Origin of the sequence: Rhodopseudomonas pseudopalustris, from assembly GCF_900110435.1 — a bacterium.
GTDB classification, from domain to species: Bacteria; Pseudomonadota; Alphaproteobacteria; order Rhizobiales; family Xanthobacteraceae; genus Rhodopseudomonas; species Rhodopseudomonas pseudopalustris.
In genome coordinates, this window is the sequence record NZ_FODT01000003.1 from 1 (window position 1) to 54504 (window position 54504).

Here is a 54504-nt window from a genome sequence, read left to right on the forward strand (position 1 = left end):
CACCGGCGTCCGCGCCTGGCGCGCCGCCGTCCACCGCCTCCCGCCCCGCGGATCGTGACGATCGCGAAACGCCCCTCTCATCGGGGCGGGATGCGATGGGTATACGGTCCTATAGGAATTTTGTCAAGAGGCGCCCGGCGGTCGGCGCGATGGGTTTCGCTGACAGACAAAAGGCGCGATCCTTGCGGACCGCGCCGTCATGTTCGTCTCCCGAACCCGCTTACTTCGCACCCGCCTTCTGGGCGTAGGCCCAGGAGGCCTTGGCGAGCGGAACGGTGCGGGCGGCGGATTCCTTGGCCTTGTCGGAGGCGGCCGTGCCGTCGCGGATGCGGCCGGCGATTCCCTGGGTGATGCCGGCGAGCCGGAAGGTGTTGTAGGCGAAGTACCAGTTCATGTCGCCGATCTCGGGGATGCCGGCGGCGCGATTATAGATCGCGGTCGCCTCCTCGATCGTCGGGATGTTCAGCGCCTTGAGATCGACGCCTTCGAGGCCGGGCATCGCCCATTGCATCAGCAGATAGGTGAAATCCGCCATCGGATCGCCGAGCGTCGACAGCTCCCAGTCGAGCACCGCCTGAACCCGCGGCTCGGTGGCGTGGAAGATCATGTTGTCGAGCCGGTAGTCGCCGTGCACCACAGACACCCGCTGCTGATCCGGCAGCGTGCTCGGCAACCATTCCATCAGCCGGTCCATCTCCGGAATCGATTCCGTCTCGGAGGCCTTGTACTGCTTGGTCCAGCGGTCGACCTGGCGCGCGAAGTAATTGCCCGGCTTGCCGAAGTCGCCGAGTCCGATCGCCTCCGGATCGTAGCTGTGCAGCCTGGCGAGCGTCTCGATCTTGGCGACGAAGATCGCCCGGCGCGCTTCCGGCGGCTGGCTCGGCAGCGTCGGGTCCCAGAACACCCGGCCCTCTTCCATCGACATGACGTAGAACGCAGCCCCGATCACCGCGTCATCGGTGCACAACGCGTAAGCTTTGGCCACCGGGAAGCCCTGCTTGCCGAGTGCTGCGATGACGCGGAACTCGCGATCGACCGCATGCGCTGACGGCAGCAGCTTTCCGAACGGCTTGCGCCGCATCACGTAAGAGCGCCCCGGCGTGTTGAGCCGATAGGTCGGGTTCGACTGGCCGCCCTTGAACTGCTGAACCTCGAGCGGGCCCTGATAGCCCTCGACGTTCTGCTGCATCCATGCCGCGAGGCTGGCTTCGTCGACCCGATGCCGCTCCTCGACAGGCTTGGTGCCGGTGTAGTCCTCGTCTCGCCTGATAGCCGCCAACGTGACGCTCCCTTGTTCTTGTTCGCGCGTTCTGCTCCGAGCCGCTCCCGACCACCGGCCGAGCGAAGCATCGTCCCGCGCGTTGCTGACACTGATGCCCGGGCGCGGCCCGGGCATCAGGTTTTCCTTCAGATGGATCGACGGATCAAGTCCGGCGATGACGCATCATGCAAGATCGTCGCTTGGGCTCAGTGCTTCGCCGGCGCGTTGGCATACTTCTTGATTTCGAGCCGGGCGATGGCGCGGTTATGCACCTCGTCCGGACCGTCGGCGAGCCGCAGCGTGCGGATGCCGGCATAGTCCTTGGCGAGCCCGGCCTCGTCGGAGACGCCGGCGCCGCCATAGGCCTGGATCGCGTTGTCGATGATCTTCAGCGCCATGTTCGGCGCCGCGACCTTGATCATCGCGATCTCCAGCTGCGCGGTCTTGTTGCCGACCTTGTCCATCATGTCGGCGGCCTTGAGGCACAACAGCCGATTCATCTCGATGTCGGTGCGGGCTTCGGCGATGCGCTGCTCCCAGATCGAATATTCGATGATTTTCTTGCCGAACGCGGTGCGCGACTGCAGCCGCTTCACCATCTTCTCCAGCGCCTCTTCGGCCTTGCCGATGGTGCGCATGCAGTGATGGATGCGGCCCGGGCCGAGACGGCCCTGCGCGATTTCGAAGCCGCGGCCCTCGCCGAGCAGCAGATTCGACGCCGGCACGCGGACGTTCTCCATCAGCACGACGCCGTGGCCGTGCGGCGCGTCGTCGAAGCCGAACACCGGGAGCATCTTTTCGATGGTGATGCCGGGGGTGTCGAGCGGCACCAGGATCTGCGACTGCTGCTGATGCTTGGCCGCATTCGGATCGGTCTTGCCCATCACGATCGCGATCTTGCAGCGCGGATCGCCGACGCCCGACGACCACCATTTGCGGCCGTTGATGACGTAGTGATCGCCGTCCTTCTCGATCCGGGTTTCGATATTGGTGGCGTCCGACGACGCGACCGCCGGCTCGGTCATCAGGAACGCCGAGCGGATTTCGCCGTCCATCAACGGGCGCAGCCACTGCCGCTTGTGCTCCTTGGAGCCGTAGCGCATCAGCACTTCCATGTTGCCGGTGTCCGGCGCCGAGCAGTTGAACACCTCGGAGGCCCAGCTGATGTGGCCCATCTTCTCAGACAGCATGGCGTATTCGAGATTGCTCAGGCCCGCGCCGCGGAATTCGTCGTCTTCATGCGACGACGGCGGCATGAACATGTTCCAGAGGCCTTCGGCCTTGGCCTTCTTCTTCAGGTCTTCGAGGATCGGGATCACTTTCCAGCGGTCGCCCTCGGCGTCCTGCTGCTTGTAGATCGGCACCGCCGGACGGACGTGCGTGTTCATGAAGGCGGTGACGCGTTCCAGCCACTCACGCTGGCGATCGGACATCGTGAAATCCATCAGGCGATCCTCACTTCTTTCCCAAGCTGTTTGACCGGCGCGGGTTGCCGGCACTGTCTCCCCGCCGCCCCGCCTTCGCAAGCCAATTCTGTGTTGCGCGCTGCGCCGCGAGAGCACGGCGCGAATGCGCCGGACCGGAGGCCGCCGGCGGTCGACGACGCGAACGCATTGACTTCCGGCGGTGAAACGATAGTTTCATACACGCGTTTGAAATGCAAGTTCGACGAATTTCCACGGCATGGCATGTCGACCGACACCACACGGACAGCAATCCTCCGAGCGGCCGAACGGCTCTACGCCGAGCGCGGCTTCAGCGACGTCACGCTGCGCGACATCGTCGCCGCGGCCGAGGTCAATCTCGCCGCGGTGAACTATCACTTCGGCTCGAAGGACGAACTGATCACCGAATTGTTCGTGACGCGCTCGATCGCGACCAATCGCGAACGCCTGAACCAGTTGAAGGCCGCGGAAGCCGCAGGCGGCGGGCGCGCGCCGGTCGAGGCGGTGTTGCGCGCGCTGGTCGGACCGACCTTGCGCGGCTGCCTCGGCCCCGACAGCGAGCGCTCCGACGCGGCGCGCTTCATGATCCGCGCCACGATCGAGGCGATCGCGCCGATCCACAAGATCAAGAACCGCGAGATCGACCATCTGCGCAAATTCGCCGCGGCGCTGCGGCGGTCGCTGCCCGGCAAGGCCGATGCGGAGATCTATTGGGGCCTGCATTTCGCGCTGGCGATGGCGCACCAGACGGTGCGCGACAGCGAGCGGCTGACGCGGCTGTCGGACGGGAAATGCGATCTCGACGACGTCGAGGGCGTGATCAATCGCGTGGTGGCGGTCACCGCGCTGGCGCTCACCGCATCGAAGCCCGCAGCCGACGACAAGGCGCCGGCCCGACGCGGCCGTTAGAGCTTTTTCGGTTCTGATCGAATCAGAACCGAAGCTCTAACTTCAAGTTCTGACGCGTTTTCTTCACGCGAACCGGCGTCCACTTCGCTCGAAAACGCTATAGCCGCGCTTGCGAATCCGGGCGCGCCTGGGCCCGAACGTGGCGGGGAAATCCGGCTAAGTCTTGGAGCGGGTTAAGTCTTGGAGCGGGTGAAGGGAATCGAACCCTCGTATTCAGCTTGGAAGGCTGCTGCTCTACCATTGAGCTACACCCGCGACGCCCGTTCCCTAACACGCTCGCCGGCCGGCCTCAACACCCCCGGGACAAGAGAGGAAGCCTCGCGCCGGGAGCGCGCGCCGGCGTCCCGCCACCGCGCAGGGCGGGACCGGAACCGAATCGTCGCGCTCCAGTTGTGCAGGTCGGCGCAACCGTGACGCTCCGGACGTGCGTCAATCGCAACGCCGCAAGCTGAAGGATAAGACGATGAAACGAACCGCAATCATTCTGGGATGTCTGCTGCTGGCCTCGCCGGCGATGGCGCAATCGATCACCGAGAAAACCGGGGTCAATTCCGTCCTCGGCGTCGCGCCCGCGACCGCCGACTTCGTCAAGCAGGTCGCGATCAGCGACATGTTCGAGATCCAGTCGAACAAGATCGCCGAAGACAAGGGCAACGCCGCCGAGAAGGCGTTCGCCAAGCAGATGATCGCCGACCACACCAAGACCAGCACCGAACTGAAGTCGGCGGTGTCCGGCGGCAAGATCGAGGCCGCGCTGCCGACTGCGCTCGACAGCAACCATCAGAGCAAGATCGACAAGCTGAAGACCGCGACCGCCGCGGATTTCAGCGCGACCTTCATCGACCAGCAGATCGACGCCCATAAGGATGCGGTGTCGCTGTTCGAGCGTTACGCGAAGGGCGGCGACAACGCCGCGTTGAAGGATTGGGCGGGCAAGACGCTGCCGGCGCTGAAGCACCATCTCGAAATGGCGCAGAACCTCGACAAGCAGCGCAGCACCACGACGTCGAAGTCCAACAAATAAGTCACCGTTCTTTCACAACCGACGGCCCGGACCGCCACGCGGCGTCCGGGCCGTTTGCCGTTCCGGCCCTCAACGGCAGTGGTCATGGAACCGAAGCGAGGATGAGGCATTATCGCGGTCATCAGAGTTTTGGGGGACTTCATGAGAGATCGATCGGCATTGACGGCGACCACGGAAGGCCGCGCGACGGCGCGTAGCGCCGCAACTTTAACGCGGCATCCGCGGGAGGCACAGCGATGACCGATCTCGCAACGCTCGACCAGCCGGTCACCGAGGACAAGCAGCCGCCGAAGCCGGAGCCCGCTTACAAGATCGTCAACGACACCAGCAGCGTTCGCGAGGGCCTGCCCTACCCGCTCGGCGCCTGCTGGGACGGCGAAGGCACCAACTTCGCGCTGTTCTCCGCCAACGCCACCAAGGTCGAAGTCTGCCTGTTCGACGGCGACACCGAGCGCCGCATCGAGCTGCCGGAATACACCGACGAGGTTTTCCACGGCTACATTCCGGACATCGGCCCCGGCACGTTCTACGGCTATCGCGTTCATGGCCCCTACGAGCCTGAAAACGGCCATCGCTTTAACCCGAACAAGCTGCTGCTCGATCCCTATGCGCGCGCCCATGCGGGCGAGCTGAAATGGGACCCGGCCGTGTTCGGCTATCAGATGGAATCCGGCGACGACACCACCTTCGACGAGCGCGATAGCGCGGCGTTCGTGCCGAAATGCGTCGTGGTCGATCCCGGCTTCGACTGGAAGGGCGAGCCCGGCCGCAAATTCGTGCCGTGGGACCAGACCATCGTTTATGAAACCCACGTCAAGGGCTTCACCAAATTGCATCCCGGCGTGCCGGAGCATCTGCGCGGCACCTATGCCGGTCTCGGCAGCCAGCCGGTGGCCGACTACATCGCCTCGCTCGGCGTCACCGCGGTCGAGCTGCTGCCGATCCACACCTTCGTCAATGACAGCTATCTGCTGGACAAGGATCTGGTGAATTATTGGGGCTACAACACCATCGGCTTCTTCGCGCCCGATCCGCGCTACGCCGCCGACGTGCCGAACAGCTTGCGCGAATTCAAGGAGATGGTGGCGCGGCTGCACGATGTCGGTCTCGCCGTGATCCTCGACGTCGTCTACAATCACACGGCGGAAGGCAACGAACTCGGCCCGACGCTGTCGTTCAAGGGCATCGACAACGCCAGCTACTATCGGCTGCTGCCGGACCAGAAGCGCTACTACATCAACGATACCGGCACCGGCAACACCGTCAACCTCACGCATCCGCGCGTGATCCAGATGGTCACCGACTCGCTCCGCTATTGGGCCGGCGAGATGCATATCGACGGCTTCCGTTTCGATCTCGGCACCATTCTCGCCCGCGAAACCTATGGGTTCGACGAGCAGAGCGGCTTCCTCAAGGCGGTCAACCAGGACCCGCTGCTGAGCTCGGTGAAGCTGATCGCCGAGCCCTGGGACTGCGGTCCCGGCGGCTATCAGGTCGGCGGCTTCCCGCCCGGCTGGGCGGAATGGAACGACAAATTCCGCGACACCATCCGCGACTATTGGCGCGGCGAAGCGCCGGCCGCAGCGCTGGCGCCGCGGCTGTCCGGTTCGGGCGACGTGTTCAACCGCCAGGGTCGCCGGGCCTGGGCGAGCGTCAACTTCATCACCGCGCATGACGGCTTCACCCTCAACGACTGGGCGAGCTACAACGACAAGCACAACGCCGCCAACGGCGAGGACGGCAAGGACGGCCACTCCGACAACCGCTCGTGGAATTGCGGCGCCGAGGGCCCCACCGATGACGAGGCGATCCTCAGCCTACGCGAGCGCCAGAAGCGCAACATGCTGGCGACGCTGTTGCTGGCGCAGGGCACGCCGATGCTGCTCGCCGGCGACGAATTCGGCCGCACCCAGCAGGGCAACAACAACGCCTATTGCCAGGACAACGAAATCTCCTGGGTGCATTGGGACCACAGCGACACCGCCAAGGACCTGCTGAGCTTCACCACGCGGCTGATGGAACTGCGGCGGACCTACCCGACGCTGCGGCGCAGCCGGTTCCTGACCGGCCATTACGACGAGACGCTCGAGGTCTGCGACGTCACCTGGATCAACGCCAATGGCGGCGCAATGCAGGAGGAGCACTGGCACGATAGCAACGTGAAGTGTTTCGGAATGCTGCTCGACGGCCGCGCGCAGAAAAGCGGCATCCGCCGGCACGCCGAGGACGACACCGTGCTGCTGATCACCAACAGTTTCGACGGCGCGGTCGAATTCACCCTGCCGGAAGTTCCGCACGGCTCCAAATGGCAGTTGCTGATCGACACCAATATTCCAGACGGTTCGCCCGGGGAGCAGTTCGCCTGCGGTTCCATCTATCAGGTGACGGCGCGATCGGTGTTGCTGTTCGGCCTGATCGATTAGAAACTACGCATCCGTTTGCCGCACATTTGCGCATCCGTTCAGTCGGTTACGGAGGAACCGACTGAACGGTCCGTCATTGTTGATGACATATCATCATTTGACGCGCGAGCGACGGAGACAACGTTGAAAATTCGAGCGGGCTACAACATCGCCTTCCAGTGCTTCCAGGAAACACCGATGAACCTGCTGCTCAGCGTTCATCCCTCCCGGCAGCAGCACATTATCGGCGAACACAAGATCCGGTTCGCGCCGGACGTTCCGGCGCGCGACTTCGTCGACATGTTCGGCAACATCTGCACGCGCATCGTCGCGCCGGCTGGCCGCATCGACATCAGCAATGATTTTCTGATCGAGGATTCCGGCCTGCCCGACGAAACGGCGCCGGGGGCGCGGCAACTGCCGATCGCCGAACTGCCGGACGGGGCACTGATCTATCTGCTCGGCAGTCGCTATTGCGACACCGACAAACTGTCGAACCTCGCCTGGTCGCTGTTCGGCGGCATCACCTCGGGGTGGGAGCGGGTTCAGGCGATCGTCGACTACACCCACAATCAGATCGAGTTCGGATATCACTACGCCCGCAACGATCGCACGGCGGCGGAGGGACATTCCGAGCGCATCGGGGTGTGCCGCGACTTCGCGCACCTCGCAGTGGCGCTGTGCCGGTGCATGAACATCCCCGCGCGCTACTGCACCGGTTATCTCGGTGACATCGGCGTGCCGATCGACCCGGCTCCGATGGATTTCTCGGCGTGGTTCGAGGTCTATCTCGACGGCCGCTGGTACACCTTCGATGCCCGCCACAATCACCCGCGGATCGGCCGCATCGTCATGGCCCGTGGGCGCGACGCCGCCGACGTGGCGATCTCGACCTCGTTCGGCACCGCGCAATTGCTGCAGTTCGAGGTGATCACCCACGAGGTCACCGAGCAGCCGGCTGTCGAACAGGCCTCGGCGCTGTCGAAGGTCGCGTAGACGAGTTCGACAGCAGATACTGTGGCTGAAACGCGAATGCCCGGCCCTTGCGCCGGGCATTCTGTTGCCGAGGATGCTGTGGAAGCAGACGAAAGCGCCCGGGACGAGCCCGAGCGAATCGCATCATTCATCCGGTCAGTTGCTGACCGTCCCCAGCGCATTGCCCGATCCGTCCTGGCCCGGCACGGTGATCCGGACTTCGTGGCCGAATTTAATCGCGTTGGATGCCGCGGCGACAGCCGCCTCGAACGCCGCCTCCTTGCTGGCATACTCGCCGGTCGGGTCGTCGTCGTGCCGGATGCCCCAATTGTCGTCGCTGCCGATGATGTCGTAGTAAGCTTTGCCCATCTGCGCCTCCTTCGTGATTCGTGAACGATTGTGGTTTGCCTCGACAATGATAGCCACGACTGTTCGTTCCTGGTCGCGGATCGTACGGTTTGGCTGGGGAACCGGGGCGCATCGGCGCCGTTGAGCTCGGAACCTTTCACCGGAGATCGATATGAAGCGCTCAGCGATCGTCTACTTCGCCACGCTCGTCGTGCTGTTGCCGCTGGACTTTCTGTTTCTCGGCAGCGTCGGCAAGAAGATGTTCGACCAGCACATCGGCGAGCTGATGCTGAGCACGCCGCGCATGGCGCCGGCGATCGCGTTCTATGTGCTCTACATTGCGGGCATCGTCATCTTCGTCAACGGCGCAGCGCCGGGGGACTGGCAGCACAATGCGCTCTACGGCGCGCTGTTCGGTCTGTCCTGCTACGCGACCTTCGAGCTCACCAACATGGCCATCCTGCGGCAGTGGGATTGGGCGCTGGTGGGCACCGACATCGCGTGGGGCGCCGCGATGACCGCGGCAGCCGCCGCGCTCGGCGGCCTGCTGGCGCAATGGACGCTGGCCAAGATCGGCTGACGCAGGCGCGCAGCCCTATCGGCGCCTTCGGTTCTGATCGAAGCTGCCGATTTCTAAGAAACGGCTCCCCCGGTGGCAGGCTCCAGAGCATGCAGGGCAAAGCCGATTGCTTTGGCGCGCCGCTGCGGGTTGTTCACGACACGCTTGCGATAGTTGTCCTCGCGAACGCGCCGATCCGGCGGGCAAGCTGCTGCGCTCCTCCGGCTGGCCGCCTTAACCGTTGGACGGACTGAGACAGCGCTCGGCGCCTTCTATCGGTGCCTGTCGGCGCGCATCGGCAAGGCTCTCCTGGCGGTCTGCTCGGCCAGCGCTTTCACTTCGGCGGCGACCCCAGCCTGAGAATTTGTCGCAGCATTCGGCGCGGATCGACGACGACGCTAGTTCCGCTTCAGCCGAGAGATGTCGGTCACCTGCACGTTGACGGTCCGCGCGCGACCGTCGCGGATCACCTGCAATTTGACGTCGCTACCGATGCCGATGCCTTCGAGCGCCGCGGCGAGATCCGACATGCTGTGGATCTCCTGGCCGTTGGCGCCGATGATGACGTCCTCGACCATCCCGGTCTCGCTGGCGCCGGTCAGTCCCGCGCGCGCCGCCGGAGAGTCCGGCAGCGTCCGCACCACGACGACGCCATCGATCCCGAGCCGCGCCGCCTCGTTCTCGTCGGCCGCGATGATGCCGATTCCAGGAACCGGCACGGTGCCGGTGCGGATCAGCGAGGTCGCGATGCGGTTGACGGCATCCACGGGGATGGCGAAGCCGATGCCGGCCGACGCGCCCGAGCCCGAGATGATCGCGGTGTTCAACCCGATCAGCCGGCCGGCGCTGTCGAGCAATGGACCGCCTGAATTGCCCGGGTTGATCGCCGCGTCGGTCTGGATCACGCCGCTGATTTCATGCGCCGCCGCGGTCGGCAGCCGACGCTGCAACGCGCTGACGATTCCGGTGGTGAGCGTCTGCTCCAGGCCATAAGGACTGCCGATCGCAAAAGCTGCCTGCCCGACCTGCAGATCCGACGAGCTCCCGATAGCGATCGGACGCAGCGCCGCACGCGGTCGCTCGAGCTGCAGCACCGCGAGGTCGTAGTTCGGCGCGGTGCCGATCACGCGGGCGGTGACGAACTCGCCGGTCGACAGCCGCGCGCCGAGCGCGCTCGCGCCCTGGATGACGTGGTTGTTGGTGATGACGTGACCGGCGGCGTCCCAGATTACGCCGGAGCCGGACTGCACCCCGCCCTGCTGTGCCTCCAACAAGGACGGCGTTCGTCGGCTCGACTGGGCATAGACGTGCACCACGGAAGGCGACACCCGCTTGAACAGCTCGATGGTCGAGGTCTCGGCCGGCGCGAGATCGCCGCGCGCGGTGACGGTGCGCGGGCCGGAGACCGAGAACCACAATGCGGCGAGATAAGGCTGCGCGACCCAGGCGGTCGCCAGCAGCAGCAGCCAGATCACGGCGACCCGGAGCAGGCGGTCGGTGCGCTGCGCCCGGCGGATGATTTGCGGATCAGGCGTGGGGCCGGTCGGCGGGACGGAGAGCGGCATCTTTTCGGCGGGTCCTCGACATCCACCATTACCACGCAACAGGCGCGGGTTCCATCGGCGGACGCGCCATCAATGCGCCGAGGTCCGCGCGGGTTCCATCCCCGCCCGGGCTTTGATCGACGACCCGACGATGAATGTGGCGCCCCAGCCCCCGTGAGGGGGCCGGGGGCTAACTCAGTCGCGAAACTTCTTCTTGGCCTTCTTCTTGAAACCGGGGCTCGGGGCAGACGGATCGGCGCGGCGCGCCTTGCTGACATAGGCCGGCTTGTCGTCGCGCGACTTCGGCTTCTTGAACCCGTCCTTCTTGAAGCCCTCTTTCTTGAAGCCGCTTTCTTTGACCCCTGCATCCTTGGCGGCGCGCGGCGTCCGCTGATTGTCGAAGCTCTTGCCGCGTGGCGCGCCGTGAGAGCTGTCGGCAGTCCCGGTCTCCCGTCGCGCGTCGCCATCCGCCTTGCCCGACAATGGAGTCCACGGATCGGGCCGCTTGCTGCGGCGCGTCTCGCGTTCGGACTTCTTGCCGTCATGCGGCTTGTAAGCGGGCTTGTCGGCGGCCGGCTCGATCGGCTTGGCGCCGATCAGCGGCTCGATCCGGATATTGTCGTCCTTGTCCGGGCGCTTGATCTGCGCCGCGAAATCCTCCGCGGCGAATGCCGCGATCTCGAACTCGGTGGTGGTGTCGAGAATGCGGATCGCGCCGATCGCCTGGCGGTCGATGCCGCCGCGGCGGCAGATCATCGGCAACAGCCAGCGCGCCTCGGCGTTCTTGCGCTTGCCGATCGCCGCACGGAACCAGACGCCATCGGTCATGGCGTGCTTTTGCCCCGCTTTGGCCGAGCGCGCCCGTGGACCGGAGTCACGTGGACCGTAATCGCGCTCCTCGCGCGGCGCGCGTGCGCCCTTGGGGGATGCACGATCGTCGCGGCCGCGGGCATTGGCCTGGCCGGGATCGAGAATGTCTTCCGGCGAAGGCAGCCGCGCCCGATACAGCCGCGCCAACGCGATCGCGATCTCCTCAGCCGAACGTTCGGCCAGCAGCACCTGAGCCAGCGCCTGATCCTCGGGCGACGTCTCGTCGGTGAACAGCGTGTCCTGCGTCATGCGTTGCTGATCGAGCGCGCGGATCTCCTCGGCCTGCGGCGCGGTGCCCCAGATCGCTTCGATGCCGGCGAGATTGAGCAGCAGTTCGGCGCGGCGCCGCCGTGCCGGCGGCACTAGCAACACGCTGACGCCCTTCTTGCCGGCGCGCCCGGTGCGCCCCGAGCGATGCTGCATCACTTCCGGATCGTTGGGCAGATCGGCATGGATGACGAGGCCGAGATTCGGCAGATCGATGCCGCGCGCGGCGACGTCGGTGGCGACGCAAACCCTGGCGCGGCCGTCGCGCAAGGAGTTGAGCGCTTGCGTGCGTTCGTTCTGGGTGAGTTCGCCGGACAGCGCCACGACCGAGAAACCGCGCTCCAGCAGCGACGTCTGCAGATGGTTCACCGCGTTGCGGGTATTACAGAACACGATCGCGGAGGGCGATTCCACGAAGCGCAGGGTGTTGACCACGGCGTGTTCGACATCGCTCGGCGCGATCCGCATCGCGCGATATTCGATATCGGCGTGGCCGCCCTCGCGGCCTTCGACCTCGATCCGGAAGGCGTCGTGCTGATAGGTCTTGGCCAGCGCGATGATGCCGCGCGGCAGCGTCGCGGAGAACAGCAGCGTGCGGCGGGTGGCCGGCGTGGTCTTGAGGATGAACTCCATATCCTCGCGAAAGCCGAGATCGAGCATCTCGTCGGCCTCGTCGAGCACCACGGCTTTCAGCTGCGAGACGTCGAGCCGGTTGCGGCGCAGATGGTCGCACAGCCGCCCCGGCGTGCCGACCACGATATGCGCGCCCTCGGCCAGTTCGCGCTGCTCGCGGCGCGGGTCCATGCCGCCGACGCAGGACACCACGCGCGCCCCGGCGTAGCCATAGACCCAGCCGAGTTCGCGATGAACCTGCAGCGCGAGTTCGCGGGTGGGCGCCACGATCAGCGCCAGAGGCGCGGCGGCGGATGAAAACCGCTCGGAATCGCCGAGCAGGTCACGGGCGATCGCCAGCCCATAGGCGACGGTCTTGCCGGAGCCGGTCTGCGCCGACACCAGCAGATCGCGGCCGGCCGCTTCGGGCGCCAGCACCGCGCTCTGCACCGGCGTTGCTTCAAGATAATTGCGCTCCGCCAGAGCTCGGGCGAGCGGCGGGGGGGTGGTCAGGAATGGCACGGATAGAGCACCTTATTGGCGATGACGCCTGAATGGGAAATCCCGGGACCCGACGGGTCGACGCGGCACGCCTTGACGATACGAAGCCGCAAGCGGCCGACGATGCTGGGAGGTCGGCCAGCTTTAAGCCAATCCGAGGCCAAGCGCCAACCTTTCCTGCGGAGTCCGGCCTCAATCGGCTCGGGCGGCGCCGTCCCGCCGCACAGCGCGGGGTGAATTCGCAGTCATGAAGGCGCCCGCGTCCGGTCCGCCGCTGGCGCGCCGGAGCGCGCGCTTCTATATCGGGAACCAGGATCGGCGGATGGCGCCGGCGCCGGCAGGTCGATCGATGACGGATCAATTCTCCAACATGATGCTGGTGATTTCGGTGTGGGCGCTGCCGCTCGTCATCGCAATCACCTTCCACGAGGCGGCGCACGCTTATGTGGCGCGGATGTGCGGCGACGACACCGCCTGGATGCTCGGCCGCGTCACCCTCAATCCGATCAAGCATATCGACCCGTTCGGGACGATCCTGCTGCCGCTGCTGCTGCTCGCGCTGCAGTCGCCGTTCCTGTTCGGCTACGCCAAGCCGGTGCCGGTGAATTTTCGCGGGCTGCGGCATCCGCGGCGCGACATGATTCTGGTGGCGGCGGCCGGCCCGGCGATCAACCTCGTGCTTGCGCTGATCGCGGCAATCGCCATTCGGCTGATCGACCTGCCCGGCGAGGCAGGCGAATGGCTGATGCGCAATTTCGCCAACGCGCTGCTGATCAACGTCGTGCTGGCGATCTTCAACCTGATTCCGATCCCGCCGCTCGACGGCGGCCGGATCGCCGTCGGCGCGCTGCCGCGGGTGCTGGCGCGGCCGCTGGCGCGGCTCGAGCCCTACGGGATGCTGGTCCTGATCGGGCTGGTGTTTCTGCTGCCGCTCGCCGGGTTCGGCGGCGCCACGCAATGGATCGCGCAATCGAGCCGTTTCGTCGTCGAGGCGATCCTGCGCCTGACCGGCAATGCCTGAGCCGCATCACGCGCGGTTTGCACCGCCGCGCTGCGCAGCCTGAAAGGACTCGCAGTGCTGCCGTTGCGAGGTTGTTTCATGCTTCGGGCTCGAACGCGCTTCAGGACTACCTCGATACCCGCAATAACTGTGTCATTCATCACAACCCGGCACTTTGCGAGTGCGTGGCAGCGGCATGACTAGAATCGCTCGCCTGCCCTCCCGACTTTGAATGAGCGCGCCGGTTCGCGTGGCCGAACGCGTCGAGACGACGCCAGCACGTTTCAGGTCTGACGGGACCAGTCGCACGGACGTGCCGCGCGCAATCGTCGGCTACCCCGGTCGGAGCGGTGAATCAGCATCCCGCATTCAGCGCCGGGAGACACAGCAAGCGGACCACGCAACACACGTCACCCCTGAGCGATCGTAAGATCGCGGCAAGTCGACGGCGCGGCTCACCACAGTCAAGTCTTTCCCCACCTGTCGTTCGTCAAGGCAACCATCCGGTCGTTCATCGCTCTGCGGCGTGATTTGGTAATCGGCGCAAGCGGCGCACCGGCTGCACGTCGCAGCCGGACGGCAAGCGTCGAGATTCGCTGTCAATAATCACAGCACAATATTCTCAGCGATCCAGCGCCGCTTATCATCGCGTTTCGCCGCCTTACGCGTTCGAGGGATATCGATCTTATTTTTCTGCATGCGTTGACTTCACTCCGGCGTCTGGCAGAGTTTCCGCGTTCGATCCGGTCTCGGGTCGGATCGCGGGATTTGACGGAGCAGCTTGCGCCGCGGGTTTAATCGCTAAAGCGCCACGACATGGTTCGTGGGCTCCTTGTTGATGGAGATCGACTCATGAAGACCATCGTCCCGGACGCTGCAGTCCCGACAATTTTCGGCTCGACAATTGTCGGCTCGACTATTCGCGCGTCGAATGCGCTCGCTTCGACCGGACTGCTCCCGTTCAGACTGCCGTCCTCCCTGCTGTGTTGTTGTTGCTGTCGACCTGCCCTCGACTGACGTCGAAGCGGCGCCACTACTCATCGCATCATCGATCACAGCAAGTTTCAGGAGGCACTGGCTCGGCCAGTGGCAGTCTCATGTCCGACGCATACGTCATCGAAGTCCACTCGCGCACCGCCGGCATCGTCGTCCGTGACGGACGCAATTATTGCTTCTTCGCCTCGCATCACGACTTCAACAGTCTCGAGCGGCGCTCGTTCGGATCGCTGGTCGCCGCGCAGAAGGCGGCGACGCGCTGCGCACAGGACCTCCGCCCGCGGCTTCAATAGCAGGACGCAAGCGGCGCGCCTTTCGTCACCCACCGGCGGATCGCAATGACTGCGACCGGGCCTCCGCGGAGGCTCGGTCCGGCGATCGCGCGGCTGCACGGTAGAGCGATAGCGCCCCGACACGACGAATCTCGAGGTTGATATCACATGACACGGAAGTTCGTTTTCGCCGCCACGGCCCTCGCACCCTGCAGCTGTTCGTAAAAGCCGGTCTGACCAAGCTGAAGCCGGGCATCGGAATCAAGGCGACTCCCGCCGACATCGCCGAGAATCCGAAGAACCTCAAGATCGTCGAGCTCGATCAACTATGACCTGACCGCATCTTCAACGTCGGCGATCGATGTCACGAAGGCTTCGAGCAGCGCGAGACCGCCGCGAAGCCGCCAAAGCCGGTCGTCAGACCGAGCCGGCACGTCGGCGTTGCACATTCGATCCGCGGTCTGCCCAATCGCTGTCGGCGATCAGCCGCGCGATCTCATCATCGCCCTCACTGTAGTGCACGGTCGCAGGATCCGCCTGCGGTGAGTCGCGTGCGCCCGGCGGCGGATTGTCGGTGATCACGATGCCCGCTGGCGACCAGCCCAGCGTTTCAATCAGGAAGCGCGCGATGCCGGCGGCCGTCGAAGCAAGTCCACCGCTACGGCGCAGGCTGGATTGCAAATTACCGGGGCGTTGCTATCGCCTATTCTTGCTTCTACGCTGCCGATCGCGAGCGTGCGAAGAACGCACCGTTTCCGGTGACCTATGCAAGACCATGCATCTTCAGGACCCTGCGCGATTTCGCTAAGCTGCCGTCGCGGCCTGCCGGCGTTTCCGATCCATCGTGAGCCCTGATGATCTTGCAATCAACGTTGACCCGAACCAAGGCCTGGCTGCTCGACTATGCCGACAACCACCACCCGCTGGCGGCGACCGGAAATCTGGTCGCGCTCGTGCTCGCCGGCAATGCGCCATTCTACCCGATCTATGTCGCATTGGTTGCCGGCACGAACGGAATGCCGTGGCTGCTGCTGACGATGCTATCGTTTCCGTTTTTCTTTTCGGTGCCGGCGCTGGCCCGCCGCAATCCGCTACTCGGCCGGATCGCGCTGTCGTTGACGGCCACGGGCAACACCGTGTTCTGCACCTGGCTGCTCGGCGAGCGATCGGGGACCGAACTGTTTCTGCTGCCCTGCGCAACGCTGGCCAGCCTGCTGTTCCGCCGCAGCGAGCGGCTGCTGATGCTGGCTTTGGCCGGATTGCCGGTCGCGGCCTATCTGCTGCTGCACGGCCGCTACGGCGCGCCGCCGCATGAGTATCAGGCTGACGGCTACGCCGCGCTGTTCTCGATGAACGCGGTCAGCGCCGGCATGATCTCGATCTTCATCGGGATTGTGTTTTCGGGGCTGTTCGCGGACCCCGCCGATCGCAGAACCAGCCCGCCGTGAATCGCAACATCACGGCCGCAGATCGGGTCTGACGCACGGATGCCGATTGCCGGGGCCTCGCTCAACCGCCGGCGCCGACAATGGCCCCTTCCCACGAGGCGACCCACCAGCGACCCGCGGCAAATCACGCCGAACCGGGCACCAACCAGTCACCCGGCGGATCGCGCGAAATTAGAATTTGCGTGCAGATTCAAATTGGTGGGGGAGGCAGGACTCGAACCTGCGAAGCCATGAGGCGGCTGATTTACAGTCAGCTCCCTTTGCCACTCGGGACACTCCCCCGCCCGTGCTGCCGGCCGAACGCCTTTGACAGGCAAAACCGGAACCGGACAGCCGCAGCGAGCCCGCGGGCGGGCCTGCAACGCGGCGCGGTTATGGGCGATGCAGGGCCCCCAAGTCAACCAATGACATGACAATTTCTCTGGCCATTAAGCAGCATGGCGAAATTGCCATATGCGCGGCCGCGTGGGACAAGCGCGCGATGAGCGCGAAAGAACGAAATCCGCGGTTTCAGCGCCGCGACGACCGGGATCGGGGCCGCCCGCAGGGATTCGGCGGCCGCCACGGCGCGCGCGAGCGCGATCCCGACGGGCCGGCGATTCTCTACGGCTGGCACACCGTCACCGCCGCCCTGGCCAACCCCGAGCGGCGAATCCGCAAGCTGTGGCTGACCGAGAACGCCGCGCGAAAGCTCGCCGACGAGAACATCGACACCAAGGTGGCGCCGGAGATCGTGCGGCCCGGCGAGATCGACCAGCGGCTGGGTCCCGATGCGGTGCATCAGGGCATGCTGGCGGAAGCCGATCCGCTCGATTCGCCGCGGATCGACACCCTGCCCCAGGACGGCATCGTGCTGGTGCTCGACCAGATCACCGATCCGCACAATGTCGGCGCGATCCTGCGTTCGGCCGCGGCCTTCGCGGTCAAGGCCATCGTCACCACCGCGCGCCACAGCCCGGAGGCGACCGGCGTGCTGGCGAAATCGGCGTCCGGCGCGCTCGAGCTCGTGCCGCTGGTGCTGGTCACGAACCTCTCCCGCGCGCTCGCCGAACTCAACGACCGCGGCTTCCTCACCGTCGGGCTCGACAGCGAGGGCAGCGCCGATCTCGCCGCGGTGGAGCTGCGCGAGCCGTTGGCGCTGGTGCTCGGGGCCGAGGGCAAGGGTCTGCGGCAACTGACGCGTGAGACCTGCAACGTGGTGGCGCGGCTCGATATGCCGGGCGCGATCAAGAGTCTCAACGTCTCGAACGCCGCCGCACTCGCGCTGTATATCGGCGCCAGTCGTCTCGGGCTGATGCGCTGAGCCGTCAAGGCTGAGCCTTTGCAAGCCGAGCCTTTGGAAATCGAACGCCCGCCCGCATCGCTGCGGACGGGCGTCTTACTTGATCACGTATCCGACCGAGGCAGGCGCCGCTTCGCGTAACGGAAAGCGCCTCACCACAACAATCCGGGACACCGGGTTCCGACGGTCGGAACCCAGCGCAAGGATCGATGGCGATCAGTAATAGCGGCGCAGCGGCGCGTGATGGCGATGATAGCGCGGCGCGTGGGCATAGCGTGGCGCGCCGTAGTGACCGTGATACATCGCACCGTGCTGAATGCCGTATCGGTGATGATGTCGGACATGCCGGCGACCGTAGCTGTAGACCACCGGCCCGCTGACGGCCGGCGCGCCGACATATTGATGCGTCATCGCGTCGGCATAGACGCCGCCGGTGTAGGCCGAGCCGGAACGCCAGACCGAAACCGTGCGATCGTCATAATACGGTGCAGGCGCGAAATTGCCGGGGCCACTATAGGTCGGGCCGTGGTTGACGTAGTAATAGCGGGTCGGATCGGGCAGCCGCTCGAACGCTGCGGAGCCGTAGCCATGACCGTAGCCGTACTGATACGGCAGATAGGCCGCAGAGCCGCAGGCGCTGACCGCGCCGCAGGGCGCGCATGCGCCTGCGAACAATCCGCCGCCACAGGCCAGCGCCGGCGCGGCGCTGACAGTCACCACGGCCATCGCCGCCACCAGTCCGGAAATCACTCGACGCATGTTACTCTCCTGTAGGGTGCTCTTTTCTTGGTTGTCGTAACGTGACATCCGCCGAGCGCCAGCCACGCGATCTAGCCTCGCGGTCCGCGGTCATTCGGCAGTCGCTCGCCGCCTTCATCGAAAGGTGGCGCGATGATCACCGGCGGCGGACTCATCGGGAGCGGTGGGAGCGGCGGCGGCCGCGATTCCACTTCCCAGGACTGGCGGAAACTCTCGGCCGGCTTCGGCAGCGGCCGGTTCGCCGGCGGCTCGATCTCGAGCCGGCCGTAGCCCGGCAATTGCTTCGAGCCCGGATAATAGTGCCCGACCTCCGGCAAACGGACCGGGCGGCTGCCGTAAAAGGTCGGCTGCCGGTGCACACCGCGCTCCAGCCCCCAGTCGCCCTCGACCACCGAATAGGAAATGTCGCGGCCGTTGACGATGATCGGCACGCCGGGCCGGCCCGGAATGACGATCGCAAAGCCGCCGCTGTCGGCGAAAGCCGGCGCCGCGGTCACGGTCAGAAGCATCATCGCCTGCGCGGCGCGCAGCGTCGGGAGTTTCATGGACATGGCCCAAAGATAATTGAAAAGCTTGCCGGACGGGTTAAGGCGCGGCGGCGAACCGCCGGTAAGCCTAACGCGCGTCGCGGACTCCGGGTCCAATCGCGGATTGTGCCCAGCGAATCGTTAACGGCCGGGGCGATGCGGAGTCTGTAGGGGTGCGCAGAACGTCTGGAGAGAATGGTGCCGGCGGAGAGGATCGAACTCCCGACCTTCGGTTTACAAAACCGCTGCACTACCGCTGTGCTACGCCGGCATCGCCACGGATGGCGCCGAGACAGCTAGCAGCGTGGGCGGTCGGCGACAAGGCCGCGACGGCAAGTTTCGCTATGGTCGCTGCGACAACAGCTGACGCGACATCATCGAGCGCCAAGGAGTTTGTTTCGACGCTCTCAGGAACGGATCGCTCCCGAATGCCTATTAGGGGTATGAATGACGACAAAATCGACAGTGCGACGCGAAAGGGCAACGAGCCCGCCCCCTTGTTGCTGATCGCCATCGCGGTCGTCCCGCTGCTGGGCATCGTGGCTTGGTTGTTAGGCGTGTTCGGCTGATACAACCGATACAGCCGCGGCCCACGCCACCGACCGGCGCGGACGCCGATCCGCCCTTGCCCGCGGCAAACGCCGGGATCGGACGCTAATGCCTTGCGGCGAGCGCGGCGGCGATGCGGCCTTGAACGACGACGCAGAGCCAGATCACCACAGTGGACAGGCCGGCGGCGGCGATGACGAGAATGTCGGTTTGGGACATCGGACAGGTCCTTCGGTGGCGGAGGCCTCGATCGGCGACGGCGAGCCCGCGGGGCTCATTGCAGGTCGATATTTCGCGACTCAAAACGCCCGAGCGCCGGTGGGCACGATCAATATTCCCCTGCCCTGGCCGGACCGGCTTTGACGCCCGTCAAACGCGGCGTCCGACGAGCGGCGGCCCGGCCTACAGCCAACGGGCCAGCGCAGCGAGGTTGACCGCGCAAGCCAGCAGCAGCGCCAGCGTCAGGCCGATCGGCATCCCGTCGATGCGGGTTTTGGAGATCGTCGTCATGGCCGGAACATCGGGCGATTCTGGTTCCGGAGTCCCGGGCGATATTTTTCGCGGAATTTAACAATCGTTAACCTTCGATTCCCGCCGCCGGCCCCTCATCCCGCCAGCAAAAAGGCCGGCGCGAGGCCGGCCTTGCATCTTCGGGACTTTATCCCGTTTCAGTACTTCGCGACCGCCGGGCCGCCCCAACCGAAGCGATAGTTGATGCCCGCCTTGACGGTGTGGTCGTCGTTGCGGAACGTCGTGCCGACGACGTCGGCCGGGCCGCCGGTGAAGCTGGTATTGTCGAACTTGTAGTACTGATACTCGACCTTGGCCGACCAGCTCGGCGCGAACATGTATTCGAGGCCGGCGCCGACGGTGTAGCCGTCGTTGCGGCTGCCCGAAGTCGAATACGCAGCCGGAACGCCGCCGGCAGTGGCGACGCCGAGGCTGGAGTCGCGGTACGCGTAGCCGCCCTTGGCGTAGAGCAACGCCGGACCCCAGCTGTAGCCGAGCCGGCCGGTCACCGAGCCGAGGCCGCGGGTGTTCTCGGTCGCGGTGCTGCCTGCAGGAAACACCACGCCGGTGTTGTTCGACGCCATCCAGCTGTATTGCGCCTCGAGGCCGACCACCCAGTTCGGCGCGAACTGATAGTCGAAGCCGCCCTGCACGCCGCCCAAGAAGCGACCCGAATCGCTCTGAATATTGTTGCTGCCGGCAAAGGCACCGCCGACATTGCCGCCGATATAGAAGCCGGTCCAGTTGTAGACCACTTCCGGCGGCGTGTAGACGGGCGGCGCCTTGGTGTAGGTTCGCGGACCGAGATCAGCAGCGAGAGCGGGCGCCGTGAGCGCAACAACGGCGGCTGCGCTGAGCAGATACTTCTTCATCGTCGTCCCTCGTTCGATGTCGTCCGATGTGCTCAAAACAACATGGCGCGAGTTTGGTTGCCCGGCGGCGACGCCGCAGCAAGCATTGAGCGCGACTGTGACGGAGGCGCAACAGTCGGGAACTCGCGTTTCGGCCCTGATGATTAGTCGATGCCGATTGCGATTTGGTCGGGGCTATCGCGACAATTTTTCCAGTTCGGGAAACGGCGCGGTGACGACGCCGGCGCAGAGTTCCTGGAAATTGCCGACGACGCGGTCGAGCCGGCCGTTGACGTGCACGATCGCGAGGTCCTGCGGCTTGTCGGAGGGCAGCGTGAAGCGCACGCACGAGACGAAGCGTACCTTGCCGCCGACCGGGCGCTGCACCGGCTCGGCCATCGCCGCATCGCGCAGGCCGACCGGATTGTTGAGATAGCTGCGGAGGAAAAGCGGGATCTCGCTGCGATAATTCGTCGGAAACGACTGCACCGCATCGCCGCCGTCGCCGGACGGCCCGGGGTCGTCGCTGGTGATGCAGCCGCTGAGCGAGGCTGCGGCGAGCAGCGCGAACGCGATGCGACGGATCGAAGCGGTCAAGGGCGCGGCTCGTGACTTGGGGCGATGGCTGCGCAAGCCATAGCCCGTTCGCCATGAAAATCAAAGGTTGCGCAGCAGCAACGGCACAAGCCACCGCGTGGCCGCGTGCAATGCCTGTTGCAAAACGCCGCGGTGGCTCCGAACATGCGGCGGCGGCAGATTTGAAACCGCGGCGCCGGCTCGTCCGTATCGAGGGATGAGGCAACGCGGCGAACGGCGCCAGGCGGCCGTGGAATGACCGGCGAACTGCGGTGTTTTCAGCAGGGCCGACGGCCTTTTGCAGCGGGCCTTGGGTAGCATGCCTTGGGTAGCATGCCTTGGGCCGCGACCTTGCTCGGTTCGACAACGGGAGGACTGCCAATGACCAGAGGACTGCGACTATTCGCCTTCGCCCTGATCTCGGCCGCGCTGGTCGCGCCGCCGGCGATGACGCCCGCGCGCGCCGCGCCCGACTCCCAACCGTCGCCGCCGCCGTCGTCGGACAGCAAATCGAGCGGCGGCAAGAAGAAGGACGACAGGCGCTCCGAGCAGCAATTCCGCGACGGTTATCGCACCGCCTATGCGACCATCTACGAGCGCCACGACTACGCGGCCGCGATCGACCAGCTCAAGGCGCTCGGCCGCGACGACAACGTGTCGGTGGCGACGCTGATCGGCTATTCCTATCGCAAGCTCGGCGACGCCAAGCTGGCGCAGGCGTATTACGAGCGCGCGCTGAAGACCGATCCGAACCACGTCAGGACCTGGCAGTATTACGGCCTGTGGCAGGTCGAACAGGGCCATCGCGAGCGCGCGCAAGTTCACCTCGACCGCATCGCCGCGCTGTGCGGCACATCGTGCGAGGAATACAAATCGCTGGCGGACGCGATCGGCAGCGGCGCCGGCGGATCGTACTGATCCGCGCGCCGGGCTGAACGGCGACGGCTCGACAAAGTCGGGAAAGGTCGTATAGACGAGCGCGGCGAAACCCGCTTTCCTCGCGGGGTTTCGAGCCGCCCACGCATGCGCAGAGCCCGCCTCCGATGAGCACGTCCCCGCGGCGAGACCGCATCGCCTTCGTCGCGAGCCCGAGCGCGGAAGCGCAGGCGGCGCAGGCGCAGCTCGTGTCGATGTACGGCACTTGCGATCCGCAGGATGCCGATGTCGTGGTGGCGCTCGGCGGCGACGGCCTGATGCTGCAGACGCTGCATCAGCAGATGCGCAGCGGCAAGCCGATCTACGGGATGCATCGCGGCACGGTCGGCTTCCTGATGAACGAATACGCCACGCACGATCTGCACAGCCGGCTCGAAGCGGCGCGCGAGACCGTGATCCATCCGCTGCTGATGCGCGCCACCGATATCTACGGTGAAGTTCACATCCATCACGCGATCAACGAGGTTTCGCTGTTTCGCCAGAGCCATCAGGCGGCGCGGCTGCGCATCATCATCGACGAACGCGAGCGGATGAGCGAACTCGTCGCCGATGGAATCCTGGTTGCGACGCCGGCGGGCTCGACCGCGTATAATCTTTCGGCGCAGGGCCCGATCCTGCCGATCAGCGCAGCCTTGCTGGCGCTGACGCCGATCTCGGCGTTCCGGCCGCGACGCTGGCGCGGCGCACTGCTGCCGGACAACGCCTTCGTGGTGATCGAAGTGCTCGAAGTCGACAAGCGCCCGGTCGCGGCGGTGGCCGATCACGACGAGGCGCGGGACGTGCGCCGGGTCGAGGTGATTTCCGATAAGACGATCGCGATCCGGATGCTGTTCGACCCCAGGCACAGCCTCGAGGAACGCATCCTCTCGGAGCAATTCGGCACCTGACCGACGCGCCGCCGCGGCCGAAGCCGTGCCCCCCTCCGATAGACCGCTCTCATGGCCTCTCGCCGAGGTGCTCGCCTCACTGGCGCGGCTCGGCTACGTGGCGACCACCGACAGCGTCAGCTTCGCGCTGCGCCGGGTGGCGTAGCTGCACAGCGCCGCATCATCCTGAGCGCCTGCCCCGGACTTGATCCGGGGTGCGCACGCGAAGCCGGCGCCTCGCAGGATGGCGACACGCACTGTCCGTCGCCACGTCGTCCGGCGCTAGACGTCCTTGCGCGGCGCGGGCGCGTGTTGCGGCACGAGTTCGTTGACGCGGCTGAGGACGGTCACCATGTTGCGCAGCCGATTGATCCGCCGCGCATATTGCAGCATCAGACCGATGAGAAAGGCGCTGCAGAGAAAGAGGAATATCACAAACGCAAATACTTCACCGGTCATCGTGTCGCCCCTGCCTGGTCGCGTGGCGGTCGCCTGACGCGCCCCGAGGTAGTGAGGGTATTTTGCAAATAGATAATCAAGAATGATCGTCGACAAATCCCGCCCGCGAAGCGGCGTCCGTCGTGAGCGATGGATAATCCTTGATTAAATTGCCCGGTTGCACTGCAGCACGATCGGTCGATCCGGCGCCGCGGCGTGCGGGCGCGCTACTCGTGATAGAAATGACCGTGCGGCTCGGTCAGCGAGTGGTCCCAATGGGTGGCGTGCCTGGTTCGGGTCTCGCACTTGGTGCATTGATACTCGCGGACCTGATAGCCTTGCACCAGCGGCCGATTGCCGGTCAGGGTCAGGGTCTCGCTGCAGTTCGGGCAGTTCGGAGTGGTGGTCATACGCGCTATCCGAATCAAGGAAAGTTCCAGCGTAGTCGACCCGACTCACGGCCTCACCGCTACTAAATACCTGCTGTGAAATAATGACGCGGGTCGTGACAGGTCGATCGGGGGCGCGCTGTCGCGCGCCTCGGGTGGCCGCCTCCTTCGAGGCTCGCTGCGCTCGCCCCCCGGATCAAGTCCGGGGCAGGCGCTCAGGATGACGCTGCGAGGCTCGCTTCGCTTGCTCCCCGAATGGCGCCGCGCGGCTCGGGCGCGCAACCCTTCCTTAACGACGATCGCTTAGCGTTAACGGTACGTATATCGGCGGTCGCCGCCCGGGCCGGGTCAATGTTTCGCATCGATTTCAACAAGCTGCGCTTTCTGGTGTGCGACGACAATCCGCATATGCGGCGGATTCTGCGCACGCTGCTGCATTCGTTCGGCGCGCGCGAGGTCTACGAAGCCGAGGACGGCGCCACCGCGCTGGAAATGTTCAGCCACGCCGCGCCCGACATCGTCATCACCGACTGGTCGATGCCGATCTTCGACGGGCTCGAGCTGGCGCAGATGATCCGGCAGCCGGACTCCAAGGCCAATCCGTTCGTGCCGATCATCATGCTCACCGCGCATTCCGAAAAGCGCCGCGTCACGCTGGCGCGCGATGCCGGCGTCACCGAATTCCTCGCCAAGCCGATCTCCTCGAAAAGCCTGTATCAGCGCGTGCTGAACGTGGTCGCGAGCCCGCGGCCCTATATCAAGACGCGCAACTATTTCGGGCCCGACCGTCGCCGCAGCCCAAATTCGGGCTATATCGGCCCGGAGCGCCGCGGCCACGGCGAGTCAGAAACGATCCAGCAGCCGTCGCTGCTCGACAAGGCCAAGGTAACAGGCTGAATCCATGGCTAGAAGACGCCCCGAAGACATCCAGGTCGCGACCTATGCCGACCATCAGGTGATCACCCAGGCCAATCCGCTGCGCAAGGCGCTGCGCCGGGTCGACCACGCCAAGACCGACGATCCGGTGGCGCGGGCCGAACAGGCGCTGGCGCAGCTCTCGGCGGAATTCGCCGGCTGGATGCGCGTCGAAACCGACCGACTGTCCGCCGCTTATGCCGCGCTGACGCGCGACGGCGTCAGCCGCGATACCCAGGGCGAGTTCTTCCGCGCCGCACACGACATCAAGGGCGACGCCGCGACATTCGGCTATCCCGCCGCGGCGGTGGCGGCCGACAGCCTGTGCCGGATCATCGAACACGCCCCGGCGCTGGCCGAGGTACCGGACGAACTTATCGCCAATCACGTCCACGCCATCCAGGCGATCGTCCGCGAAGGCGCGGAACCCGACAAGGCCGAGTTGCAGCGCGCGCTGAACCGCAGGCTGCGCAGCGTCGCCGACGACTACCTCGCCTCGGTCAACCGCCACCGCCCCGAACATCTCGAAGCGATCCTGTCGCCGAGCATCGTGCCGGCGGACTGACGCGGCGATCAGCGATTAGCCGCCGGCACAGCCGCGCGATCGCCCTGCCCTTCAGATGCGTGTTGAAGAAACGTCGCGTGCGCGCGCCTACGCGGCGATCGGCTCGTTCTGCCAGGCGTGCTCGTCGTGCTCGGCGATCAGTTCGCCGCAGAATGCGCTGGCTTCCTCGCGGGCCGATTCGGTGGCGAAGCGGCGCAGCAGGATCAGCAGCGGGGCCGCCGCGTCGGCGCCGGTCTCGCAGCGCGTCAGCACCCGCTCGACCATCAGCCGGCGCAGCCGCACCGCGCCGCCCTCGCTGCCGACGAAGCCGATCTCGTGCTGCGCCTCCAGCGCGGCACGGAACGCGGCGAAGGTCGACTGCGGCAGGCCGGCGCGCGCCAGGAGCGCATTCAGGCTCGGGCCGCCGCACTCGTGCAGCAGCGACGCCACCCGCGCCTGCGGCAGACCGGACAGTTCGACCAGCGCGTATTCGAACAATTCGCGATTGCCGGACAGCAGCGCGCGCAGGATCAGCCCGGCGGTGAGTTGCGAGGTGGCGCGCAGATGCTGCATCAGCGCGCGCATGTCGTCGCCGCGCGAGCGCGCCGCGACCGTCACGGTCGAGCGATCCAGCGCCTCGCCCACCGCGCGCGCGGCGCGATCCGCCGACAGCCAGCGCCGCGCCACCACGAATTGCTGCAGCGTCTCGGAGAGCTTGGCGATCAGCGCCAGCCGCGTCGCCGCCGGCAGATCCTCCAGCACCAGCATCGACTCGCGGATCGCGGCGAGATGGCCGTGGCGCTCGACGATGCGGTCCCACGAGAACGGCGCGAGTTCGGCGCGGGGATTTTCGATCAGCTCCAGCGCCGCGGCCGGCGAACCGACCTCGGCGATCGCAGCGCACACCGCCGCGGGCAGCCGCACCCGCCGCGCGATCGCGCATTGCACCGCGTCGTCGCCGGTGGCGACGATGTCGACCAGATCGGCGTCGATCAGCAGCGGCGAGAATTCAAGAACCGGCAGCGCCACCGAGGGCTGATCGGCGGCGAGCGCGCGAACGATCGCGGCCGGCGCGCGCGCGCTGCGCGAAAACACCTGCGCCATCGCCTGACGCACCAGCGGCGAGACGTCGTCCAGCATCATCAGCAGCGCGCCTTCGGCGGCGGAGCGATCCTCGGGCGAAAGATCGGAGATCAGCCAGGCCCGCGCCAGCGCCCGGGTGGCTTCAGCGCGCTCGCCCGCGGGCGCGTGACGGATCCAACTGATGAACTGCCGAACAATCATGGGCATTCCGGCTTACGCGAACGACGACATCGTGACGCGATGCCAACGTCATACTTCGTAAACCATGACGCTTAACAAAGGGTTCACCATAACCGCCTGAGTTCGTTGACGTTTCATTAACGATGGCGGGGACGCGCCGGGCCTCGCGCGCCGGCGCCAACTACGTAGTTTGATGAATCGTCGACCGAGGCAGCTTGAGCGCGTGGGCTCGCGCGCCTCGGAGGATGGCGACAAGCGCTGTCCCTCGCTGCTCATCCTTCGAGGCTCGCCGGGGACGGCGAGCACCTCAGGCTGACGCTTTGATGCTTTGCGTCGCTTGCTCTGCAGATGACGCTGAGAGGCTCAGGATTCCGCCTGGAATCGGTCAGTTGGCGAAGGTGCCGCTGCGGTCGCTGAACAGATCGAGCGGTTGCGGGGCACGGACGGTCGGGGTGGCGGACAGGCTGCTGGTCGGCGGCATCGACAGCGCAGTTTCGCCCGATGTCGTCGGCGCGTAGGACAGGCTGGTCGTCGGGGGCGCGGTGGTCGGCGGCGGACCCGACGCGCCGTTCCACAATTGCTGGACCGCCGGCGACACCGGCTCGCTGCGGTCGCCGCCGAGGAACAGGCTGCGGAACATCGGCTCGGAGGATTGCCGCGTCGACGACGCCGCCGCATCGACCGGCGATGTCGCGCTGACCGGCGCGACGTTACGCACGTCCGGGAAGCTCGACAGATAGGCCGCATTGTCGACCGGCGCGGCCGAGGCGAGCAGCATCGCGGCGCCGGCCGGAACCGCGCCGCCGACCGAGGCCATCGCGCTGTGCGTCGCCTGGGAATTCGCCGCCGCATCGTAGCGCGAGGTCAGGTTGTCATAGACCTGCGCCACGGTGCGGGCCTGGCCCGAGCGGTCGTAGAAGATCGACTGGTTGGCGGCGGCGGCATTGGGAAACAGCGCGGCGCCGATCGCGCCTGGATTGTCCTGCGCGGTGCTGATCAGCTTGGCGGCGCCGCCGACGCCCATGAAATGCGCCATGTAAAGTTCGGCGTCGGTCGGACGCCGGCCGATATCACCGGTGAGCTTGAAGCTGTTGGATTGCGTCAGCGCGCCGGCCATCGCCGAGCTGATCACCGGGTCGTTGCGCAGATCCATGATCGCCTGGCGCGCCGCCGGATCGCTGACCGAGTAGCTGCCGGACGCCGATTTGCTGATCGCGTCGGCATATTGGCCGTAGCCGAACTGGCTGCCCGCTTCCTTCACCGTGCCGAGCCAGGTCTGGTCGATGAACTGGAACAGGCCCTTCGCCGAAGAGGTCGAGGCCGCCGCCTGCGGATTGAAGTTCGACTCCATCTTGGCGGTGGCGAGCAGATATTCGAAGGAGGCGCCGGTGGCGCCGGAAGCCTGCTTGATCGCGCCGGCAATCCGCGTCCGCGCCGGATCGACGATCGAGACCGCGGAATTGGAGATTTCGGCCGACATGATTGGGGCCCCTGCTCCCCGAGCTGTGGCGCGACGGCTCGCTCGAGCGTCCACGCTGCCGGAGACCCTGCGCGATCATGGTTAATACGTCGTTAACGATCGCCATCGACGAAGAGCATGATCTTGTCCGAAAACCGGAAACCACTTTTCGGGATCATAGCTTTTCATTTGAGCATGATCTTGTCCGAAAACCGGAACCACTTTTCGGGATCATGCTGTTGCGGCCACAACCGCCTTGCGGGGGCGATCTTTGTACAGGTTTAGAACCGGTTAACCGCGATGTGTTTCGATCTGTTTCAAGCCGGCGCGGATGATCGCTGACAGACCCGGCCGCTGAGGTCGCCAATGACCGCGATTGCAAACTATACTTCCCCGTTCGGCCAGCCGAACGCGCCCGCCGGTCCCGCATCGGGCAGCGCGGCCGGCGCGAGCGCCACCGATTCAGCGACGACGAAGACCACGACACAGGGCGCTGCCGCCACCGTGGTGACGCTGTCCGACCGGGCCAAGGCCGTCCTCGACAAGGCCAATGCCGACAAGGCCGCCGCGGCCGATCTGACATTGTCGTTCGACGAGATCCTGCAGAAGCGCAGCGATGCGCTGACCAGCAAGCTGACCAAGGCCTTCAGCGGGCTGAACGTCAATCTCGACGAGGCGGTGCGGCTCCAGGTCGACAAATTCGGCAACGTCACCACCGAAGGCCCCTGGAAGGCGAAGATCGAAGAGTTCTTCGCGAAAAATCCCGATCTGGCCAAGGAGCTGAAGGCGATCGCCGGCCTCAATGCGCTGAGGGCGGCGAACACCGCGGTCGATCTCTACAACAAGGAGAAGGGGCCGACCGCCGACAGCAAGCAGCAGCAGCGGGCCTGGACCGACTACACCATCCGCTCGATGAACATCCAGACGCTGTCGGGCGTGATGTCGCTGCAGGACGGCAAATTGCGATCGGCCGCAGCGGACTACATTGATACGCTGGCGGACCCCACCGGAGCCAAGGCCGGCCCCGATCCAGTGCAGCGGCAGCGCGAAATCGCCAGTCGCCTGGCCTGACCCGCGCGGTCTATTTCGGATAAATCTTGGCCGGATCGAACAGCCGATCGGCGTCCACCATGGTCAGCAGCGGCGCGCCGGAGCCGTCGCGGTCGATCCGGCGATAGAAGCAGGACTGACGGCCGGTGTGGCACGCAGCCCCCGCCTGCTCGACGCGGAGCCACACCGCGTCCTGATCGCAGTCGACCCTGATCTCCAGCACGCGCTGAACGTGGCCGGAACTCTCGCCCTTCTTCCACAGTCTTTTGCGCGAGCGGCTGTAGTACCAGGCCTCGCCGCTCTGGACGGTTTTCTCCAGCGCTTCCGCATTCATATGCGCAACCATCAACACCTCGCCTGAACGGGCGTCGGTGGTGACACAGGTGACCAGACCGGCCGCGTCGAATTTCGGACGCAGCGCGATGCCCTCCTCGATATCGTCGAGCGCGGGCGATGAAGCAGCGGATGACGTCACGAGCAATTCCCCTTCGCAATCCGGCGACTTAGAGCATGATCCCGATAAGTGGACAGCGGTTTTCGGGATCACGCTCGAACAACAACCTAGAGCGGGATGACGATTCGAAGATAAGTCATCCTGCCCTAGCCGCGACTGCGAATCATCGACATGAACCGCGCCTGCTCCGCCGGATTGTCGCGGAACATGCCGGTGTAGCGGCTGGTGAAGGTCGAGGCGCCCTGCTTGCCGATGCCGCGCACCGACATGCAGGTGTGTTCGGCCTCGATCATCACCGCGACGCCGCGCGGCTTCAGCACCTCGTCGATCGCCGCGGCGATCTGCGCGGTGAGATGCTCCTGAGTCTGCAGCCGTCGGGCGAAGATCTCGACCAGCCGCGCCAGCTTCGACAGCCCGACGACGCGCTCGACCGGCGTATAGGCGATGTGCGCCTTGCCGTAGAACGGCATCACGTGATGTTCGCAATGCGAGGTGAAGCCGATGTCGCGGACCAGCACGAAATCGTCATAGCCCGCCGTTTCCCCGAACGTGCGGTCGAGCACCTCGGCCGGGCACTGGTGATAGCCCTGAAACAGCTCGTCATAGGCCTCGACCACCCGGCGCGGGGTATCGAGCAGGCCTTCGCGGCCGGTGTTCTCGCCGATATAGGCCAGCAGGGTCTTCACCGCCTGCTCGGCCTCGTTGCGCGACGGCCGCGGCTGATCCGGCTGCACCGCGGCAGCGAGAAATTCCGACGGGTCGAGCTCGGCGGGCTGAAATTCGGCGCGGGCGTCCGCGGGCTTGCCGCCGCGCAGCGGCTTGATCTTGGCGTCCATCTTCTCTCCGTTCGACCGTCCCTCGCGGGCCGGATGTGTCACCGGGCAGACGCGGCCAGCCGCCTTGCGTCTTGATCCCCTCAGCGGCCCTCACTGCGCAGCGTCCTCGGCGCATGGGGGCTCACAAGATACGGCCGGCGGTTTCACGCGGCGCGGCGGACTGACTTTCGCAGTCACCCACCCTATATAGGATGATACGCTGGAACCGCCAAGGCAGCCCGTCCGAATCCGTCGGCGGACCGGCGGGACGGCCCGGACCCTTTGGCATGCTGAACGACATCTATAACAAGCGGATTATCGAGCTTGCGGGCAACATCCCGCGGATCGGCCGCCTCCCCGACCCCGACGCGAGCGCCACCGCTCACTCGAAATTGTGCGGCTCGACCGTCAAGATCGACCTCAAGATGGACGGCGACGTCGTCAGCGACTTCGCCCATGAGGTGAAAGCCTGCGCGCTCGGCCAGGCGTCGTCCTCGATCATGGCGAGCCACGTCGTCGGTTCCAGCTCCAGCGAATTGCGGGCGCTGCGCGACACCGTGCGGAAGATGCTCAAGGAGAACGGCGCGCCGCCGGATGGCAAATGGGCCGAGATCGCGATGCTGGAGCCGGTCCGCGACTACAAGGCCCGCCACGCCTCGACGCTTTTGACCTTCGACGCGGTGGTCGATGCGATCGGCCAGATCGAGGCCAGGCGCGAGGGCGCGGACGCGTAAGCGGCTTCATCATGGAGGCCGTGGGTGGTGCTCAACGCGGCGGCGACGTTGCTGCCGGCGCGGTGCCGCCGGTGGGGAGTGCTGCTTCGGCGGTTTTGGTCGAGGCGGCCGAGGGCTGGTGGACGAAGCGTTCCTGCACCGGCTTCGGGTCGGCGGCGGCGACGGCCGTCGCAGCCACGTCGCCGCGCTGCGGCAGCAGATCGGCGATCGCCTGGGTGGTGATCAGATTGGCGTCGCGCAGTTCCTGCGGCGACAGCTCGTGCAGATCCTCCCAGGGCGGGACGCTGAGCGCGAGCGCCAGCAACTCGCCGGTTCCGCCCATTTCGAAAGTGTATTTGGCGAGCCGGCCGATGTCGCGCTCGATGATGGTCAGGTCGTGCGCGGTGTAGGAGGCGGCGCGGGCGTCGTCGGCGCGGTCCCCCATCCAGATCTGGTGGACCCGGACCCGGGCACCGTCGGGCACATAGCGGGTCTTGCCGGACAGCAGCAGGAACACGCACATCGACTCGCAATAGGCCTCCGGCACGATGCTGGAGCGGATCCCCGCCGGCGTTCGGCTCTGCACGCTGACGCCGATGGTGGTCATCAGCCCCATCTTGCGCCAGCGCCGGCCGAGCGTGATCGCATCGTTGACCGAGCCGCCGCTGGAATCCAGCACCACGGCCGCGCCATCGAGCGAACGGCTGCGCGCGAAGTCTTCGAAATCCTTTGGGGTGTCGGCGGTGACGATGCCGATCGCAGTGACCCAACCGCCGCAATTCGGCTCGCAGGCGACCCAGTTGAACCGCATCGGCAGCTTGCGCTGCTCCAGGCTGCCACCGGCCTGCGCCAATTGCGTCGGTCCCGACGCCGCGCCGATCAGCACAAAGCCGAGCGCAACGACGCGCGTCAGCGTCGATTTAGCGAAGCGGGACAAGACAGCGGCTTCCACCGTGACTCCTTCGACTTCGTGCGCGAAAAGCTTCGTTCGCGAAAACGGGAAAGGTTCCCGGCCAAGCCGGCCGAATCTGTCACGCTTACGTTATCTAAAGGTCATGGAAAAACGGGCTTTGATCAATCGCAAACATACCAGTCGGCTGCCTCACGGCGCTCAACAAAGTGCGATATTGTCGGGCTGTTGCGTATTTGCCGTGGCCGTGCGGTTCCGCGCTCAGGAACCCGGCAGTAAGCCGCTCAGGCCTGAGGCACAATGCTTGTTAAAGTCCCAATGCTTGTGAAAGTCCCAGGCTTTTGAAAGTCCCAGTGCGCGTGAAACTGCCCTCCTCCCCCACCGAACTACTCCAGGTGATCAAGCGCGCCCCGCGCAACGCCGGGCGCGGACTGATCTGGCTCTATCGCCACACGCTGTCGCCGCTGGTCGGCTATCATTGCCGGCATCTGCCGACCTGCTCGGTTTACGGCGACGAGGCGATCGGACGGTTCGGACTCTGGGCCGGCGGCTGGATGACGCTGGCGCGGCTGCTGCGCTGCAATCCTTACGGCACCTCGGGGATCGACAACGTCCCAGCCGCCGCCCCGCCCGGCGCGCACTGGTACCTGCCGTGGCGCTACGCGCGATGGCGCGGAGTGAATGCCCCGGCGGCGGAGCACGCGCCATGCGGTTGCGGGTGCAGCGGCAAGGGCAACGTCGCCCCGGACTGACTCCTCGCACCGGGAGTTGACAAAGGTTCCGCGGGTGCCGACAATCCGCGAATTATTTGAACTGCTATTTTTTGTTGCTGCGTTTCAGGACGGATATTTGACGACGATATTTTGCGGAGGATTTTCACGTGTTCGGATTATCCCCGAAGCCTGAATCCCAAATTGTATTTCGCGACTCTCCATTGACAGAAGCGCTTCGCCGCGGCGATTTCGCCATCATCTTCCACTGGTTCTTTCGTTGTTTCGTCGGCGCGGCGATTGCCGGTTTCGTGCTGCTACTCGCCGTCGGGGTGATGACGACCGACAGCAAATTGGCGCTTCGCGCGGTCGCCATCAGCCTGTTCTTCGCGGCAGCCTGCACCGTGAGCGGCTGGCTGCTCGGCCTGCTGTTCGGAATTCCGCGGACGCTGGCGCGGCCGCAGCCGATCGCGGCGACGATCGCACCGGCGAGCGGCGGCGGCACGGATGCGAGCGGCAGGGACAACGCGACCGCGCCCGCAACCGTGACGCCGGCGGTCGCGAGCCGCGTCAACACCAATCTGGAAGATATCTCCGACTGGCTGACCAAGACCCTGGTCGGCGTCGGCCTGACGCAATTGTACTTTGTGCCGCATTATCTCTGGCAATCGGCCAACAAGATCAGCACGGCTGCCAATTTGGGAGATCACGGCGGACAGACGCTGATCCTCGCGCTGTTCCTGTACTTCGCCCCGGCGGGCTTCTGGCTCGGCTATGTCGGCACCCGCACCATCCTGACCAAGCTGTTCGACGAAGTCGAACGGCCGCCGGCGGCAGCCATCAACGCCACCCTCGCGCCCGATGCGCTGAAAATCGATCCGCAGGGCAAACTCGACAAGGCGACCACCGCAGAGGTCAAGGCCGCCGACGCAGCACTTCTGAGATTCCCGATGACCGCGTTGAGCACACCGCGCGAACTCGCCGCATGGGGGGTCGCGAACGCGCGCAACAACAATCTCGACAGCGCCGCGGTCGCGTTGCAGGAGGCCACCCGGGCGGACCCGTCGGATCCGTTATTCAAGCAGGCGCTGGCCAAGGTCTACACCGCCCAATCCCGCAACGACGCCGCGCTGCAGGTTCTCCAGGGCGACAATGACAGCGAGGTCGCTCTGTTCAACGCGCTCTATGAAGCCCCGCCCGGCGGCTTCACCAAGGCGATCGAGATCGGGACGCGGCTGGCGCAGCAGCCCGGCGCGGACGCCAATCTCAATCTGCATATCTGGCTCGCGTCAGCCTACGGCCAGCAACATGCCTATGCGATCAAGACCGACAATTCCGAACTGGCCGCGCAGGCGCGGAGCAACGCGATCAAGGAAGTCGAGGCCGCGCTGAAAATTTCGACGATGATCGCCAAACCGTTGTTGCGGGGGTTGTGGCAGGCCACGCCTGGAACCGCCGACGATGACCTGTCCAGCATTCGGAAGGATGATCCGGACCTCAGTCGATTGCTGCTCTGACGAGAGCGTTTTCGAGCGAAGTGGACACCGGTTCGCGTGACGAAAACGCGTCAGAACTAAACATTCGAACTCTGGTTCTGATTCGATCAGAACCGAAGCCCTAGATCGGACTGAGACCGATGCGGCCGAGGCCGGGGAGCTTGATCGCCGGACGGCGCAGATCGAGGCCGAGCACCGCGCCGAACAGGTTCAGCTCGACGCCTTCGATCCAACCCAGCGTGAGGCCGAGATAACCGCCAAGCGTGGCGCGGATTCCGGTGCCGGACGGCGTCCAGCCGATCCAGCCGCCGTCCCACGGATAGTCCTTGCCGATCGCGGTCGGCGGCAGCGTGGTGCGCAGTTCCGGAACCGCGGCCAGCGCTGCGGCGACGAAGGTGTTGGAGTTCGGCCCCGGCCAGGCGCGATAGTCGCCATAGGCATTGAGCTTGTAGCTCTTGATCGCGGCCTCGATCTTCGGGATCATCACCGCCGCCTGTTCGCCATCGGCGGCCGCGATCACTTGCGGCACGTCGCCGAACCAGCGGCCATCGGCGGCGAAGCCGTTGACGCGGATCGGATCGCCCCACGCGGTGTAGTCGTAGCGAGTGTAGCGCGTCGCACCGGCGGGCTTGACCACGATCCAGCTATGCACCGCGAAAATCCCGCGCCAGCTCACGGTGCGCGCGGCGAACACCCGCACCAGCGGCCCGGGATGCGCAGCCGCCGGCGGCAGCAGGCCGGCGCTGGAGCGGTCCGCCGAGTGCCACGCCACGCTGCGATCGCCCAGCATGTATTTGGCGGCCGACGCGGCGATCGGCACGACGAGCAGAAGCAGCAGCAGGATCACCAGGCGTCTCACGATGATGCGAATGAAGGACAAAGAGGATCGATGATGGCGATATAGGTCGCGCGCCCGGCTTTGCCAGCCGCGCCCCCTGCGACGCAGGCGCGCGATCAAATGAGACGATGATCGTTGATCCGGCTCGCCGACTAAAGCGACGCGTCGCGCGTGCACCGGATTGGTCTCATCGGGCCATCGATCATCATCGCACTCAATCCAAGCGGTCACGCGTCGCGACCGAAACGTGTGTTGCCGTCGCGTTGTTCCCCGCCCGCTCGATCCGGACGTCAGGTTCCTTGCGCGGTTGCAGCCTGTACCACGCGACCTTACCGGGTTCGAATTGGGCGCGGCCGCGCTTCGACCACAATGGCGGGCCGTGGTCGCCGACCACCAGGATCTCGGGCTGTCCCAACGCCGGATCGCGCGCGAGCTGGGCGACGCCCTCGAACACGTCGCGCCAGAGTTCGGCCATGCGGCAGACGTCGAGATGACCGAAACTGCCGCCACGGAAAACCCGCCACACGACGCTGGCTCAAATTACAGCCACGAAAAAGCACGCGCCTTGCGCGGGCGCGTGATGACCGGAGGACGATTCGAAGATGCGTCACGCTGCGACAGGACGCGCGCGCTTACAGCCCGTCGAACCAGGTTTTCCATTGCGGAACGGCGGTGGCGAAGGTGCCGCGATGCGTAGTCGGTCCGGTCGACACCGCCTCGACCTGCTGATTACCGCGGCCGATCGCACGCTGATAGGTCATCGCCAACCGGCCGAGGCGGACGCTGATGACCTCGTCGCTTTCGCCGTAGTAATTGCGGACCGGCGTCTTGACGATCCAGCGATAGGCCGTGGTGGCCGCGACCAGCCGGCCATAGGCCGACGCTGCGAAAAACTGCGGATCGAAATACTCGGCGCGGATCAGCTTGCGCAGATCGGTGGGGATATCGGCGGCATCGTAGGGCTGGCGCTGATAGGCCTTGCGGGAAATCTCGAAGGCCTCTTCGGTGATCAGCGCGCGCGCCAATCCGGGGACGCCGTAGTAATTCTCGAACGAAAACGACGACAGGATGAACAGTGTCGTCACCCAGCTCGCATCGTTCTTGCGCGGGAAGCTCAGGAAGCCGTTCAACGCGACGAAAACATCGACCGGCGCGCTCGCCGTCGCGGCGGCCGCGACCGGCACGCCCGCGTTCTCCAGCCTTTCGAGAAACGCCATAGTGACGAAGCCGCCCTGCGACCAGCCCGCGAGAAACAGCTTCGTCGCACTCAGTTTCATGTGTTCGAGCACCGCGCGGCTCGCCGACAGCATGTCGTGGGTCGCCTGCTGATGGCTCTGCTTGACCATGTAGCCTTCCGGCTCGGTCGAATGGCCCATGCCGAAGTAATCAGCGCCGATCAGGATGCGACCCTGCCCCGCGAATTGCGCGATCATCAGCGCGGTTTCGGGCGATTTGTCCGGGAACGACGGCACCTCCTGTTTGTCGTACACCGTGCCGTGCTGGTACGACACCATCGGAAACGACGCGCCATCGAGTTCTGGCACGGCGATCAGCCCGGTGGCGCTGATCGGCCTGTTGCCACGCTCCGGGACAACCGAGGAATAGGTCACGCGATACAGACGCACCGCGTTGGTCGCCGGCGTGTAGCTGACCGGAATGCCGGCGAATTGCGGGGTGTCGGTGGTCAGGATCTTGTTGAGCCGATCGACGTCCCAGCGATCGATGTAATCGTAGGACACTCCGGAAACGACCTGCACCGGCCCCTGTTGTTGCGCCACGGCGGGCGACCACGCCAACGCTGCCGCCGCCGCCACCCCGACCGCAATCCGAACCAGCCCTGTCTTCATCGGCCACCGAGGATGTATCAGACCGCGCGCCGCGCCTGCACGACGGCGCTGCGCGCGCAACGGGTGTAACGAATGACCCGTAAAGATAACGTTCCGGAGCGGCGGCGCGCGCCGCGCCGCCCTCGCCTCACGCCGGCTCGTGGATCGGGCAGCGGTTGAAGCGGGCACGAAAATCCGCGGAATGGCGGTAGGCGTCGCGGCGGGCGCGGTTGATGTTGCCGAGCGGCTGGTGCGCCGCAAGCCCGGTCCAGACGCTGAACCGCATCGCCTCGTCCACCGCCTGAACCCGCTCTTTCGCCCAGCTGTCCTGATGCGGAATCATCACCAGGCCGACGCGCTGGAACGGCGCGTCCGCTTCGTCCCATAGCGCGGTGGCGTCCTCGATCGGCTGCTTGTCGAGATCGCGGCAGAGCTGCACCCGCAACTCCCACACGCCGTCGATCACACCCATTTCCTTCTGCACCGTTTCGCGGATCGCGTTCGGCCGATCAGTTGCGTCGATCGCGTTGCCGGTCAGCGCGCGAAGCGCTGTCGCGACCGGCGCGAGGCTGAATTTGGCGATGTAGTCGCCATAGCGGAACGGCGTCACACTGTAGTAGGTCTCGCCGAGCGGATCGATGTTCGGCGCTCCGCCGAGCGCCTGGATCGTCGAGCTCTCGATGCCGACCGCCTCCAACGCGGTGTTGACGCCGCGTAGCGCCGCCGACAACGCGACCTTGGCGCCTTCCATCCGGTCGGTGGTTCTGGCGAGCAGCTTCAGGCTGGCGTGAAACTGGCTGGCTGTCTTGACCAGGAACACCGGGCCGTTGACCATGACGAAGTCCTGCGTCGCGCCCTCCGCGCCCGGCAACCGCGGACCTTCGACATCGAGCACCTTCAGAGCAAGTCCGCGCGGCAGCGAGATGGCGTCGGGCAGGATGTCGCCGGCATTGGTCGACAGCCGCATGTAGACCTTGTGCTCGCCAGGCTTGGCGAACATGCCCTGCGCCAGTTCGGACGGAAGATGATCGTCGATCAGCAGCTTGCCTTCGAGAATGCCGTGCGACTTGGCGTGAACCGAGCGCACCGCGTGGCCGTAATCACTCGCGGTGGTCTCGAGGATGTGGTTGAAGGTTCGACGCAGTCCGCGGATCGTCTCGGTTTCGTCCGGCTGCACCTGCTCGACATCGGGCGCGTAACGGACGGGGCTCACGGGCATCTCGGGGTCTCCTGCTTTCGGTGGTGAGCGGAAAAGCAGGGGATGACGATTGGTTCCGTCCGACGCCAGCGTTGCGGCCGGCGGAACCGTGATGCGTCAACCGCTCGCGGTCGAGTCAGTATCCGGTAGTTCCGCTCTCTCGGATTGCAGATCGCCGATCAGCAGCAGGATGCAATGTTCTGCGAACTGATCGCTGACATCGAAAAGAAATTGCAGGTCGTGAGCGATCTTGACGTCGAACTCCGCGCATTTCTCACTCATCAACTAATCCCATACCGAAACTGGGCGGGAGCGCGCGAAGCGGTCTCATCACCGATGGAGGCCGAGGATCACGCGGTGATGCAAACACACTGACCTCAGGGACGCCGCATTGCCATCCAATGATGCGCAGCGTCGAGGCTGCAAAACAGCCGCGACAGATACGCCGCTTGTGTTTGCCGGCTGTTTCGGTTAAGGTCCTTAAATTCGATTAGCCGCTGTGACTTTCTGAACGCGCCTGCGGGCTCCTTCCCAAAGACATCGATTAGTTGAACGACGACGTGTGATCGTCACGCGTCTATATGCTTTGGAGAAGACAAGATGCCGACAGGAACCGTGAAGTGGTTCAATGGACAAAAGGGCTTCGGCTTTATCGCGCCGAACGACGGTGGCAACGATGTGTTCGTTCACATCAGCGCCGTTGAGCGCGCCGGGCTTTCGGGCCTCGCGGAAGGCCAGAAGGTGAATTTCGAGCTCAAGACCGACAAGATGCGCGGTAAGACGAGCGCGGAGAATCTCGAGCTGGTTTAACCAGCCATCTTCGTTTCACGGATGTACTGAAACGGAAGGTGTGACCCGCTCGATCGGTTTCGATTGAGCGGGCGTCGCCGTGTGTTCAAGGAGGATCTCAAGATGGTCGAGAAGAGCGTCGTAGAGCGATCCCCCGCAAGCCTCGACCGGGCGCGCAAGAAGCAGCTCGCCAGCGAAGAAGGCGCGCGCACGATGGCCCAGTTCCAGACGGAAGCGGTCAACGTGCGCAAGAACATGGAGCGCCTCCGGGCGCTCCGGCTCGCCAAGCAGGCGCAGGCCGAGAGCGACGCGCAGACCGCGGCGGAGAACGCCCCCCCCCGGCCAAGAAAAAATCGCGCAAGAAGGCCTGATCGGGCGAAAGCGACGCGTTTTCAGACATCCTGGAGCTGAGCCTGCCTCGCTCGAGCCTTCCTGAAATTGAACCTGCCTGAAATTGAACCTGCGTGAAATTGAACTGACTGAACTGAACGACCTCGATTGAGCTGCCTGGAGCTGAGCCCGTCCGTAATTAATCCTGTCTGGAGTTGAGAATGGCCGTGCCTGACGACTTCAGATTGATTCGGGAAATCCGCGACGCCGGCGGACGCAAGCAAGTCTTCAGCCCGCGCGAACAGCGCAAATACGAGGATCTGGTGGTGCTGGGCTGGCTGAAGCGCTCGCCCCCGCTGGAAACCAAATCGGCCTTCTATCAGATCACCGACCGCGGCCGATCCGCCGCGACACGCGGCTGATTCGACGGCGCCGACGCGCGGTCGGCGCACAAGCCAGCAAAACGCCCTACCCTTTTCGCTCGCGCGTTGCGAGCAGCACCGCGGCGAGCGCCAGCGCGATCAGCGCCATTGCGGCGAAGCCGGCGACGCGCGGCAGACCCGCCGCGAACAATGCGCCGCCGATCGCCGAGCCGATGGCCTGGCCGACATAGAGCACCGACGTATTGAGCGACATCGTGGCGCCGGCGAGCGACGGATCCGCGGCCACGAGCCGCACCTGCTGCATCGAATTGGTCGCAGCGAAACCGAGCCCCCAGATCGCCACGCCGAGCGCCATCACGGCGTAGATGCCGGCGCCGACCGACCACAGCGTGATTCCGGTCAGCATCAGCGACACGAACAGCACCGATGTGTTGAACGCGCCCCAGCCGTCGACGATGCGGCTTGCGATCATGTTGCCGACGAAACCTCCAACGCCATACAGCGCGAAGGCCAGCCCGATCTGCGCCGCCCCGGCGCCGGTGAGCCCCAGCAGCAGCGGGCCGATATAGGTGAAGACCACGAACTGGCCGGACGTGTGCAGCGCGGTGATACCGAGCAGCGTCAGGATCGGACGGCTGCGGCCGACCGCGACCCAGGTCCGCAGGTCGACCGGCGCCGCCTTCAGGCCGCCGGGGAGCCGCAGCGCCAGCAGCACGACGCTGAGGCAGCCGAGCGCGCCCAGCACGACAAAAGCGGCGCGCCAGCCGTAATGGCTGGCGACATAGGTGACCAGCGGCACGCCGAACGCCACAGCCAGCGACCAGCCCAGGAACACATAGGTCATGGCGCCGCCGCGCCGCTCCGGCGGCGTGATCAGCGCGACGGCCCCGGCCGATTGCGGGGTGTAGAGCGAGCCGACCGACAGGCTGATCAGGCGGATGATCAACAGCGCGGCATAGCCCGGCGCGAGCGCCGAGGCGAAATTCGCCAGCGTCATCACCAGCAGCGTCGCGGTGAGCAGCAGGCGGCGCTCGATCCGGCTGGTCAGCCATGCCGTCAGCGGCGAGCCGATGCACAGCACCACCGCGCCGAAGGTGATCAACAACCCCGCCTCAGCGATGGTGACGCCGAGATCGGCGGACAATTCGCCGAGCATCCCGGCCGGCGCCAGAACCGAGGTTCCGGTGACGAAATTGCCGAGCATGAGGGCGGTGGGCGCGAACGAGCGGGACACCGCGAGAGGCTAGCAGGAACTCGATGCAAGTGCATTAACTTTCGGCGACGGCCGCCCGCCTCCGGATTTGCCGGGGCGGAGGGCGGGAATCCGCCTCGCCTTTCTTGCATCGCCGGAATCGGCTGCTATATCGCTCGTCCGCTTACCTGCGCTCGTGTGCAGGAGTGAGCCAGAGGAGAACGACATGACCGACAAGACCCCCGCCGACAAGAACCTGCCCGCCGGCTCCGGCTTTCAATACACCCTCTCCAATCTCAAGCCGGCGGTGAACGCCGAACAGATCACCGTCACCTTCCCGGACGGCAAGACCCGCGATTATCCGCGCGGCACCACCGGGCTCGAGATCGCCAAGGGGATCTCGCCGTCGCTGGCCAAGCGCACCGTGGTGATGGCGCTGAACGGCGTGCTGACCGACCTCGCCGATCCGATCGACGACAACGCCGCGATCGATTTCGTCGCGCGCGACGATTCCCGCGCGCTGGAATTGATCCGCCACGATTGCGCGCATGTGCTCGCCGAAGCCGTGCAGGCGCTGTGGCCGGGCACCCAGGTGACGATCGGCCCGACCATCGAGAACGGGTTCTATTACGACTTCTTCCGCAACGAGCCGTTCACGCCCGAAGACTTCGCGGCGATCGAGAAGAAGATGCGCGAGATCATCGCGCGCGACAAACCCTTCACCAAGGAAGTCTGGACCCGCGACCAGACCAAGCAGGTGTTCGCCGACAATGGCGAGATGTTCAAGGTCGAGCTGGTCGACGCGATCCCCGCCGACCAGTCGATCAAGATCTACAAACAGGGCGACTGGTTCGATCTGTGCCGCGGCCCGCACATGACCTCGACCGGCAAGATCGGCTCGGCCTTCAAGCTGATGAAGGTCGCCGGCGCGTATTGGCGCGGCGACAGCAACAATCCGATGCTGACCCGGATCTACGGCACCGCCTTCGCCAAGCAGGAAGACCTCGACGCTTATCTGAAGCAGATCGAGGAAGCCGAGAAGCGCGATCACCGCCGGCTCGGCCGCGAACTCGACCTGTTCCACTTCCAGGAGGAAGGACCGGGCGTGGTGTTCTGGCACGCCAAGGGCTGGAGCGTATTCCAGTCGCTGGTCGCCTATATGCGCCGCCGGCTGGCGGGCAATTACGACGAGGTCAACGCGCCGCAGATTCTCGACAAGGTGCTTTGGGAGACTTCGGGCCATTGGGATTGGTACCGCGAGAACATGTTCGCGGCGCAGTCGGCCGGCGAGAACGCCGAGGACAAGCGCTGGTTCGCGCTGAAGCCGATGAACTGCCCGGGCCATGTGCAGATCTTCAAGCACGGCCTCAAGAGCTATCGCGATTTGCCGCTGCGGATGGCCGAATTCGGCATCGTGCATCGCTACGAGCCGTCCGGCGCGATGCACGGCCTGATGCGCGTGCGCGGCTTCACGCAGGACGACGCCCATGTGTTCTGCACCGAGGCGCAGCTCGCCGAGGAATGTCTCAAGATCAACGACCTGATCCTGTCGACCTATTCCGACTTCGGCTTCGACGGCGAACTCACCGTGAAGCTGTCGACCCGGCCCGACAAGCGTGTCGGCACCGACGAGATGTGGGATCACGCCGAGCGGGTGATGGCCACTGTGCTGTCGGAGATCAAGGCGCAGGGCGATAACCGAATCAAGACCGAGATCAATCCGGGCGAAGGCGCGTTCTACGGGCCGAAGTTCGAATACGTGCTGCGCGACGCGATCGGCCGCGACTGGCAATGCGGCACCACCCAGGTCGACTTCAATCTGCCGGAGCGGTTCGGCGCGTTCTACATCGACGCCGACGGCGCCAAGAAGGCCCCGGTGATGGTGCATCGCGCGATCTGCGGCTCGATGGAGCGCTTCATCGGCATCCTGATCGAGCACTTCGCCGGCAACTTCCCGCTGTGGCTGGCGCCGGTGCAGCTGGTGGTCGCGACGATTACCTCGGAAGGCGACGAATACGCCAAGAAGGTGGTCGCCGCGGCGCGCCGCGCGGGCCTGCGCGTCGACATCGACCTCCGCAACGAGAAGATCAACCTCAAGGTGCGCGAGCATTCGCTGGCCAAGGTCCCGGCGTTGCTGGTGGTCGGCAAGAAGGAAGCCGAGACCCATTCGGTCTCGGTCCGCCGGCTCGGCAGCGACGGCCAGACCGTGATGGCGACCGCGGACGCGATCGCAGCGTTGGTCGACGAGGCGACGCCGCCGGACGTCAAGCGGATGCGGGCGCAGGGTTGAGCCAGACGCGAGGCGTCACGCCGCCTCGCTTGCGCCCTTGATCAGGGACTCGGCCGGAATGCCGAGCCCCTGATGCAGTTTGCGGATCATCGGCAGCGTCAGGCCGCGTTTGCGGTTGAGCACTTCGTGGACACGATTGCGGCTGCCAATATACGGAATCAGGTCGCGCGGCTCGAGACCGCTCTGCTCCATGTGATAGCGGATCGCCTCGACCGCATCGGGCAGATCGAACGGATAGTGCTTACGCTCCCACGCCTCGACCAGCGTGACCAGCACGTCGAGCCGGTCGCCCTCCGAGGTGTTGCGCCGTGCACCCATCAGCGTCTCGATCTCCTTGAGAACCCGGCGATAGTCGCGCTGTGATTTGATCGGAAGCACATCCATGACGATCCTCAAACGATCTGTGCGTCGATCGCATCATAGTCGCGATGCGTTCCGACGAAGCGGATATAGACGACGCGATAGGGATAGTTGATCCAGACCACGATCCGATATTTGTTGCCGGCGATGTTGAACACCGCGCGCCCGTCTTTCAGGATACTGACGGTTCGGATATCCCGCTTCAAGTCCGCGGGCTTGCCCCAATCCGCCGACCGGACATGCCTGAACCAGGCCATCAGCGGTTCGCGCGCATCATCGACGCCGGTGCGCGAAAGGAATGCCTTGATCGTGCTGAGCGCTATCACCCTCACCCGACCATCCTAGCATGGTCCCATTTTGGGACCAAGCCGAAAGTGAACGCCATCGGCGCAGCGATGTGCTAGGAGGCCGCCTGCCCTGACGTGAAAGAGCTGGAAACATGCCCGATCCCATCGATTTTCTGAAGACCCGCCGTTCGGTGAAGCCGCGTGAGATGAGCGGGCCCGGTCCCTCGCCCGAGGAGCTGGACACCATCCTCACCGTCGGCGCGCGGGTGCCGGATCACGGCAAGATCGCGCCGTGGCGGTTCATCGTGTTCGAGGGCGACGCCGGCGCGCGCGCCGGCGAGGTGATCGGCGAGGTGTTTGCGCGCAACAAGCCGGAGGCCACGCCCGAGGAGATCGCAGCCGAGCGCGCCCGCCTCACCGAAGCGCCTTTGGTGATCGCGGTGGTGAGCGCGCCGAAGCCGCATCCGAAGGTGCCGGCCTGGGAGCAGGAATTGTCGGCCGGCGCCGCCTGCCTCAACATCGTCACCGCCGCCACCGCACTCGGCTACGGCGCCAACTGGCTGACCGGCTGGATCGCCTATGACCGCGACGTGCTGACCGGTCTCGGACTGAAGGATGGTGAACAGCTCGCCGGCTTCATCCATATCGGCACACCGACCCGAGCCAACGAAGACCGCCCGCGGCCGACGCTGGCGGAGATCGTGACGAGGTTCTGAGGCTCACGCCGCCTGCGACGCCCGGCGGCCGAACTTCCTCAGCAGGCCGTCGATCTCGCATGCCGGGCGCGCCGGGCTGAACAGGAAGCCCTGCACTTCGTGGCAGCCTTCGCCGCGCAGCGCTTGAAGCTGGTCGATGGTTTCGACGCCTTCGGCGAGCGTGGTGATGTTCAGGCTGCGGCCGAGGCCGGCGATCGCGCGCACGATCGCGAGGCAATCCGGCCGCTCGGTGAGATCCGTGACGAAGGAGCGGTCGATCTTGATCTTGTCGAACGGGAAACTGCGCAAGTAACTCAGGCTGGAATAGCCGGTGCCGAAATCGTCCATCGAAATCCGGACGCCGAGACTGCGGAGCTGGTGCAAGGTCGCGAGATTGGCCTCGCTGTCGGCGAGAAACAGCGATTCGGTGATTTCCAGTTCGAGCCGGCGCGGCGACAGCCCGGATTGCGCCAGCGCCGAGATCACCACCTGCACCAGATTGCGGCTGCGGAATTGCACCGGCGACAGATTGACCGCGAGCTTGATGTCGTCCGGCCATCGCGCCGCCTCGATGCAGGCCTGCCGCAGCACCCATTCGCCGAGGCCGACGATCAGCCCGATATCCTCGGCGATCGGAATGAAATCCGCCGGCGAGATCATCCCGCGTTCGATATGGCGCCAGCGCAGCAGCGATTCGAAGCCACTGATGCGATCTTCTGCCAGATCGATCAGCGGCTGATAGTGCAGTTCGAACTCGCCGCGCGCGAAGGCGTGGCGCATATCGAGCTCCATGTCGCGGCGGATCTGCGCCTGGCGGTCCATCTCCTTCTCGAAGAAATGATGGCAGCCGCCGCCATGCGCCTTGGCGCGATACAGCGCCATGTCGGCGTTGCGCAGTAGGGCGTCGCAATCCTCGCCGTCGCCCGGCGCCAGCGCGATCCCGATCGAGGCGCCGATCACCACTTCGAGGCCGTCCATGTCGTAGGGCGCGCTGACGATCTCGATCAGCCGCGCGGCGAAGTCGCTGGCCTCGTTCGGCGACGTGACCTGCGCCAGCACGATCGCGAACTCGTCGCCGCCGAACCGCGCCACCAGATCCTGTCCGCCGACCTGCGCCCGCAGCCGCTCGGCGACGCAGCGCAGCAGCCGATCGCCCATCGGATGGCCGAACGAGTCGTTGACGTTCTTGAACAGATCGAGGTCGATGCACAGCACCGCGACCCTGGCGCCGCCGGCCCGCCCCTGCTCCAGCGCCTGCTGCAGCCGCTCCTAATACAAGGCGCGGTTCGGCAGATTGGTCAGACCGTCGTGATGCGCCATATGGGCGATCTTGGCCTCGGCCTTGCGGCGCTCGGTGATATCGACCACCACGACGAGAAATCCGTCGCGGCCGTCGAACACCACGCGGCGGCCGAAGGTCAGCACCTGGATCTCACTGCCGTCGGCCTTGATGTGGCGCCAGTTGCCGCCGGACTGGTAGCTATCGCCGACGTGCAGCAGCGCATGGCTGTGCGAGGCCCATTCGTCGCGCGGCCAGATTTCGCGCAGCGTCATCCGCAGAAAGGCGTCGCGGTCGTAGCCGTAGTGCTGCACGGCGGCGTCGTTGACGCTGAGGAATTCGGTGGTCGTCGCGTCGAACACCCACATCGGCATCGGATTGCCGTCGAACAACAGACGAAAGGATTCCTCGCGCTTCTTCAGCGACGTGATGTCGGAGATCGTCAGCGAGACGATGTCGCCGAAGGCGGTGGCGCCGAGGCTGAGATTGCGGTCGTCGCTGTCGATCGCGATGGTGTCCTGGCCGCCTTTGTCGATCAGCGCGAGCAATCGCGCGACCACGGCCGGCTCGCACAGCATATGCCGGCCGGCGGACAGCCGGCTCCATTGCAGCATCTCCACCGGCTGCCGCAGCAATGCCGAAGCGCCGTCGTTGAGATGCACGATCTGGAAATCGAACGGCCGATCATCCGCGTCGCGGATCGCGGTCAGCGAAACGATGCCGTCGTCGGTCGAGGAGAAGATCGCGTCGAGCAGATTGTAGCGGAAGCCGTCCTCGTTGACATAGACGCCGATCAGCGTGCCGCCCCAGCGCGACGATGTCGGCAGCGCCAGCAGCACGTATTTCTGGACGATGCCGTCGCGCACGAAATGCGCCGTGCCGAGATAGGGCCGCAGATTCTGCTGCGCGCCCGACGCCGCCTGCATCAGCGCCGTGGCGCAATCCGGCGGCAGCGCGTCGAGTGAGATGTCCCAGCGCTCGTCGCCCAGCCATTGCTGAACGTAGCGGCCGGTGCGCGACACACCCGGCTCTCCGCCCGAAAGCTGAAGCAGCACCATGTGATCGGCGAGCCGGCCGAGGCTGCCGAGCATCACCTCTTCATAGCTCGGCAACGTCTGTCCAGGCTGGACTGCCGCTTGCCATTTCCGCTGCAAAATAGCGAGGTCGGCGGCGAGTTGAGTCGTCAGCGTCTCGGAATTCGTTCTTACGGCCGTCACGTGTCGCGTCTCCGCGCCCAATCGACTCTCGGCCGCAGTCCACGTGTTCCGCGTTAAGACGATGTAAACGCAGCAACGCTCGGCAGGAAAACGGCTGATTATGATATTTTTATGTCGCCTGATGGTTAGTTCGCCTTAGTGACTGTGACAGGCGATGCCTCCAGGTAACTGCCAGATATATGCCCGCGTTAGCCCCCCACGACGCCGCGCTACATATCGATATCGTTTGCTTTTTGCGGTCGGCAGGGGGTAGAATCAGCCATGTCGCAGATTGATGGATCAGGCGAAATCATTCGCCGCTCTCCTCACCCGGCAGACCCTGACGATCTGCTGGTCGCGGAGAACAATAGTCTCCGATTACTGCTGTCTCAGGCCAAGATCGACGCGTGGGATCTTTATTCTCAGGCCCTGATCGATGCAAAGGGGCGCGAGACCGCGGACCAGTTGCAGAAACTGATCCTCGAAGAACTGCATCACCGCATCAAGAACATGCTCGCCACCGTGATCGCTATCACCTCGCAGAGCCTGCGCGGCGTCAAGGATGCTGAACATGCGCGGCTGGCGATCGAAGGCCGGTTGATCGCGCTCGGCAAGGCTCACGATCTGCTGTTGCAGGAACGATGGGCCAGCGCGGACCTCGGACAGATCGTGCGCGGCGCGATCAAGGCGTTCGACGATCCCGGCACATCCACGATCGCGGTCACGGGCCCGGACGTCCGGCTGGCGGCGGGCGAAGTCATCGCGATCGCGATGACGATCAACGAGCTTTGCACCAACACGACGAAATACGGAGCGCTGTCGGTCCCGGGCGGCCGGGTCGATATCGTCTGGTCACTGGACCCGGCGACGCGGCGGCTGCATTTGAGCTGGACCGAACATGACGGACCGCCGGTGCAGTTTCCCGAGCGCCGTGGCTTCGGCACGCGCCTGATCGAAACGCTGGGCAGGCAATTGAACGGCACAGTGGAGGTCCGTTACGATCCCGCCGGCTTTGCCTATGAACTGGACGTACCATTGGCGTCGCAGGCGGCGCCGACGCCGGTTTAGTGCATGATCCCGAAAAGTGGACACCGGTTTTCGGAAAAGATCATGCTCAAACAAGAACCCGGAGCAGGATGACGATTCGAAGATAAGTCATCCTACTCAAGAGCTTTTCCGGTTCTGATCGAATCACCGCCACTCGGCGCGCGTTCGGTTCACGGGATCGATCCTTCGGGTTCGACGCTGTCGGCGTAGGTCTTCCAGGACCGGCCGCAGGCGGCGCAATGCCATTCATTGACCACCGCGGTCGCCGAATAGTTGGAGCGGCTGGGTGCGACGACGGCATGGCCGCACACGCAGGAGTCCGTTCCGAGAGGATTCGAGCGCCGCGGATCCGTCAAACCGTCACCTGGCCGGCCGAGCGACGATCCAGGCCTTGCAGATCGTGAATGGTTTCGATGATCGCACGCACAGCGCTTCTCCCTCGCAGGGCGGGAGCGCGGTCGCGTCTCTCAGTCACCGTTGCCCGGGAAGCTCCTGTGCGGCGATCTGAAAGATATGGTGACTGTGAGCAGCAGTTACCAGAGCGCAGTTCGGGCGCCGGCGCGCGTCAATGCATCAGGAGGTGTCGATCTCGCGCAGACCGGCGCGATCAAGAAATGTGACCGTTCGACCTTTGGTCAGGTCGATGATGCGCAACTCCTGCAGTTTCGTCAGGCAACGCGAGACCGTCTCGTTGCTGAGGCCCAGGTAATCGGCGATATCCATTCCGCACATCGGGAGGCTCATGATGCCGTCAGTCGCGAGGCGGCGATCCATCTCGAGCAGGAACGCGGCGACCCGCTCCGACGCAGACTTCCTGCCCAACAGCATCAGGTGGTCTTGCGCGCTTCGCAAATCGTCCGCCACGATGTTGCAAAGCCTCCAGGCGAGTTTCGGATCGCTGCTGGCTGCGCGTTCGAGATCATCGCGCCGCACCGCCAGCGTGGTCGTCTTGACGACCGCTTCGGCCTCCAGACTGCGGACCTCGCGGGTGTACAGACCGAAGATTTCGCCCGGCAGATGAAACGCGCTCAAATGCCGGCGCCCATCGGAGAGATAGTGGGTCGCTCGAACTGCGCCTTGAACGACCGCGTAAACGTGATGCGCAGGCTCGTCCCTTGCGTAGATTCGTTCGCCCTTGCTGTAGCAGCGCTGGTTCGACCGAACCCCCGCCGCGCGCGAAAGCAGACCGATTTGCGTCTCGTGACACGCGCAATCATCGTCAGTTTGCAAGAGCATCGCGCCCACCATGGCCCTGTCGGCACCCGATGCAATCGCGCAGACACTCGCGCATCGTAACAAGAGCGACATCGCCAAGCCTGACGTGGTCGCTCTCCCCGGACGCAACAAGCACAAGCACCTTGTCCGCCAGACATGCCTTGATGGCCGGAATGCCCTCGGCGTTCGACAGTCCCTTGATGGCGTGTTCGAAAGCCCTGCTCAGCAGATGGAACTGTCCGGGCAATATCGCAGAACGCAGGCCAGCCATCGGTCTCACTTTCAAAATAGAACTAACAAGCGCGATCCCCCGAGCAAGCGTGCGGCGCATCGCTCGGGGGACCGTTGATCACCACACCTTGGGGGAGATCGTGCGGCGATGACAGGTCAATAATCTTCATCAGGATCGGGCGCGAATTGTTTGGGGCGGCTCGCAGTTTCGGCCTGTTCAACGACCAGGAGCCGAAGCAGGACCAGCAATACTCTGCGCTGTTCTTCGTCAGTGCTCTGAGCCAGAGCAGCACGATAAAGCTTCAGGTTCTCATCACGGATAAAGTCCGGCATGAGAGATCTCCCCTGTTGAACCAGGCGGGAGCATGACCGAGTTCTCAGTCACCCGTAGATGCCGAAGGCGACAAGGTGATAATCATAGATCAACACACGAGAGAATGAATGTCGATAGTAATCGCACCCGAAGGTTGTCAGATAAGCCTGACAACCTTGTTGCAAGGGACGAGCGCAGCCGCCTGCGTCGTTGTTCGGGCGACAGAAAGCCTGATCGACATCGGTTATCAAATTGCTTTGACGGCCATGGGAACACGTCGCGGTTCCAAACAAGACGACACGATCATCCCGGCGCTGATCGCGCAAGCACCATACCTACGCGGCGTGGGTGCGTCGTCTGCGGAGGGCTGGACGTTATGACGATCGGCGGAACCGCTAGCGCGCCATCACTTCGACTTCGCCGTCGACGCCGTTGACGACGTTGAAGCCGCGCTCGAACACCTTGCCTTCGTTCTTGGCGATGGCGCGGTATTCGCCTTCGGACAGCACGACGCGCGGGAACGCGCCGATCGATTCCTTGATGACGTCGCCGCCGGGCGTCAGCACCGACCACGCGGTGTTGGCGAGCGCTTCGCCGCCTTTATCGGACACCAGCTTCAGCGTGATCACGGCGGCGCGGTGGGTCACGGCGACGTCGGTCAGCTTGCCGGCCGTGACACGGATGTCGGAACGCACCACCGAATTGGCGTCGCCATAATTGGAGACGATGTAGTACGTGCCCTCGGGAACCAGCACGACATCGCCGGCGGCGGCGTTCGGCACCAACGGCGCGCGCTGGGTGTTCTCGAACTGACTGCCCTTGTAGATCGAGAACGAAATCTGGTTCTGCGGAATCCGCGTGCCGCCGACGCGTCCTTCGATCCGCAGGCCGCCGGCCGGCAACACGAACGCCTCGCGATCGGTTTCGGCCCTCAGCGCCACCGGGCGTACCGCGCTGACCAGGCCATGCGCGACATGCACCACATAATTGCCGGGCGGCAGCACGATGTTCGGCGTCGCGCCGTGATCCTCGCGGACCAGCTTGATCTGGCCGCCGTCGTCCGGCTTGTCGGCGTAGACCCGCCACACCAGACCGTTGCTGATCGTCGGCAGGTCCTTGCCGTAACGGGCGGTCAGCGCCAGCACGCCCTGCGGCGGGGCGGCCGTCGGGGGCAATGGCGAGGTCGCCGGCGGCGTCACCGCGGAGACGGGAGGTTGCGTCAGCGGCGCAGGCAGTGGCGGCGCCGCTGCGGCGCCCGACGAGGGCGCCAGACTGATCGCGCCGCCTGCCGGCGGCTCGGGCACCGAGGCCGGCGGAATCGGCGGCGGCCGGTCGCTGAAAAACTGCGCCGAGGCGGGCTGTGTGGCAATCAGCGCCAGACAGGCCGACGCGCAGGCAAGCGCCAGCCTACCCCGTGGCCCCGCCCGGCCGGTTTTGCCCCTGCAAATCATGGCTGCAGGTTTTCACTGAAAACGAGGCGAATTCAAGCCTGTGGCTGAGACACACTGGAGCGGCTAGCCGCCGCGGCGGTAGCGGGGTGATTTTCGCTGCAATGTCACGATTTTCCCCTAGTCCCGGCGTCCACAGGACTTCATGGTTCCGCAGCGCCCTGGCAGGATCGCGCCATCGCGCTTTGGTGACCGTTGGGTTAGACCGCGCAGACTTCGCTGGTGCGAGGAGCGAAGAGAATGAGGAGGCAGCCGTGCTGGACAATTTGATCGGTCGTGGGCAGAGCAGCCCGCCAGCACAGGGCAAGGTCGGCCTCGACAGCATCCGCCGGCCGGTGATCGGGCTGGCGCTCGGCGGCGGCGCGGCGCGCGGCTTCGCCCATATCGGGATTTTGCGGACGCTGCTCGGCGCCGGCATCACGCCCGATGTGGTGGTCGGCACCTCGATCGGCGCGGTGGTCGGCGGCGCCTATGTGGCGGGCCATCTCGACACGCTGGAAGAATGGGCGCGCCAGCTTCAGCCGCGCAACATTCTCGGCTATCTCGACATCCGCCTGAACGGCTCGGGCCTGATCGGCGGCAGCAAGCTCGCCGCCCAGCTCGAGGCGACGCTCGGCCAGACCCTGATCCAGGACCTCAAGCAGAAATTCGCCAGCGTCGCCACCGAGGTGCGCACCGGCCACGAGATCTGGCTGACGCACGGCCGGATCGTCGATGCGGTGCGGGCGTCCTACGCCCTGCCCGGCATCTTCTCGCCGGTGCTGATCGGCGATCGCTGGCTGGTCGACGGCGCGCTGGTCAATCCGGTGCCGGTGTCGGCCGCCCGCGCGCTCGGCGCCGAGATCGTGATCGCCGCCAACGTCTCGAGCGACGTATTCGGCCACGGCACCACGATCTTCTCGCACGGCGCGATCGAGGAAGTCATCGAACCCGCCGCGGAGCCGGCGGCGAAGCGCGGCTTCGGCCGGTTCTTCTCGCCGGAGCGCTTCGTCAAGCAGGAGATCTTCGGCAGCGAAACCCGGCCGGGCATTTCCAAGGTGATGGTCGACGCTTTCAACATCATGCAGGACCGCATCACCCGGGCGCGGCTCGCCGGCGACCCGCCCGACATGCTGATCTCGCCGCGGGTCGGCCGGATCGGCTGGTTCGACTTCCACCGCGCCGACGAGATGATCGCGCACGGCGCCCGCGCCGCCGAACGCGCAATCGATTCGATCCGCGAGGCGATCGAGGAGGTCGCGCCGCAGGCCAAGGCGGATGTGCCGGTCGAGACGTGAGCCTTCGCCGCCCGTCAACGCGGTCATCGATTACGACGCGATCGGAGCAATCATTCCAGGGCGCGAGCGCAGCTCGCGAACCCGGAATCTTGCGGTCCTCTGAAGCTCGAGATTCCGGGTTCGCGCCTGTCGGCGCGCCCCGGAATGACGGAGAGAGACTCAGGCCGATTTGATGTAGTCGTGCAGCGCCTGTTGCTCGTGCTCGTATTCGCGCAGCCGCCACTTCACGATGTCGCCGATCGAAATCAGGCCGACGACGCGGTCGTCGCCGTCGAGCACCGGCAAATGCCGGAACTTTTGGGACGTCATCACTTCCATGATCTCGCCGACCGTGTCGTTCTGCGCGCAACTCACGACATCGCGGGTCATCACCGCATGGACCGGGTCGTCCAGCGCAGCGGCGCCGCGATCCGCCAGTACTTTCACGATGTCGCGCTCCGACAGGATGCCGTCGAGCCGCGTCCCGCGCATCACCAGCACCGCGCCGATACGACGCTCGGACAACGTCTTCACAGCGGCCGACAGCCGCTCGTCCGGCTCGACGCTGTAGATGTAGCGGCCCTTGGATTCCAGAATTGCACGCACTGTCATTGGTCGCCTCCCGAATGGCGCGCCTTTCACAGAAGGCGGCTCAGTTTGGTAACTTGATCAGCAGTCGGCAGTTCGATCGACGGCGCCGTCGAGACGCAAATAATACCGGAGAAATAAGGCAAATCCGCGCCATGCTGCGGGCGCCGCAGCAATCACCACCGCAGTGCAGCGTGAAGAATAGACCAGCGTGATTAGTTGTGAGCGGAGGTCTGCGCCGATCGCGGCACCGGGTCGAACAACGAGAACAGCAGCAGGCCCGCGAAGAAGCCGCCGATATGCGCCTGCCAGGCGACGCTCGCGCCTTCGTTGCCGACCGCGATCGAGCCGACGCCGAAGATGATGTTGATGCCGAACCAGATCGCGAGGAAGGCGAGCACGCGCGGATCGCGCAGCGCGCGGATCAAGGGCTGCGCCGGCACCCGCGCCGCGGCGTCGGCGTCGCCGCTGCGCAGCGACAGAAAACTGCCGCGCGCAAACGCAAACCGGATCGCCGCCGCCATCGCGCCGGACACCGAGGCCGAAGCGCCGATCATCGGCGCGATCTCGTGCTCGTGGGTGACGAGATGCGCGAGCGCGCCGCCGATCGCGGTGACCGCCATGAACAGGAAGAACCGTGTCGCGCCGAACCGCCGCGCCACCGCGCTGCCGAACGGCAGCAGCCACAGCACGTTGAAGATGATGTGGCTGAGATTGGCGTGGAGCAGCGAATAGGTCACGAAACTCCAGACCTTGGCGCCGCTGCCCCCGGCGAACGGCGTCGCCAGCAGGGTCGCGTCGTAGCGCTTCGGAATGAAGCCGAACACTTCGATGGTCCAGTATTCGATGTCCGGCGGCAGCAGGACGCGCAGATGGATCACCGCCAGCAGCGCGACATAGGCGGCGAGCGCGGCCGGAAGGTTCAGGATCGGTTCGCGCGGCGGCTCCGGCGGGGGCGGTGGCAGCGGCTGCGTTTCGGGGGAAGAATCCAACGTTTTACGACCTGCTGCGAGCGGCCCGACCGCGGCGCACGGCCCCGGAGGCGATCCGATCCCATAAGCGGCTTGGCTGAACGGCGCAAGCCGGGCCGCCGGAGCCCCCGGCGAGGCCCAGCGGAGCCCGGTGATGGCCGTCCCCTGCGGAGCCCTTGCGCCCACAAAAAAGGGAGGGCCTGGAAGCCCTCCCCTTCAAGCCTGCCGGTGCTGTCCGCCGCGATGATCCGCGCGCGCGCCGGTCTGTTTTGCAGCCACCCCGTAAAGATCGCGCAGGAGCCTGGAAAAGGCCTACGCGCCGAGAAC

General features: G+C 65.3%; 59 protein-coding genes, 3 tRNA genes and 3 pseudogenes. 28 read left to right on the forward strand and 37 right to left on the reverse strand.

From position 1 onward, the window contains the following. Positions 1-220: 220 nt before the first annotated feature. On the reverse strand, positions 221-1279 hold the full coding sequence (locus tag BMY71_RS06235) for a phosphotransferase family protein (RefSeq protein WP_041805369.1): 1059 nt from the start codon (positions 1277-1279) through the stop codon (positions 221-223). A 188-nt stretch (positions 1280-1467) separates the two neighbouring features. Further along, the gene (locus BMY71_RS06240; protein ID WP_011503603.1) at positions 1468-2706 is read right to left on the reverse strand and encodes an acyl-CoA dehydrogenase family protein; all 1239 of its coding nucleotides are present in this window, start codon (positions 2704-2706) and stop codon (positions 1468-1470) included. Between the two features lie 243 nt (positions 2707-2949). On the opposite strand from BMY71_RS06240, the gene BMY71_RS06245 reads away from it, so the two are divergent. Beyond that, positions 2950-3615, forward strand: coding sequence for a TetR/AcrR family transcriptional regulator (locus BMY71_RS06245; RefSeq protein ID WP_011503604.1), 666 nt, complete (start codon positions 2950-2952; stop codon positions 3613-3615). Between the two features lie 181 nt (positions 3616-3796). On the opposite strand, the gene BMY71_RS06250 is transcribed toward BMY71_RS06245, so the two are convergent. After that, positions 3797-3870: transfer RNA gene (locus tag BMY71_RS06250), tRNA-Gly, on the reverse strand. A gap of 208 nt (positions 3871-4078) precedes the next feature. On the opposite strand from BMY71_RS06250, the gene BMY71_RS06255 reads away from it, so the two are divergent. From BMY71_RS06255 to BMY71_RS06265, 3 genes are all read left to right on the forward strand, one after another. Further along, entirely contained in the window at positions 4079-4639 is a 561-nt protein-coding gene (locus tag BMY71_RS06255) for a DUF4142 domain-containing protein (protein WP_092682506.1), read from the forward strand. A 236-nt stretch (positions 4640-4875) separates the two neighbouring features. After that, positions 4876-7062 (forward strand): glycogen debranching protein GlgX, encoded by a 2187-nt coding sequence (gene glgX / locus BMY71_RS06260; protein WP_092682508.1) that lies wholly within the window; start codon positions 4876-4878, stop codon positions 7060-7062. A 123-nt stretch (positions 7063-7185) separates the two neighbouring features. Further along, the gene (locus BMY71_RS06265; RefSeq protein ID WP_092682510.1) at positions 7186-8037 is read left to right on the forward strand and encodes a transglutaminase-like domain-containing protein; all 852 of its coding nucleotides are present in this window, start codon (positions 7186-7188) and stop codon (positions 8035-8037) included. Positions 8038-8172: 135 nt separating this feature from the next. Here BMY71_RS06265 and BMY71_RS06270 read toward each other — a convergent pair whose 3' ends face one another. Beyond that, positions 8173-8385, reverse strand: a complete 213-nt coding sequence (locus BMY71_RS06270; protein ID WP_011503608.1) for a hypothetical protein — start codon at positions 8383-8385, stop codon at positions 8173-8175. Between the two features lie 151 nt (positions 8386-8536). On the opposite strand from BMY71_RS06270, the gene BMY71_RS06275 reads away from it, so the two are divergent. Then, a complete protein-coding gene (locus tag BMY71_RS06275) occupies positions 8537-8944 on the forward strand; it encodes a DUF2177 family protein (protein ID WP_092682512.1) in 408 nt (135 codons plus the stop codon). 153 nt (positions 8945-9097) lie between these two features. Then, a pseudogene (locus tag BMY71_RS25555) lies at positions 9098-9250 on the forward strand (IS110 family transposase); the annotation flags it as partial. 71 nt (positions 9251-9321) lie between these two features. On the opposite strand, the gene BMY71_RS06285 reads toward BMY71_RS25555, so the two are convergent. Together BMY71_RS06285 and BMY71_RS06290 are read right to left on the reverse strand one after the other, a co-directional pair. Further along, complete coding sequence (locus BMY71_RS06285; RefSeq protein WP_244525993.1) at positions 9322-10488, reverse strand: S1C family serine protease; 1167 nt, start codon at positions 10486-10488, stop codon at positions 9322-9324. A gap of 174 nt (positions 10489-10662) precedes the next feature. Next, positions 10663-12738, reverse strand: a complete 2076-nt coding sequence (locus BMY71_RS06290) for a DEAD/DEAH box helicase (protein WP_092682514.1) — start codon at positions 12736-12738, stop codon at positions 10663-10665. Between the two features lie 328 nt (positions 12739-13066). Here BMY71_RS06290 and BMY71_RS06295 point away from each other — a divergent pair, with 328 nt between their 5' ends. The 3 genes and pseudogenes from BMY71_RS06295 to BMY71_RS06305 all read left to right on the forward strand — a co-directional run. After that, on the forward strand, positions 13067-13738 hold the full coding sequence (locus tag BMY71_RS06295) for a site-2 protease family protein (RefSeq protein ID WP_092683115.1): 672 nt from the start codon (positions 13067-13069) through the stop codon (positions 13736-13738). Positions 13739-14814: 1076 nt separating this feature from the next. Beyond that, positions 14815-15006 (forward strand): hypothetical protein, encoded by a 192-nt coding sequence (locus BMY71_RS06300; protein ID WP_092682516.1) that lies wholly within the window; start codon positions 14815-14817, stop codon positions 15004-15006. Positions 15007-15179: 173 nt separating this feature from the next. Next, positions 15180-15308: pseudogene (locus BMY71_RS06305) on the forward strand (MetQ/NlpA family ABC transporter substrate-binding protein); the annotation flags it as partial. A gap of 94 nt (positions 15309-15402) precedes the next feature. Here the strand turns inward: BMY71_RS06305 and BMY71_RS06310 are convergent. Continuing rightward, complete coding sequence (locus tag BMY71_RS06310) at positions 15403-15666, reverse strand: hypothetical protein (RefSeq protein ID WP_092682518.1); 264 nt, start codon at positions 15664-15666, stop codon at positions 15403-15405. 173 nt (positions 15667-15839) lie between these two features. Between BMY71_RS06310 and BMY71_RS06315 the strand changes: the two genes are divergently transcribed. Then, entirely contained in the window at positions 15840-16433 is a 594-nt protein-coding gene (locus BMY71_RS06315) for a hypothetical protein (RefSeq protein WP_092682520.1), read from the forward strand. A 196-nt stretch (positions 16434-16629) separates the two neighbouring features. On the opposite strand, the gene BMY71_RS06320 is transcribed toward BMY71_RS06315, so the two are convergent. Beyond that, positions 16630-16715: transfer RNA gene (locus BMY71_RS06320), tRNA-Tyr, on the reverse strand. Positions 16716-16914: 199 nt separating this feature from the next. Here BMY71_RS06320 and rlmB point away from each other — a divergent pair. Further along, positions 16915-17736: a 23S rRNA (guanosine(2251)-2'-O)-methyltransferase RlmB gene (rlmB, locus tag BMY71_RS06325; RefSeq protein WP_092682522.1), complete on the forward strand. Its 822-nt coding sequence runs from the start codon at positions 16915-16917 to the stop codon at positions 17734-17736. 195 nt (positions 17737-17931) lie between these two features. Here the strand turns inward: rlmB and BMY71_RS06330 are convergent, their stop codons facing one another. The 3 genes from BMY71_RS06330 to BMY71_RS06340 all read right to left on the reverse strand — a co-directional run bounded on the left by BMY71_RS06330 (position 17932) and on the right by BMY71_RS06340 (position 19272). After that, complete coding sequence (locus BMY71_RS06330; RefSeq protein WP_011503624.1) at positions 17932-18474, reverse strand: hypothetical protein; 543 nt, start codon at positions 18472-18474, stop codon at positions 17932-17934. A gap of 71 nt (positions 18475-18545) precedes the next feature. Continuing rightward, positions 18546-19025: a hypothetical protein gene (locus BMY71_RS06335; protein WP_011503625.1), complete on the reverse strand. Its 480-nt coding sequence runs from the start codon at positions 19023-19025 to the stop codon at positions 18546-18548. Positions 19026-19197: 172 nt separating this feature from the next. Then, positions 19198-19272 (reverse strand) — tRNA-Thr (locus BMY71_RS06340). A gap of 172 nt (positions 19273-19444) precedes the next feature. On the opposite strand from BMY71_RS06340, the gene BMY71_RS25415 reads away from it, so the two are divergent. Beyond that, positions 19445-19570, forward strand: coding sequence for a hypothetical protein (locus BMY71_RS25415; RefSeq protein WP_283804809.1), 126 nt, complete (start codon positions 19445-19447; stop codon positions 19568-19570). Between the two features lie 85 nt (positions 19571-19655). Here the strand turns inward: BMY71_RS25415 and BMY71_RS06345 are convergent, their stop codons facing one another. The 3 genes from BMY71_RS06345 to BMY71_RS06355 form a co-directional block, all read right to left on the reverse strand. Continuing rightward, a complete protein-coding gene (locus BMY71_RS06345; RefSeq protein ID WP_041805370.1) occupies positions 19656-19769 on the reverse strand; it encodes a hypothetical protein in 114 nt (37 codons plus the stop codon). Positions 19770-20218: 449 nt separating this feature from the next. Then, a complete protein-coding gene (locus tag BMY71_RS06350) occupies positions 20219-20932 on the reverse strand; it encodes an outer membrane protein (protein WP_092682524.1) in 714 nt (237 codons plus the stop codon). A 174-nt stretch (positions 20933-21106) separates the two neighbouring features. Further along, entirely contained in the window at positions 21107-21508 is a 402-nt protein-coding gene (locus tag BMY71_RS06355) for a hypothetical protein (RefSeq protein WP_244525994.1), read from the reverse strand. A gap of 360 nt (positions 21509-21868) precedes the next feature. On the opposite strand from BMY71_RS06355, the gene BMY71_RS06360 reads away from it, so the two are divergent. Together BMY71_RS06360 and BMY71_RS06365 are read left to right on the forward strand one after the other, a co-directional pair. Beyond that, entirely contained in the window at positions 21869-22405 is a 537-nt protein-coding gene (locus BMY71_RS06360; protein ID WP_092682528.1) for a tetratricopeptide repeat protein, read from the forward strand. A 125-nt stretch (positions 22406-22530) separates the two neighbouring features. Then, positions 22531-23310: an NAD kinase gene (locus tag BMY71_RS06365; RefSeq protein WP_011503630.1), complete on the forward strand. Its 780-nt coding sequence runs from the start codon at positions 22531-22533 to the stop codon at positions 23308-23310. Positions 23311-23571: 261 nt separating this feature from the next. Here the strand turns inward: BMY71_RS06365 and BMY71_RS24315 are convergent, their stop codons facing one another. Both BMY71_RS24315 and BMY71_RS06370 read right to left on the reverse strand, forming a co-directional pair. After that, complete coding sequence (locus BMY71_RS24315) at positions 23572-23844, reverse strand: hypothetical protein (RefSeq protein ID WP_139202606.1); 273 nt, start codon at positions 23842-23844, stop codon at positions 23572-23574. A gap of 110 nt (positions 23845-23954) precedes the next feature. Continuing rightward, the gene (locus BMY71_RS06370; RefSeq protein ID WP_011503633.1) at positions 23955-24137 is read right to left on the reverse strand and encodes a hypothetical protein; all 183 of its coding nucleotides are present in this window, start codon (positions 24135-24137) and stop codon (positions 23955-23957) included. Between the two features lie 330 nt (positions 24138-24467). Between BMY71_RS06370 and BMY71_RS06375 the strand changes: the two genes are divergently transcribed. Together BMY71_RS06375 and BMY71_RS06380 are read left to right on the forward strand one after the other, a co-directional pair. Beyond that, positions 24468-25013 carry a response regulator gene (locus tag BMY71_RS06375; protein ID WP_011503634.1) on the forward strand — a complete coding sequence of 182 codons (546 nt, stop codon included), beginning with the start codon at positions 24468-24470 and terminating at the stop codon, positions 25011-25013. A 4-nt stretch (positions 25014-25017) separates the two neighbouring features. Then, positions 25018-25596 (forward strand): Hpt domain-containing protein, encoded by a 579-nt coding sequence (locus BMY71_RS06380; protein WP_092682530.1) that lies wholly within the window; start codon positions 25018-25020, stop codon positions 25594-25596. Positions 25597-25683: 87 nt separating this feature from the next. Here the strand turns inward: BMY71_RS06380 and BMY71_RS06385 are convergent, their stop codons facing one another. Together BMY71_RS06385 and BMY71_RS06390 are read right to left on the reverse strand one after the other, a co-directional pair. Then, positions 25684-26859 (reverse strand): DUF2336 domain-containing protein, encoded by a 1176-nt coding sequence (locus tag BMY71_RS06385; protein ID WP_092682532.1) that lies wholly within the window; start codon positions 26857-26859, stop codon positions 25684-25686. Positions 26860-27223: 364 nt separating this feature from the next. Continuing rightward, positions 27224-28318 (reverse strand): transglycosylase SLT domain-containing protein, encoded by a 1095-nt coding sequence (locus BMY71_RS06390; protein ID WP_092682534.1) that lies wholly within the window; start codon positions 28316-28318, stop codon positions 27224-27226. Positions 28319-28663: 345 nt separating this feature from the next. On the opposite strand from BMY71_RS06390, the gene BMY71_RS06395 reads away from it, so the two are divergent. Continuing rightward, positions 28664-29368, forward strand: a complete 705-nt coding sequence (locus BMY71_RS06395) for a hypothetical protein (protein WP_244525995.1) — start codon at positions 28664-28666, stop codon at positions 29366-29368. 10 nt (positions 29369-29378) lie between these two features. Here BMY71_RS06395 and hisI read toward each other — a convergent pair whose 3' ends face one another. Together hisI and folE are read right to left on the reverse strand one after the other, a co-directional pair. Next, positions 29379-29822, reverse strand: a complete 444-nt coding sequence (hisI, locus tag BMY71_RS06400; protein ID WP_011503639.1) for a phosphoribosyl-AMP cyclohydrolase — start codon at positions 29820-29822, stop codon at positions 29379-29381. A gap of 125 nt (positions 29823-29947) precedes the next feature. After that, positions 29948-30637, reverse strand: a complete 690-nt coding sequence (gene folE / locus BMY71_RS06405) for a GTP cyclohydrolase I FolE (protein ID WP_092682536.1) — start codon at positions 30635-30637, stop codon at positions 29948-29950. A gap of 266 nt (positions 30638-30903) precedes the next feature. Here folE and BMY71_RS06410 point away from each other — a divergent pair, with 266 nt between their 5' ends. After that, positions 30904-31350, forward strand: coding sequence for an iron-sulfur cluster assembly scaffold protein (locus BMY71_RS06410; RefSeq protein WP_092682538.1), 447 nt, complete (start codon positions 30904-30906; stop codon positions 31348-31350). A gap of 31 nt (positions 31351-31381) precedes the next feature. Here BMY71_RS06410 and BMY71_RS06415 read toward each other — a convergent pair whose 3' ends face one another. Further along, positions 31382-32281, reverse strand: coding sequence for a COG3904 family protein (locus tag BMY71_RS06415; RefSeq protein ID WP_092682540.1), 900 nt, complete (start codon positions 32279-32281; stop codon positions 31382-31384). 317 nt (positions 32282-32598) lie between these two features. Here BMY71_RS06415 and yidD point away from each other — a divergent pair, with 317 nt between their 5' ends. Next, positions 32599-32991 carry a membrane protein insertion efficiency factor YidD gene (yidD, locus tag BMY71_RS06420; RefSeq protein WP_092683117.1) on the forward strand — a complete coding sequence of 131 codons (393 nt, stop codon included), beginning with the start codon at positions 32599-32601 and terminating at the stop codon, positions 32989-32991. Between the two features lie 182 nt (positions 32992-33173). Continuing rightward, positions 33174-34466, forward strand: a complete 1293-nt coding sequence (locus BMY71_RS06425; protein ID WP_092682541.1) for a hypothetical protein — start codon at positions 33174-33176, stop codon at positions 34464-34466. Positions 34467-34566: 100 nt separating this feature from the next. On the opposite strand, the gene BMY71_RS06430 is transcribed toward BMY71_RS06425, so the two are convergent. From BMY71_RS06430 to BMY71_RS24820, 5 genes are all read right to left on the reverse strand, one after another. Beyond that, positions 34567-35235: a DUF3750 domain-containing protein gene (locus tag BMY71_RS06430; protein WP_092683119.1), complete on the reverse strand. Its 669-nt coding sequence runs from the start codon at positions 35233-35235 to the stop codon at positions 34567-34569. A 262-nt stretch (positions 35236-35497) separates the two neighbouring features. Beyond that, positions 35498-35809 (reverse strand): hypothetical protein, encoded by a 312-nt coding sequence (locus BMY71_RS06435; RefSeq protein WP_139202607.1) that lies wholly within the window; start codon positions 35807-35809, stop codon positions 35498-35500. Between the two features lie 106 nt (positions 35810-35915). Further along, the gene (locus BMY71_RS06440) at positions 35916-37130 is read right to left on the reverse strand and encodes an alpha/beta hydrolase family protein (protein WP_092682545.1); all 1215 of its coding nucleotides are present in this window, start codon (positions 37128-37130) and stop codon (positions 35916-35918) included. A gap of 127 nt (positions 37131-37257) precedes the next feature. Further along, positions 37258-38328 (reverse strand): catalase family protein, encoded by a 1071-nt coding sequence (locus BMY71_RS06445; protein ID WP_011503648.1) that lies wholly within the window; start codon positions 38326-38328, stop codon positions 37258-37260. A gap of 96 nt (positions 38329-38424) precedes the next feature. Continuing rightward, the gene (locus tag BMY71_RS24820) at positions 38425-38589 is read right to left on the reverse strand and encodes a hypothetical protein (RefSeq protein ID WP_175557622.1); all 165 of its coding nucleotides are present in this window, start codon (positions 38587-38589) and stop codon (positions 38425-38427) included. A 318-nt stretch (positions 38590-38907) separates the two neighbouring features. On the opposite strand from BMY71_RS24820, the gene BMY71_RS06450 reads away from it, so the two are divergent. The 3 genes from BMY71_RS06450 (at position 38908) to BMY71_RS06460 (ending at position 39848) form a co-directional block, all read left to right on the forward strand. Next, positions 38908-39117: a cold-shock protein gene (locus BMY71_RS06450; protein ID WP_011441069.1), complete on the forward strand. Its 210-nt coding sequence runs from the start codon at positions 38908-38910 to the stop codon at positions 39115-39117. 102 nt (positions 39118-39219) lie between these two features. Continuing rightward, a complete protein-coding gene (locus BMY71_RS06455; RefSeq protein ID WP_139202608.1) occupies positions 39220-39507 on the forward strand; it encodes a transcriptional regulator in 288 nt (95 codons plus the stop codon). A 140-nt stretch (positions 39508-39647) separates the two neighbouring features. Further along, positions 39648-39848, forward strand: a complete 201-nt coding sequence (locus tag BMY71_RS06460; protein WP_011503650.1) for a hypothetical protein — start codon at positions 39648-39650, stop codon at positions 39846-39848. 46 nt (positions 39849-39894) lie between these two features. Here BMY71_RS06460 and BMY71_RS06465 read toward each other — a convergent pair whose 3' ends face one another. Further along, a complete protein-coding gene (locus BMY71_RS06465; protein ID WP_092682547.1) occupies positions 39895-41013 on the reverse strand; it encodes an MFS transporter in 1119 nt (372 codons plus the stop codon). Positions 41014-41227: 214 nt separating this feature from the next. Here BMY71_RS06465 and thrS point away from each other — a divergent pair, with 214 nt between their 5' ends. Further along, on the forward strand, positions 41228-43291 hold the full coding sequence (thrS, locus tag BMY71_RS06470) for a threonine--tRNA ligase (RefSeq protein ID WP_092682549.1): 2064 nt from the start codon (positions 41228-41230) through the stop codon (positions 43289-43291). A 15-nt stretch (positions 43292-43306) separates the two neighbouring features. Here thrS and BMY71_RS06475 read toward each other — a convergent pair whose 3' ends face one another. Both BMY71_RS06475 and BMY71_RS06480 read right to left on the reverse strand, forming a co-directional pair. Beyond that, positions 43307-43675 carry a helix-turn-helix domain-containing protein gene (locus BMY71_RS06475; RefSeq protein ID WP_092682551.1) on the reverse strand — a complete coding sequence of 123 codons (369 nt, stop codon included), beginning with the start codon at positions 43673-43675 and terminating at the stop codon, positions 43307-43309. A gap of 8 nt (positions 43676-43683) precedes the next feature. Then, positions 43684-43983, reverse strand: a complete 300-nt coding sequence (locus tag BMY71_RS06480; RefSeq protein ID WP_092682553.1) for a type II toxin-antitoxin system HigB family toxin — start codon at positions 43981-43983, stop codon at positions 43684-43686. A gap of 107 nt (positions 43984-44090) precedes the next feature. On the opposite strand from BMY71_RS06480, the gene BMY71_RS06485 reads away from it, so the two are divergent. Next, complete coding sequence (locus BMY71_RS06485) at positions 44091-44654, forward strand: nitroreductase family protein (protein ID WP_092682555.1); 564 nt, start codon at positions 44091-44093, stop codon at positions 44652-44654. Positions 44655-44657: 3 nt separating this feature from the next. Here the strand turns inward: BMY71_RS06485 and BMY71_RS06490 are convergent. Next, positions 44658-47129, reverse strand: a pseudogene (locus tag BMY71_RS06490) (putative bifunctional diguanylate cyclase/phosphodiesterase). 261 nt (positions 47130-47390) lie between these two features. Here BMY71_RS06490 and BMY71_RS06495 point away from each other — a divergent pair. Continuing rightward, complete coding sequence (locus tag BMY71_RS06495; protein ID WP_092682557.1) at positions 47391-48176, forward strand: sensor histidine kinase; 786 nt, start codon at positions 47391-47393, stop codon at positions 48174-48176. 149 nt (positions 48177-48325) lie between these two features. Here the strand turns inward: BMY71_RS06495 and BMY71_RS06500 are convergent, their stop codons facing one another. The 4 genes from BMY71_RS06500 to BMY71_RS24825 form a co-directional block, all read right to left on the reverse strand. Then, on the reverse strand, positions 48326-48466 hold the full coding sequence (locus BMY71_RS06500) for a hypothetical protein (RefSeq protein ID WP_244525997.1): 141 nt from the start codon (positions 48464-48466) through the stop codon (positions 48326-48328). A gap of 262 nt (positions 48467-48728) precedes the next feature. Then, entirely contained in the window at positions 48729-49403 is a 675-nt protein-coding gene (locus BMY71_RS06505; RefSeq protein ID WP_244525998.1) for a helix-turn-helix domain-containing protein, read from the reverse strand. Beyond that, a complete protein-coding gene (locus BMY71_RS06510) occupies positions 49375-49641 on the reverse strand; it encodes a hypothetical protein (RefSeq protein ID WP_041805377.1) in 267 nt (88 codons plus the stop codon). The genes BMY71_RS06505 and BMY71_RS06510 overlap by 29 nt, the downstream gene beginning before the upstream one ends. A 116-nt stretch (positions 49642-49757) precedes the next feature. Continuing rightward, complete coding sequence (locus tag BMY71_RS24825; protein WP_175557623.1) at positions 49758-49934, reverse strand: hypothetical protein; 177 nt, start codon at positions 49932-49934, stop codon at positions 49758-49760. Between the two features lie 108 nt (positions 49935-50042). Here BMY71_RS24825 and BMY71_RS24320 point away from each other — a divergent pair, with 108 nt between their 5' ends. Then, positions 50043-50294 (forward strand): hypothetical protein, encoded by a 252-nt coding sequence (locus tag BMY71_RS24320; protein WP_139202609.1) that lies wholly within the window; start codon positions 50043-50045, stop codon positions 50292-50294. A 15-nt stretch (positions 50295-50309) separates the two neighbouring features. On the opposite strand, the gene BMY71_RS06520 is transcribed toward BMY71_RS24320, so the two are convergent. Then, the gene (locus BMY71_RS06520) at positions 50310-51365 is read right to left on the reverse strand and encodes a hypothetical protein (protein WP_092682561.1); all 1056 of its coding nucleotides are present in this window, start codon (positions 51363-51365) and stop codon (positions 50310-50312) included. Between the two features lie 251 nt (positions 51366-51616). Here BMY71_RS06520 and BMY71_RS06525 point away from each other — a divergent pair, with 251 nt between their 5' ends. Further along, a complete protein-coding gene (locus tag BMY71_RS06525) occupies positions 51617-52639 on the forward strand; it encodes a patatin-like phospholipase family protein (RefSeq protein WP_041805380.1) in 1023 nt (340 codons plus the stop codon). Positions 52640-52798: 159 nt separating this feature from the next. Here the strand turns inward: BMY71_RS06525 and BMY71_RS06530 are convergent, their stop codons facing one another. Together BMY71_RS06530 and BMY71_RS06535 are read right to left on the reverse strand one after the other, a co-directional pair. Beyond that, the gene (locus tag BMY71_RS06530; RefSeq protein ID WP_011503662.1) at positions 52799-53230 is read right to left on the reverse strand and encodes a CBS domain-containing protein; all 432 of its coding nucleotides are present in this window, start codon (positions 53228-53230) and stop codon (positions 52799-52801) included. Between the two features lie 191 nt (positions 53231-53421). Further along, positions 53422-54198 (reverse strand): rhomboid family intramembrane serine protease, encoded by a 777-nt coding sequence (locus BMY71_RS06535; RefSeq protein ID WP_092682563.1) that lies wholly within the window; start codon positions 54196-54198, stop codon positions 53422-53424. Between the last annotated feature and the right edge of the window lie 306 nt (positions 54199-54504).

Excerpts from the sequence above, each read along its gene's own strand:
- BMY71_RS06245 (WP_011503604.1), top strand. The coding sequence starts at position 2,950 with ATGTCGACCGACACCACACGGACAGCAATCCTCCGAGCGGCCGAACGG.
- BMY71_RS06315 (WP_092682520.1), top strand. The coding sequence starts at position 15,840 with ATGATCTTGCAATCAACGTTGACCCGAACCAAGGCCTGGCTGCTCGAC.
- BMY71_RS06275 (WP_092682512.1), top strand. The coding sequence starts at position 8,537 with ATGAAGCGCTCAGCGATCGTCTACTTCGCCACGCTCGTCGTGCTGTTG.
- BMY71_RS06495 (WP_092682557.1), top strand. The coding sequence starts at position 47,391 with ATGTCGCAGATTGATGGATCAGGCGAAATCATTCGCCGCTCTCCTCAC.
- BMY71_RS25415 (WP_283804809.1), top strand. The coding sequence starts at position 19,445 with ATGAATGACGACAAAATCGACAGTGCGACGCGAAAGGGCAACGAGCCC.
- BMY71_RS06270 (WP_011503608.1), bottom strand. The coding sequence starts at position 8,385 with ATGGGCAAAGCTTACTACGACATCATCGGCAGCGACGACAATTGGGGC.
- BMY71_RS24825 (WP_175557623.1), bottom strand. The coding sequence starts at position 49,934 with ATGCCGGACTTTATCCGTGATGAGAACCTGAAGCTTTATCGTGCTGCT.
- BMY71_RS06300 (WP_092682516.1), top strand. The coding sequence starts at position 14,815 with ATGTCCGACGCATACGTCATCGAAGTCCACTCGCGCACCGCCGGCATC.
- thrS (WP_092682549.1), top strand. The coding sequence starts at position 41,228 with ATGACCGACAAGACCCCCGCCGACAAGAACCTGCCCGCCGGCTCCGGC.
- BMY71_RS06410 (WP_092682538.1), top strand. The coding sequence starts at position 30,904 with ATGCTGAACGACATCTATAACAAGCGGATTATCGAGCTTGCGGGCAAC.
- BMY71_RS06335 (WP_011503625.1), bottom strand. The coding sequence starts at position 19,025 with ATGTCCATGAAACTCCCGACGCTGCGCGCCGCGCAGGCGATGATGCTT.
- BMY71_RS24320 (WP_139202609.1), top strand. The coding sequence starts at position 50,043 with ATGTCGATAGTAATCGCACCCGAAGGTTGTCAGATAAGCCTGACAACC.
- BMY71_RS06450 (WP_011441069.1), top strand. The coding sequence starts at position 38,908 with ATGCCGACAGGAACCGTGAAGTGGTTCAATGGACAAAAGGGCTTCGGC.
- BMY71_RS06285 (WP_244525993.1), bottom strand. The coding sequence starts at position 10,488 with ATGCCGCTCTCCGTCCCGCCGACCGGCCCCACGCCTGATCCGCAAATC.
- BMY71_RS06330 (WP_011503624.1), bottom strand. The coding sequence starts at position 18,474 with ATGCGTCGAGTGATTTCCGGACTGGTGGCGGCGATGGCCGTGGTGACT.
- BMY71_RS06530 (WP_011503662.1), bottom strand. The coding sequence starts at position 53,230 with ATGACAGTGCGTGCAATTCTGGAATCCAAGGGCCGCTACATCTACAGC.
- BMY71_RS06240 (WP_011503603.1), bottom strand. The coding sequence starts at position 2,706 with ATGGATTTCACGATGTCCGATCGCCAGCGTGAGTGGCTGGAACGCGTC.
- BMY71_RS06365 (WP_011503630.1), top strand. The coding sequence starts at position 22,531 with ATGAGCACGTCCCCGCGGCGAGACCGCATCGCCTTCGTCGCGAGCCCG.
- BMY71_RS06465 (WP_092682547.1), bottom strand. The coding sequence starts at position 41,013 with ATGCTCGGCAATTTCGTCACCGGAACCTCGGTTCTGGCGCCGGCCGGG.
- BMY71_RS06295 (WP_092683115.1), top strand. The coding sequence starts at position 13,067 with ATGACGGATCAATTCTCCAACATGATGCTGGTGATTTCGGTGTGGGCG.
- BMY71_RS06375 (WP_011503634.1), top strand. The coding sequence starts at position 24,468 with ATGTTTCGCATCGATTTCAACAAGCTGCGCTTTCTGGTGTGCGACGAC.
- BMY71_RS06255 (WP_092682506.1), top strand. The coding sequence starts at position 4,079 with ATGAAACGAACCGCAATCATTCTGGGATGTCTGCTGCTGGCCTCGCCG.
- BMY71_RS06455 (WP_139202608.1), top strand. The coding sequence starts at position 39,220 with ATGGTCGAGAAGAGCGTCGTAGAGCGATCCCCCGCAAGCCTCGACCGG.
- BMY71_RS24820 (WP_175557622.1), bottom strand. The coding sequence starts at position 38,589 with ATGAGTGAGAAATGCGCGGAGTTCGACGTCAAGATCGCTCACGACCTG.
- BMY71_RS06360 (WP_092682528.1), top strand. The coding sequence starts at position 21,869 with ATGACCAGAGGACTGCGACTATTCGCCTTCGCCCTGATCTCGGCCGCG.
- BMY71_RS06440 (WP_092682545.1), bottom strand. The coding sequence starts at position 37,130 with ATGAAGACAGGGCTGGTTCGGATTGCGGTCGGGGTGGCGGCGGCGGCA.
- BMY71_RS06460 (WP_011503650.1), top strand. The coding sequence starts at position 39,648 with ATGGCCGTGCCTGACGACTTCAGATTGATTCGGGAAATCCGCGACGCC.
- BMY71_RS06380 (WP_092682530.1), top strand. The coding sequence starts at position 25,018 with ATGGCTAGAAGACGCCCCGAAGACATCCAGGTCGCGACCTATGCCGAC.
- BMY71_RS06475 (WP_092682551.1), bottom strand. The coding sequence starts at position 43,675 with ATGGATGTGCTTCCGATCAAATCACAGCGCGACTATCGCCGGGTTCTC.
- BMY71_RS06390 (WP_092682534.1), bottom strand. The coding sequence starts at position 28,318 with ATGTCGGCCGAAATCTCCAATTCCGCGGTCTCGATCGTCGATCCGGCG.
- BMY71_RS06345 (WP_041805370.1), bottom strand. The coding sequence starts at position 19,769 with ATGTCCCAAACCGACATTCTCGTCATCGCCGCCGCCGGCCTGTCCACT.
- BMY71_RS06510 (WP_041805377.1), bottom strand. The coding sequence starts at position 49,641 with ATGGCTGGCCTGCGTTCTGCGATATTGCCCGGACAGTTCCATCTGCTG.
- BMY71_RS06520 (WP_092682561.1), bottom strand. The coding sequence starts at position 51,365 with ATGATTTGCAGGGGCAAAACCGGCCGGGCGGGGCCACGGGGTAGGCTG.
- BMY71_RS06395 (WP_244525995.1), top strand. The coding sequence starts at position 28,664 with ATGACCGCGATTGCAAACTATACTTCCCCGTTCGGCCAGCCGAACGCG.
- BMY71_RS06350 (WP_092682524.1), bottom strand. The coding sequence starts at position 20,932 with ATGAAGAAGTATCTGCTCAGCGCAGCCGCCGTTGTTGCGCTCACGGCG.
- BMY71_RS06485 (WP_092682555.1), top strand. The coding sequence starts at position 44,091 with ATGCCCGATCCCATCGATTTTCTGAAGACCCGCCGTTCGGTGAAGCCG.
- BMY71_RS06370 (WP_011503633.1), bottom strand. The coding sequence starts at position 24,137 with ATGACCACCACTCCGAACTGCCCGAACTGCAGCGAGACCCTGACCCTG.
- folE (WP_092682536.1), bottom strand. The coding sequence starts at position 30,637 with ATGGACGCCAAGATCAAGCCGCTGCGCGGCGGCAAGCCCGCGGACGCC.
- glgX (WP_092682508.1), top strand. The coding sequence starts at position 4,876 with ATGACCGATCTCGCAACGCTCGACCAGCCGGTCACCGAGGACAAGCAG.
- BMY71_RS06430 (WP_092683119.1), bottom strand. The coding sequence starts at position 35,235 with ATGCTGGGCGATCGCAGCGTGGCGTGGCACTCGGCGGACCGCTCCAGC.
- BMY71_RS06505 (WP_244525998.1), bottom strand. The coding sequence starts at position 49,403 with ATGGTGGGCGCGATGCTCTTGCAAACTGACGATGATTGCGCGTGTCAC.
- BMY71_RS06385 (WP_092682532.1), bottom strand. The coding sequence starts at position 26,859 with ATGATTGTTCGGCAGTTCATCAGTTGGATCCGTCACGCGCCCGCGGGC.
- BMY71_RS06445 (WP_011503648.1), bottom strand. The coding sequence starts at position 38,328 with ATGCCCGTGAGCCCCGTCCGTTACGCGCCCGATGTCGAGCAGGTGCAG.
- rlmB (WP_092682522.1), top strand. The coding sequence starts at position 16,915 with ATGAGCGCGAAAGAACGAAATCCGCGGTTTCAGCGCCGCGACGACCGG.